General features: G+C 42.5%; 39 protein-coding genes (2 of these 39 cut by a window edge). 14 read left to right on the forward strand and 25 right to left on the reverse strand.

What is annotated here, in order from left to right; translation table 11 throughout:
* From dusB to I3249_RS02020, 4 genes are all read right to left on the reverse strand, one after another.
* On the reverse strand, positions 1-977 hold the 5' portion of the coding sequence (gene dusB / locus I3249_RS02005) for a tRNA dihydrouridine synthase DusB (protein WP_238068305.1). Its footprint begins 58 nt before the window's first position; only the first 977 of its 1,035 coding nucleotides appear in the window; the start codon lies at positions 975-977; its stop codon lies beyond the left edge, outside the window.
* 122 nt (positions 978-1,099) lie between these two features.
* On the reverse strand, positions 1,100-3,145 hold the full coding sequence (locus tag I3249_RS02010; RefSeq protein ID WP_191115093.1) for a BCCT family transporter: 2,046 nt from the start codon (positions 3,143-3,145) through the stop codon (positions 1,100-1,102).
* 313 nt (positions 3,146-3,458) lie between these two features.
* Complete coding sequence (locus tag I3249_RS02015; protein WP_238068306.1) at positions 3,459-3,899, reverse strand: HIT domain-containing protein; 441 nt, start codon at positions 3,897-3,899, stop codon at positions 3,459-3,461.
* 140 nt (positions 3,900-4,039) lie between these two features.
* Entirely contained in the window at positions 4,040-5,056 is a 1,017-nt protein-coding gene (locus I3249_RS02020; protein ID WP_238068308.1) for a hypothetical protein, read from the reverse strand.
* A 204-nt stretch (positions 5,057-5,260) separates the two neighbouring features.
* Between I3249_RS02020 and I3249_RS02025 the strand changes: the two genes are divergently transcribed.
* The 3 genes from I3249_RS02025 to I3249_RS02035 all read left to right on the forward strand — a co-directional run bounded on the left by I3249_RS02025 (position 5,261) and on the right by I3249_RS02035 (position 9,621).
* Positions 5,261-6,016 carry a hypothetical protein gene (locus I3249_RS02025; protein WP_238068310.1) on the forward strand — a complete coding sequence of 252 codons (756 nt, stop codon included), beginning with the start codon at positions 5,261-5,263 and terminating at the stop codon, positions 6,014-6,016.
* 220 nt (positions 6,017-6,236) lie between these two features.
* Complete coding sequence (ilvD, locus tag I3249_RS02030; RefSeq protein WP_238068312.1) at positions 6,237-8,123, forward strand: dihydroxy-acid dehydratase; 1,887 nt, start codon at positions 6,237-6,239, stop codon at positions 8,121-8,123.
* Positions 8,124-8,373: 250 nt separating this feature from the next.
* On the forward strand, positions 8,374-9,621 hold the full coding sequence (locus I3249_RS02035; protein WP_238068314.1) for a cation:proton antiporter: 1,248 nt from the start codon (positions 8,374-8,376) through the stop codon (positions 9,619-9,621).
* A gap of 55 nt (positions 9,622-9,676) precedes the next feature.
* Here the strand turns inward: I3249_RS02035 and I3249_RS02040 are convergent, their stop codons facing one another.
* The 4 genes from I3249_RS02040 to I3249_RS02055 all read right to left on the reverse strand — a co-directional run bounded on the left by I3249_RS02040 (position 9,677) and on the right by I3249_RS02055 (position 14,618).
* Complete coding sequence (locus I3249_RS02040; RefSeq protein ID WP_238068316.1) at positions 9,677-11,128, reverse strand: serine hydrolase domain-containing protein; 1,452 nt, start codon at positions 11,126-11,128, stop codon at positions 9,677-9,679.
* Positions 11,129-11,347: 219 nt separating this feature from the next.
* On the reverse strand, positions 11,348-11,920 hold the full coding sequence (locus I3249_RS02045) for a sulfur transferase domain-containing protein (RefSeq protein WP_238068317.1): 573 nt from the start codon (positions 11,918-11,920) through the stop codon (positions 11,348-11,350).
* 58 nt (positions 11,921-11,978) lie between these two features.
* Positions 11,979-12,893, reverse strand: coding sequence for a MaoC/PaaZ C-terminal domain-containing protein (locus I3249_RS02050; RefSeq protein ID WP_238068318.1), 915 nt, complete (start codon positions 12,891-12,893; stop codon positions 11,979-11,981).
* A 324-nt stretch (positions 12,894-13,217) separates the two neighbouring features.
* Entirely contained in the window at positions 13,218-14,618 is a 1,401-nt protein-coding gene (locus I3249_RS02055) for a 3-oxoacyl-ACP reductase (RefSeq protein ID WP_101205406.1), read from the reverse strand.
* A 560-nt stretch (positions 14,619-15,178) separates the two neighbouring features.
* Here I3249_RS02055 and I3249_RS02060 point away from each other — a divergent pair.
* Both I3249_RS02060 and ppk2 read left to right on the forward strand, forming a co-directional pair.
* Positions 15,179-16,708 carry an acetyl-CoA C-acetyltransferase gene (locus tag I3249_RS02060; protein ID WP_238068319.1) on the forward strand — a complete coding sequence of 510 codons (1,530 nt, stop codon included), beginning with the start codon at positions 15,179-15,181 and terminating at the stop codon, positions 16,706-16,708.
* Positions 16,709-16,893: 185 nt separating this feature from the next.
* Positions 16,894-17,973: a polyphosphate kinase 2 gene (gene ppk2, locus I3249_RS02065; protein ID WP_238068320.1), complete on the forward strand. Its 1,080-nt coding sequence runs from the start codon at positions 16,894-16,896 to the stop codon at positions 17,971-17,973.
* 164 nt (positions 17,974-18,137) lie between these two features.
* Here ppk2 and I3249_RS02070 read toward each other — a convergent pair whose 3' ends face one another.
* From I3249_RS02070 to rsmG, 10 genes are all read right to left on the reverse strand, one after another.
* Positions 18,138-18,485 (reverse strand): PilZ domain-containing protein, encoded by a 348-nt coding sequence (locus I3249_RS02070; protein WP_102090942.1) that lies wholly within the window; start codon positions 18,483-18,485, stop codon positions 18,138-18,140.
* A gap of 111 nt (positions 18,486-18,596) precedes the next feature.
* Complete coding sequence (locus I3249_RS02075) at positions 18,597-19,727, reverse strand: DNA polymerase III subunit delta' (protein ID WP_238068321.1); 1,131 nt, start codon at positions 19,725-19,727, stop codon at positions 18,597-18,599.
* A 104-nt stretch (positions 19,728-19,831) separates the two neighbouring features.
* Complete coding sequence (gene kdsB / locus I3249_RS02080; RefSeq protein WP_238068322.1) at positions 19,832-20,644, reverse strand: 3-deoxy-manno-octulosonate cytidylyltransferase; 813 nt, start codon at positions 20,642-20,644, stop codon at positions 19,832-19,834.
* Between the two features lie 49 nt (positions 20,645-20,693).
* Positions 20,694-21,824, reverse strand: a complete 1,131-nt coding sequence (gene lpxK, locus I3249_RS02085) for a tetraacyldisaccharide 4'-kinase (RefSeq protein WP_238068324.1) — start codon at positions 21,822-21,824, stop codon at positions 20,694-20,696.
* A gap of 75 nt (positions 21,825-21,899) precedes the next feature.
* Positions 21,900-23,684: a lipid A export permease/ATP-binding protein MsbA gene (gene msbA, locus I3249_RS02090; RefSeq protein ID WP_238068326.1), complete on the reverse strand. Its 1,785-nt coding sequence runs from the start codon at positions 23,682-23,684 to the stop codon at positions 21,900-21,902.
* Positions 23,685-23,774: 90 nt separating this feature from the next.
* A complete protein-coding gene (locus I3249_RS02095) occupies positions 23,775-24,206 on the reverse strand; it encodes a biopolymer transporter ExbD (protein WP_102094745.1) in 432 nt (143 codons plus the stop codon).
* Between the two features lie 65 nt (positions 24,207-24,271).
* Complete coding sequence (locus I3249_RS02100) at positions 24,272-24,997, reverse strand: MotA/TolQ/ExbB proton channel family protein (RefSeq protein WP_165597191.1); 726 nt, start codon at positions 24,995-24,997, stop codon at positions 24,272-24,274.
* A gap of 100 nt (positions 24,998-25,097) precedes the next feature.
* Positions 25,098-26,267, reverse strand: a complete 1,170-nt coding sequence (locus I3249_RS02105; RefSeq protein ID WP_238068328.1) for a ParB/RepB/Spo0J family partition protein — start codon at positions 26,265-26,267, stop codon at positions 25,098-25,100.
* Between the two features lie 158 nt (positions 26,268-26,425).
* Positions 26,426-27,205, reverse strand: coding sequence for a ParA family protein (locus I3249_RS02110; RefSeq protein WP_165597189.1), 780 nt, complete (start codon positions 27,203-27,205; stop codon positions 26,426-26,428).
* 238 nt (positions 27,206-27,443) lie between these two features.
* Positions 27,444-28,160, reverse strand: coding sequence for a 16S rRNA (guanine(527)-N(7))-methyltransferase RsmG (gene rsmG / locus I3249_RS02115; protein ID WP_238068330.1), 717 nt, complete (start codon positions 28,158-28,160; stop codon positions 27,444-27,446).
* Between the two features lie 357 nt (positions 28,161-28,517).
* Here rsmG and I3249_RS02120 point away from each other — a divergent pair, with 357 nt between their 5' ends.
* From I3249_RS02120 to I3249_RS02130, 3 genes are all read left to right on the forward strand, one after another.
* Positions 28,518-31,361 (forward strand): ATP-binding protein, encoded by a 2,844-nt coding sequence (locus I3249_RS02120; protein ID WP_238068332.1) that lies wholly within the window; start codon positions 28,518-28,520, stop codon positions 31,359-31,361.
* Positions 31,362-31,588: 227 nt separating this feature from the next.
* Positions 31,589-32,731, forward strand: a complete 1,143-nt coding sequence (locus I3249_RS02125) for a WYL domain-containing protein (RefSeq protein WP_238068334.1) — start codon at positions 31,589-31,591, stop codon at positions 32,729-32,731.
* A 97-nt stretch (positions 32,732-32,828) separates the two neighbouring features.
* Positions 32,829-33,476 (forward strand): TerD family protein, encoded by a 648-nt coding sequence (locus I3249_RS02130; RefSeq protein WP_101205419.1) that lies wholly within the window; start codon positions 32,829-32,831, stop codon positions 33,474-33,476.
* Positions 33,477-33,603: 127 nt separating this feature from the next.
* On the opposite strand, the gene I3249_RS02135 is transcribed toward I3249_RS02130, so the two are convergent.
* Positions 33,604-34,587, reverse strand: a complete 984-nt coding sequence (locus tag I3249_RS02135; protein WP_101205420.1) for an ion transporter — start codon at positions 34,585-34,587, stop codon at positions 33,604-33,606.
* Positions 34,588-35,277: 690 nt separating this feature from the next.
* On the opposite strand from I3249_RS02135, the gene I3249_RS02140 reads away from it, so the two are divergent.
* On the forward strand, positions 35,278-35,904 hold the full coding sequence (locus I3249_RS02140) for an OmpW family outer membrane protein (protein ID WP_238068335.1): 627 nt from the start codon (positions 35,278-35,280) through the stop codon (positions 35,902-35,904).
* Between the two features lie 197 nt (positions 35,905-36,101).
* Here I3249_RS02140 and I3249_RS02145 read toward each other — a convergent pair whose 3' ends face one another.
* The gene (locus I3249_RS02145) at positions 36,102-37,820 is read right to left on the reverse strand and encodes a 2-oxo acid dehydrogenase subunit E2 (RefSeq protein ID WP_238068336.1); all 1,719 of its coding nucleotides are present in this window, start codon (positions 37,818-37,820) and stop codon (positions 36,102-36,104) included.
* Positions 37,821-37,848: 28 nt separating this feature from the next.
* Positions 37,849-40,659 (reverse strand): pyruvate dehydrogenase (acetyl-transferring), homodimeric type, encoded by a 2,811-nt coding sequence (aceE, locus tag I3249_RS02150; RefSeq protein ID WP_102094735.1) that lies wholly within the window; start codon positions 40,657-40,659, stop codon positions 37,849-37,851.
* A 1,056-nt stretch (positions 40,660-41,715) separates the two neighbouring features.
* On the opposite strand from aceE, the gene I3249_RS02155 reads away from it, so the two are divergent.
* The 5 genes from I3249_RS02155 (at position 41,716) to I3249_RS02175 (ending at position 53,131) form a co-directional block, all read left to right on the forward strand.
* Positions 41,716-43,704, forward strand: a complete 1,989-nt coding sequence (locus I3249_RS02155) for a hypothetical protein (protein ID WP_238068337.1) — start codon at positions 41,716-41,718, stop codon at positions 43,702-43,704.
* Positions 43,705-44,053: 349 nt separating this feature from the next.
* Positions 44,054-44,518 carry a hypothetical protein gene (locus I3249_RS02160; protein WP_238068338.1) on the forward strand — a complete coding sequence of 155 codons (465 nt, stop codon included), beginning with the start codon at positions 44,054-44,056 and terminating at the stop codon, positions 44,516-44,518.
* Positions 44,519-44,631: 113 nt separating this feature from the next.
* Positions 44,632-46,716 carry a hypothetical protein gene (locus I3249_RS02165; protein WP_238068339.1) on the forward strand — a complete coding sequence of 695 codons (2,085 nt, stop codon included), beginning with the start codon at positions 44,632-44,634 and terminating at the stop codon, positions 46,714-46,716.
* A 152-nt stretch (positions 46,717-46,868) separates the two neighbouring features.
* On the forward strand, positions 46,869-52,199 hold the full coding sequence (locus tag I3249_RS02170; protein ID WP_238068340.1) for a hypothetical protein: 5,331 nt from the start codon (positions 46,869-46,871) through the stop codon (positions 52,197-52,199).
* A gap of 155 nt (positions 52,200-52,354) precedes the next feature.
* On the forward strand, positions 52,355-53,131 hold the full coding sequence (locus I3249_RS02175) for a hypothetical protein (protein WP_238068341.1): 777 nt from the start codon (positions 52,355-52,357) through the stop codon (positions 53,129-53,131).
* A 115-nt stretch (positions 53,132-53,246) separates the two neighbouring features.
* On the opposite strand, the gene I3249_RS02180 is transcribed toward I3249_RS02175, so the two are convergent.
* The 4 genes from I3249_RS02180 to glpK all read right to left on the reverse strand — a co-directional run.
* Complete coding sequence (locus I3249_RS02180) at positions 53,247-53,939, reverse strand: TetR/AcrR family transcriptional regulator (protein WP_057759404.1); 693 nt, start codon at positions 53,937-53,939, stop codon at positions 53,247-53,249.
* A 236-nt stretch (positions 53,940-54,175) separates the two neighbouring features.
* Entirely contained in the window at positions 54,176-55,198 is a 1,023-nt protein-coding gene (locus I3249_RS02185) for an endonuclease/exonuclease/phosphatase family protein (RefSeq protein WP_238068344.1), read from the reverse strand.
* A 266-nt stretch (positions 55,199-55,464) separates the two neighbouring features.
* Positions 55,465-55,977 (reverse strand): hypothetical protein, encoded by a 513-nt coding sequence (locus I3249_RS02190; RefSeq protein ID WP_165597173.1) that lies wholly within the window; start codon positions 55,975-55,977, stop codon positions 55,465-55,467.
* Between the two features lie 247 nt (positions 55,978-56,224).
* A protein-coding gene (gene glpK, locus I3249_RS02195) for a glycerol kinase GlpK (protein WP_238068346.1) crosses the window boundary here: on the reverse strand, positions 56,225-57,671 show its 3' portion. The gene runs 164 nt beyond the window's last position; only the last 1,447 of its 1,611 coding nucleotides appear in the window; the start codon falls outside the window, past its right edge; its stop codon occupies positions 56,225-56,227.

The raw sequence follows: 57,671 nt of genomic DNA on the forward strand, positions 1-57,671 counted from the left end.
TCTTCACCATACATCGCCTGTCTAAAGGCGTTAGAGTTTGGAATGCCTGTCGTATACCAAGCGATATGTTTGCGAGCGATGCGGCAGCCTGAGTACTCCCCGTAGAAATCATAAAGCTCTTGCAAATGGGCCAGTACGATCTCTTTTATCTCACTAACGCTCGGTGCCTCTAGGCGCTCGCCAGTACGCAAAAAATGCTCAATATCACGAAATATCCACGGCTGACCTTGTGCAGCACGCCCAATCATCACCGCATCACAGCCAGTCATCTCATACACGTGTTGAGCTTTTTGTGCGCTATCGATATCACCATTCGCAATGACAGGAATACTGATACTTTCTTTGACTTCGCGTATTAGCTCATAGCGCGCATTGCCTGTATACATGTCTTCACGCGTACGTCCATGAATAGCAATCGCTGCAATACCTGCCTGCTCAGCACGCTTGGCGACTCGTAAGATGTTTTCACGACCGTTTTCAAAACCTAGACGTGTCTTTAGTGTGACAGGTGCATTCACAGCATTGACCGTGGCATCTAGCAATCGCGCGACCAAATCTTCGTCTTGCAACAATGCAGAGCCTGCCAGCTTACGACAGACCTTTTTCGCCGGACAACCCATATTGATATCAATAATCTGTGCACCATTATCAATCTGATATCGTGCCGCTTCAGCCAGTTTGTCCGGCTCAGCACCTGCTATCTGCGCCGAAATAGGCGCAATCTCATTGTCAAAATTGGCACGATACAAGGATTTTTTGCGCGCATAAAGTGCCGTATCAGCGATGATCATCTCGCTGACCGCATGACCTGCGCCAAATGACTTACACAATCGGCGGAAAGGATTGTCCGTCACGCCTGCCATCGGTGCGACCATCAAACGGTTTTCAATCGTCAGGCCACCGATATTCAATGGCTGTAACAATGGATGGTCAGACAAAGTCGAGGAAGAAGGTAAAATGGGAGAATGAATAGACATAAAAAAAACGGCTTGATTTGTAAGGAAAACAAGCCGTTATTCTAAGGATTCCTGCGTTTATTGCAAGCGATTAACGTGAATAGCTTGCATAAGCATTGGTCGTTTTTAATACATCCCATGCATTATTTATCAAGCACACTGCCCTGCTCTAGTGTGATGTCATCATCATGCTCCTGCATGCGCCACGGCAGGCTATCAGGCGACACATTGAGGAAATGTAAATACTTCTCAAACTGATCGATAATGTCATTAATCACTGATTCAGATTTGTAGCCGTATAAGTCATAGGTCTGACCACCACGGCGTAGATACACCTCAGCGCGATGATGATGCTCTTGTGGCAAGGTATCCGCACTGTCTTCAGTATAATAATCAGGCGCATCATGCTCAGATAAGCGCACCTCATACCAAAATTCAACATCGTCACCGCGCTGTAGCTCTAATACGGCTCGGTTATTAACCGCGTCATAGTTGACCTCAGTCGTCCAACCAGTTTCTGCAAATTTAGACGACACCTCCATCATCGAAGGCATAACCACTTCTTTGATATAACTTAAGACCTTTTCACGCGTTGGCTTATCGGTCATATAGTCAATACGCTCGCGCCATGCAGACGGTTTGAGTAGATGCGGCGGCAGTCTGTTGTCATTACCAAGGCTCTGATTACGATGTCCTTCGATACGCAGCGCACGCCACATGCCAAACATTGAAATAAGAATAATAATCGCAAATGGTAACGCACTAACGATAGCCGCTGTTTGTAGGGCTTCTAAACCACCTGCAAGTAGCAATACTGCTGCGACAGCACCTTCAGTTACTACCCAAAAGCTACGCTGCCACCATGGTGTATCACTGCGACCACCTGCCGCTAGCGAGTCGATTACCAATGAGCCAGAATCCGAAGACGTCACAAAAAAGGTAATAATCAATAAAATGGTCAATGACGACACAAATTCAGTAAACGGTAGATTCTCTAACAGTTTAAACAAAGCAATCGCTTGGTTGTTTTGTACTTCACTGATTAATGAGGTATAACCATCGACCATAATCATGTGTAGCGCGGTATCGCCAAACACCGAAAACCAGAAGAACGTAAAGAAAGTCGGTACTAGCATCACACCCAAAACGAACTCACGAATAGTACGACCACGGCTAATCTTGGCGATAAACAGACCTACAAAAGGTGCCCATGCAATCGTCCATGCAAAAATAAATAAAGTCCAGCTGCCGATCCAATTGCTATTTTCGTATGCCTGCAAGCTAAAGGTACGTTCAACGATGTTACCTAAATAACTACCCGTATTTTCCATAAAGGCATTCAAGATAAAAATGGTCGGACCGACAACAAATACGAACAGCATCAACGCAGTTGCCAATAGCATATTTAAAATAGATAAACGTTTTACACCCTTATCCATCCCTGCCAACACCGATACCAATGCCGCGGCGGTCACCAAAGCAATGGCAATCACCTGTACGGTCGTATTCACTGGAATGATATCTGGCAATAGATAATTGAGTCCCGCATTGATTTGCGACACTGATAAGCCAAGACTGGTAGCAATACCAAACATCGTACCTAATATCGCAAACACATCGACTGTATGACCGATAGGGCCATGAATCCTGTCACCGATAATCGGGTATAGCGTCGAGCGTATTGATAGTGGTAAACCATGACGAAACGCAAAATAAGCTAGTGATAAACCAACGACACCATAAATTGCCCAAATATGAAAACCCCAATGAAAATACGCAATTTGCATCGCTTCTTTTGCCGCGGCGATAGTTTGCGGATCCGACATTGGCGGACTTGAAAAGTGCATCACTGGTTCCGCTACCCCATAAAACAGTAGCGCAATCCCGTAACCTGCCGAAAACAGCATGGCAAACCATTCAAGGAATCCGTACTCTGCCTCAGCATGATCAGGACCTAGCTTGATACTGCCATAAGACGAAAACGCCAGTACAATAATGAACATCAAAAACAGTGCCACTGCCAGCATATAAAACCAACCGAATGTCTCAGTCGTAAAACTAAGCACATCACTAAACAGAGCACCCGCTGCCTCAGGGTTAATAGCCGTACCAATGACCAATAGCAGCATAATAATTGCTGCAGGTACAAAGACTGGTAATAAAATAGTCGAACGAGGTAATTTACTCATGAAAGATAATATCCTCAAAAGTTGACGATGCCTTTTTATAGAAAAGTTTTAATTAAGGCAAAGATTAGAAAATGTGGGTGAATGGTTATAATAATTATCACACTCTTTTCCAAAACCCTAGACAAGCGCTCAACTCGTAACATGACTTTAACGAATGTTACATGACTATTACCAAGAAAATAAAAAAGGCAGCTTGCTAGCTGCCTTTTGATTGTATATGGATTCTACTTTGGTAATTTATAATCTATAAATGCTCGCTAATTCGTAAATACCAGTATTTGTTGTACCTAAATAGAAGCATTCTGTCTCCTAACTAGGCATCAATCACTGCCGCCAACTTCTGCGCAATATTTGCCAAATCATTACTATCGGCTTGGGTCACTGCATGACGACCCAATTCATGGATACTTGATGGAATGAGGTGCACATGATAATGAAAGACCGTTTGACCTGCTTGTGAGCCATTCAACTGCATTTGGATAACGCCTTCACGCTCAAACACTTGACGCTGGGCTTGCATAACTTTTTTAGATGTCATTAATATCGCAGCAGCATACTCTGGCTCAAGATCGGCCAAGTCCACAGCCTTTTGCTTGGGTATCACCAATACATGACCTTCGGCTTGCGGCATGATATCCATAAAGGCCAGCGTTTTATCATCTTCATATACTTTATGATACGGAATATCACCATCTAACATTTTGGCAAAGATATTATTGTCATCATAAGTAGTCTGTTGATTCAATTCAGTCATTATTTCTTCCTTTAAAGGTTTTATTATTAGTTGATTAATAGCTTAATAGCTATCCAAAATAGATAAAAGCATCTGTCATATAGTGGACGAAATATGACTTTAGTACAAGTCAGCAATGTGAGTTCAAAGCGAACGAACCTCTAATAACTGAACTTTTTTACACACTTAAAAAAAATATTTTTCCAAAAAACAAACCAGCCATAAAAAAATCGGATACCAAAAACGATAAATATATATAAACCGTTGATATATAGATTATCGAACCATGCTTCTTGATCTATCAGACCTAACGTGAACCAGTTTGCATTGGTTAAAAAACCTAACATACCAATGGTCATAAAAAATCCAAAGATAAGTGACCAAGCGCAGCTACGTAAAAAAGACATGACGCTATGAATATTTCTGGGGTCAATTTGCTGCATTCCCATAAACTTTAGCGGCTTCCACAATACGATAGACAATGCCGCTAAGATAGGAACAAACATCATCACTCGGATAAAGTGGTAAAACATTGCGGCATCACCAAATGGAGAAGCTAAAAATGCCCATTCATCTCCAAAATATTCTTTCAGTATCTTTTCTTGTCCATTGTAATCACCAAATGACAAACTAAAGAGCTTCCTATTTTCGTTAAGTGGTGGCAGCGTTAAATTATTATGTACCCAGCCAATACAAGCATTGACCCAGTCAGGCTGCCACACTAGGCTCAGATCCCTTATCCAGCAGCGGGTATACAATATATCGAAGAGTATGAATGCAAATAAAAATGCCAGTGATAGCGTTTCTAGTCGGTTAGGTGGCAACTTGCCATTGCTAGTAATCTGCTTATGTACCTGCTCTCTTTGTTCAATATCTTCTATGCTGTCTAGCGTTTCATACACTTTGGCAGTGGCTTGAAACAGTTGACCATGACGCCCTTTTATCAAAAAATACCAAAATTTGGAGATGCTTAATGCGACACATAGGATTAAAAACCATACCGTATTAAATGCTAAATTCTGCATATCGTTGAATACTGGTATACGTATACCAATAGAAAACAAACCAACGAAAAACCAAAATAGGCATATGAGTAAATAAAAGAACAGATACTCTTCATAGAGACGATTTGATGTTATCCATTCTTGGATAGATTCGTTATCGGAGAACTTTTTCATTAATTCCTTTGCTTACATTTCCATCTAAATTATCGACTATATTTTAGATTATTTTAATAGACAAAATACGATTAATTTATGATAAGTCATTCAACTAAAGATATTATCTTATACGTATAAACCACCATCTTATCCCATTAATTTGTTGGCGAGTCATGCCCTTAAAATGTTATATTAACCCTCTATTTTAATAACGCTATGCTTATGGATTTGCCTACTTTGCCAACTCAAACAAATATGGATAACACTACCGCAACCCTTGATAATCAGGAAGAACACTCTGATATTGAGAGTGAAAGTGGTACTCAAACCATTGATCCGAACGCTATCATATTAGCAGAAGCATTGACTGATAAAGCCATCAGCTGGCAGATACACAATTGTAAAATTATAAAGAAGACTGTCACGCAAGATTTGCCACTGCCTTTTTTGTATCACTATGACAGTTTGGATGATGCAATCAAACAAACGCACCCGCTTACTCCTGAGCTACTAATTCAATTCAACACACCCATGTCGGCTCATGAAGCTGCCAAATTAATCGGCATTGACGAGGAGCTGCTGACCAGCCCTTGGCATGTGAAAATTATCGGCTCATTGGTGGTATTTAGTGAGGCATTGCAATTGGCTGTACGCCTACATTGGACCAATACGGGTAAAGAGACGCAGCAGGTATATATTAAAGATGCTGCCGACGCTATTATTGCCGCTTTTAAAGACTGGCAGTTTTTTGGTCGTGTAGACGTCCTGTATAAAAACACTAAGCAAATATTAATTAGTATTGACGAGCAAAACCCTAATACGCAGGCACTACCTGCCGAGTCACTGCTGACGATTGAAGCTAGTAGTGATTATCAGCAGCTACTGGCTACTCATGCGCTTGCAGCCATTGTAAAACTAGAAGCAGACAAAGCCGATCTTCCTTGGTTTGACAAAGCCATATTAGAACGTATTGAATAGATATTTTGAATAACTGTTTTTTCGCTCATCGCTTGTGATTATTAATTCGTTATTATTAATTCACTGTTACTAGCATATTGTTTTTAGTTATTCATATCTAATGGTATGGTAACGAATTAGTATTATTCACTAGTACTCACTCTCTATAAAAAGCACACTATCCCTATTAAAACTGAGGGTGCACATTTTAACAACCCCGCCTATTTGTAAGGAATATCACATGGATTATCGCTCAAAAACCTCTACCGGCGGTCGTAATATGGCAGGCGCGCGCGCATTATGGCGTGCAACCGGCATGACTGACGGCGACTTTGGCAAGCCAATCATTGCGATTGCTAACTCTTTCACCCAGTTTGTACCCGGCCATGTGCATCTAAAAGACCTTGGACAGCTGGTCGCCCGTGAGATTGAGCAAGCAGGCGGCGTTGCAAAAGAGTTCAATACCATTGCGGTTGACGATGGTATTGCGATGGGCCATAGCGGTATGTTGTACTCGCTACCAAGTCGTGATTTGATCGCTGATTCTGTCGAGTATATGGTCAATGCTCACTGTGCAGATGCACTAGTTTGTATTTCTAACTGTGACAAAATCACCCCGGGTATGTTGATGGCCGCCATGCGCCTTAACATTCCAGTGGTGTTTATCTCAGGTGGCCCAATGGAGGCGGGCAAAATATTAGCCAGTACCGTTGGTAAGAGCCATAATACTGATAGTAGTGACAGCAGTGCTGTTCGCAAACTTGACCTTGTCGATGCGATGATGGACGCTGCTGATGATAGCATCAGTGATGAAGACGTCGCTGCTATTGAAGCCTCAGCCTGCCCTACTTGTGGCTCATGCTCTGGTATGTTTACAGCCAACTCGATGAACTGCTTGACCGAAGCTTTAGGCCTAGCCTTACCAGGTAACGGCTCACTGCTAGCTACTCATTCATTACGCCGCGAGCTATTCTTAGAAGCGGGTCGTACCATCGTGTCGCTTGCTAAACGTCGTTATGAGCAAGATGATGACTCTGTACTACCACGCTCTATCGCTACCAAAGCCGCTTTTGAAAATGCCATGAGCTTAGATATCGCTATGGGCGGCTCAACCAATACCATCTTGCATCTACTTGCTGCGGCTAATGAAGCAGAAATCGACTTTAAGATGGCTGATATTGACCGTTTGAGTCGCGGTGTGCCTTGTCTGGCAAAAGTAGCCCCTGCCTCACAGAAATACCATATGGAAGACGTGCATCGTGCTGGCGGTGTCTTTGCATTACTTGCTGAGCTTGATCGCGCCGAGTTACTAAAAACTGATGTACCAACTATCCATAGCGCAACGATGAAAGAAGCGATTGATAAGTGGGATATCATGAACCCTGACAATCATGAAGCTCGCGCTCGCTTCCTTGCTGCTCCTGGTGGCGTACGTACCACAGAAGCGTTTTCACAATCAAAAGAGTGGTCAAACCTCGACGTCAACCGTGAGTCAGGCTGTATCCGTAGTGCCAAACACGCCTACTCTACAGATGGCGGCTTAGCCGTACTATATGGCAATATCGCTGAGCGCGGCTGCGTGGTCAAAACTGCAGGCGTTGACGAAAGCATCTTGACCTTTACTGGTCGTGCGCGACTATTTGAATCACAAGATGATGCGGTTGCTGCGGTATTGGCTGATCAAATCGTTGCAGGCGATGTGGTCATCATTCGCTACGAAGGCCCTAAAGGCGGCCCTGGTATGCAAGAAATGCTTTATCCAACGACTTATCTGAAGTCAAAAGGATTGGGTAAAGAATGCGCCCTACTGACTGATGGTCGTTTCTCTGGTGGTACATCAGGTCTATCAATTGGTCATGCTAGCCCAGAAGCTGCTGAAGGTGGGGCGATTGGTTTGGTTGAAGAAGGCGATAGTATTCATATCGATATCCCAAATCGTACCATCAACATGCAAGTAAGCGATGCAGACTTAGCTGCTCGCCGAGAAGCTATGGAAGTGCGTGGTCGTGATGCATGGAAGCCTGTCAACCGTGACCGTCATGTCTCGCCAGCATTACGTGCTTATGCTGCTATGACTACCAGTGCTGATACTGGTGCCGTCCGTGACGTGAGCCAAGTCGAACGCTAGTCTGTAAACTATTGATGATACAGACATACTGATAAAAATGTATTAAGCCTGCGCAACGCAGGCTTTTTTTTCACCAAAAAACAACGTAGCTGTCGTTTTGATAACTATTTTTTGCGGTAATTATTTTATTTTGACGTCATGATAAAGAATATCCGTGACTGACTATCAACCATTGCTGTGAATTGTCATCAATACCTAAAATTACCCTCTTAAAATCGACCCTTAAAACATAACGACGTGCGTAAACCCTATGATTGAAAAATACAACTTATTCTTATTAATCTGCGGGATTGCCTTTTTACTAGGGGCATTGTTTCCTGTTATTTTTAAGCGCACCTCTATCTCATTACCGATGCTTCAAGTCAGCTTCGGTCTGATGATGGGCTACTGGTGGACGTCTTTATCCTTTTTAGACCCACTTGATAACGGTTTACTCATCGAAAAGCTGACTGAGATTGTTGTACTGGTCTCATTGGTTGGTGCCGGTATTAAAATCGACACTGAGTTGTCTTGGCGACTGTGGCGACCAACAGTAAGACTGCTACTCATCACCATGCCTATTGGTATTTTTGCGATGGCAGTCTTGGGGTATTACGCGTTTGGTTTAAGCCTTGGTGCAGCTATTTTATTAGGTGCAGTGTTAGCACCTACTGATCCCGTGTTAGCTTCGAGCATTCAGGTGGGACCTCCCAATACAGGAGGAGAAGACACACCGCGCTTTACCTTAACATCAGAGGCCGGGTTGAACGACGGTTTGGCTTTTCCGTTTGTGTACCTAGCGATTAAGATCGCAGAAGCGTTCAGTGAAGGCAAAGCCTTTACTTACGAGATGCTATGGTCGTGGTTTACTCATGATGTCTTATGGAAGATTGGCGCAGGCGTAGTGGTGGGTGTATTGGTTGGTAAAATATTGGCCAAAGTCGTGTTTTCTAAACATACCCGTGAGACTACCATCTCGCAAGGCTATGTGGTTATTGCATTGACGCTACTAGCCTATGGACTTGCCGAGTATGTACACAGTTATGGCTTTATCGCTGTATTCGTGGCCGCATTTGCGTTTCGTCGCTCGGAGTGTGAGCATACCTATCACCAAAAACTGCATGATTTCGCTGAGCAATCAGAAGGCTTACTGATGTCATTAGTGCTGGTTATCTTCGGTATGTTCCTTGGTCAAGGATTGCAGGCAGGTGTCGAGTTGACATGGCGTGTCTATATCGTCAGCTTTACTTTCCTACTACTCATACGTCCGATTGGTGGATTTATTGCCTTATCAGGATTGAACTTACCTCATACCGAGAAATACGCAATATCGGCTTTGGGTATTCGTGGTATCGGTACCCTATATTATCTTTCCTATGCGCTTAATCAAGGTTTCTTCGCGGATGAAGATGCGCTTAAATTGTGGATTGTTTGTTCAATTGTCATTTTGACTTCTATTTTTATCCATGGTCTCAGCGCATCAAGATTGCTTAAAATGACACCAAACGAGCAGCATTAACATTAATGCTGCTTATATTTAAAACAGAATCAATTCGCGATCAAAACTAGCATTGTTAAAGTATCTCTTCTACCCAGCTTAAGACGGCTTCTGTCAGCGCAAACTGACGAACGTCATTGAGCATAGTGGTATCAAAATTATGAATAAAAGCAAATGACAATTGGCGTTCAGGGTCGCACCAAGCAACCGATCCGTTATATCCCATATGCCCAAATCCTGATAATGCAGGACTCATTCTCTTATCCGTATCATCGTTGTTAGCATACAAGCTGAATAATCTATGGTAGCCCAATCGCCATTTCATAGCCGCTGGCATAACCGCATCTAAACCCTCAACCTGCGGCGTAGATAACTGCTCAAAAGTAGCACTATCAATCAGCGTCTTTCCTTGCCATACGCCACCATTAGCGAGCATTGCATAAATCGTTGCCAGTGCTTTAGCGGAAGCGACACCATTTGCCGCTGGAATGACCGCCTGTAGTGTCTGACGATTATAATAGTCAAGGGCATGCTTGCCAGCAGGTATCAGCGCTGCCTTATAGTTTTTTAGATTAAGCTGACTGGTATTGAAATATAAGCTATTGATACGCGCCGTATTCAATACAGGTTTTACGTTATCAATATCAGGGCTATCTAGATTTTCATCAAGGCTGTCATCAAAGCTACTTTGCGTCTCAGCTGCACGCTTATCATTTATCATTTTCTGTTGCCAGCAATGATAACTAGGTAAGCTTGCATAAGTACGTAAAGTCTCTTGAGAGTCTACTTTTAAGGTTGGTTTTTGGCGTCTCGATTTTAATTGGGAGCTCGTATCCTCTGTTTCTTCAAAATCTTTGGCCAATTTTGCCACCTGATCTACTTTACTATCTGGCACACCAAAATAGCAGCTGTCGGCAATACCCAAAGGCTCCGTTAGATACTGGCGCAGTGCTGCAGCGAACGGTAGATTCGTAACCGCCTCTACTAAGCCGCCCAATATCCAACCGTAGACCAATGCACTATAAGCACTGTCATACTTGGGCGCATCTTCGGGAGAGGTAATGGGCATCGCTGCAATATGGCTCAACATCGTATCCCAATCGAGTACCATCTCGCTATCGACATCAATACTTTGAATCGAAAACAAATCGGCCTGATGTGACATGACTTGTCGCAACGTAATTTGGTCTTTACCATTTGCAGCAAACTCTGGCCAGTAATGGGCAATAGGTTTGTCATATTCAAGCAGCTGCTGCGAAACCAGCACATGAACCAACGTTGCCAATACCCCTTTACCGGTAGAAAAATTAATCGCTAACGTATCAGGCTGCCACGGCATATCAGGACGCGCCATACCTGTACTGGCTTGCGCAATACACTGACCTGCTTGATACACGGCCACAGCCCCGCCAGCAGGTGCATCATCAAGCTGTAAATCTGTCAGTAATTGCTGTAATTTTTTTTGAAATTCAGCATTTATAGATGTATTAGAATTAGATGTATTAGAATTTTCTGTATTATGATCCATTATTATTACCTTGCTCCAGTGATATAAATTATTCTACTTTTAAGATGATAGTAATACACAAGCTATATAAAATATTCGAACCAGTATAAATGAATTATGAGCCAATAAAAAAGGCCACCTATTGGTCGCCTTTTTTATTATTTGTTTCAATGATATTTTTAAAGTTTACTAACGTCTAAACGTCTAAGACAGCACTAATATTCAATGCCACAAATCTAGTTAACGCGGTACTAGCAAACGATTATGAACTTCTTGTTCAAGCTTGGTCAAACCATGACTGCGACCACGTTCCATCGCTGTATCCATCTTACGTCCACGCAACCATCCTGCCCGCAGCGCTATTGCAGCTCCTACTCTATTACCCGACCCACAGTGCATAGCGACTTTTTTGCCATGATATTGACGTAGCACATTATCAAACGCCAATATCTTAAGCTGCTTTAGCTCTTTGGCACCGCTGATAGGCAGCTGTTCGTAGTGCATACCTGCTTGCTCAACTGCTGATGCCTCATCAAAGCTTAACTCATCATCAGGCTGCAAGTTGATGACGAGCTCGACGCCCGCTTTCGCTAAAGCCGCAACTTTTTCGTCGTCTAATGCACCGCACACGATAGTGTTTGCATCGGGACGAAAATAAGGCTCAAAGATATCGGCCAAATCAACGCCATTATCGGCACTAATATGAATGTTAGCGCCGCTATCATTAGCGGCAACCGTATTAGTCGCTATCGAGCTATCTGTTTGATCTACGTCTATCACGTTTTCTTCTGAAGGCATGTTTTGTGAAGTCATAATAATAAATATGTACGTTAAATATGGCTGTTAAAATAGAAGCTTTATGATGTTTATATTACTTGCTGTCGCTCTGTAAGGTCATAACACCCGCCAAATGCGGTTTATTGTTTTTAGAGCTATACAGTCCAAACTCACAAGTGTCGTCTACGTTTACAAGCTGGGCTACTGGCTCAGCAATCAGCTCTACTTCAGCTGGTAAAAAGATAGGCAGCTTAAATGAGACGTCAATTGTGTAAGCATCAGGCAAATCACCCATTAGAGCAAGACACTTAGCTTTTGACCACATACCGTGCGCAATCGCTTTAGGGAAACCAAACGCACGTGCTGATAGCGGATGTAAATGAATCAAGTTAAAGTCCCCTGAGACAAAGGCATAACGACGACCGATATCTTCTGGCACTTCAAAAATGCTATGAACACCTGCTTCGTTTACTTCAGGCTTGACCATGACCGGACGCGGCACGCTCTTCTTATCTTTACTGCTAGGTTTTTTGCTACGTGATAAATAAGTCGACGTACCTTCCCAGATGACTTCCTCTTCTGACTTTACGATAGTGACAAAGTCAAACTGCTGACCTTGGGCATGATCGCGCAGGTTATCAAAAGTGACCGACATTGCTACCGTTTCACGTTCCCCAATCGGGCGATACTGGGTGACGCTATTATCGACATGGACAAGACCTAACATGGCAAATGGGAATGGCTCTTTGACCATCATGTTCATTTGCAGCGTCTGTGACAATACTGAAAAGTAAGTTGCTGGCACTTTACCATCATCAGCAAAACCGCAAATTTTGCGATAGTCATCTAGGTTTTCTTGATCGATATGCAAGTCATCTACATAGTAAGTAGATTGTGGCAACTGGTCTCTACTGACCTTGCCACCATTACCGATAGGCAATAAGCTTTTGACAATATTGGCGTAAGTAGTGTGCGCTTTTGGCAACGCATCATAATGTTTGTCTGACATAAGTACATCCTAAGTGTGGCTTGAACAAGTTCTTTAACGTATATAAAGACAATCTGCAGTCATTGACTAAAGCCTACTATTAAATCATCTAATAAGCATTAAATTTAATCAACCTCATGAGTATCTTTAACAGCAAAAAATAGTTTGGCTATTGGTTCTTGTGTTTTTATCATAAAAAAGCCACCCTTGGGCAGCTTTATTACACTTTATCAGAGATTATTTCGTAAGCATATGTGATACAAACAAGAAATAATAGGTCATATGATACAACTACTGTCTCTATCTGTACCTTATTTCTCACATATACTTATCAATTAATCAACATTACGCACCAAGTAAGCTTTGACCACAGACGCGAACCGTGTTGCCATTTAGACCGCCAGACGCAGGTGACGCGAACCATGCAATAGTCTCAGCCACATCTACTGGCAAACCGCCTTGGCTCATTGAGTTCATGCGGCGACCAGCTTCACGAATAGCAAATGGAATGGCTTCTGTCATTTGGGTTTCGATGAAGCCAGGAGCGACTGCATTGATTGTCATGCCTTTAGCATTGTCTTCTAATTGCTTGGCAGTTGCGTTAACCAAACCAATCACCCCAGCTTTAGAAGTGGCATAGTTGGTCTGACCCATGTTGCCAGCAATACCTGAAATTGACGACACACATACGATACGTGCGTTTTCTTTTAGTACATCATTATCCAACAAGTAGCGATTCAATCTAGCGATACTGCCTAAGTTGATATCGATGACCATATTCCATTTTTTTTCATCCATCTTAGCCAACGTCTTATCACGAGTCACGCCAGCATTATGGATAATTGAATCTAGACCACCACGTTTTTGGGCAGCGTCAGCGATTTCTGCACCAGCGTCTTCACTAGTGATATCTACCGTCAAAGCAGAACCACTGATTTCGCTAGCAACTTTTTGTAGGTCAGCTTGCTGCTGCGGTACATCTAGACAGATAACATGAGCCCCTTCACGAGCCAATACACGAGCGATAGCTTCGCCAATACCGCGACTTGCGCCAGTCACTAGCATCGTTTTGCCGCCCAAAGGCTGGTTCCAGTCAACATCGACTGAGCTGCCTTTACTGACACGTACTACTTGTCCTGATACATAAGCTGAACGAGCTGAGGTAAAAAAGCGTAAGGTCGAATCTAGGTTTTGCTCTGCGCCTTCTTCAACATAAATCAGCTGCGCTGTGATACCGCGCTTAAACTCTTTACCCACTGACTTCACAAAACCTTCAAGCGAGCGTTGAGCCATTGCTGTTTCAATATCAGTGATGTTCTCTGGCGTACGACCAACCACAACCACACGGCCTGATTTTTCTACGCGGCGTGCAACTGTATGGAAAAACTCATAAAGCTCTTTTAGCTGTTCAGCATTGCTAATATTGCTGGCATCAAAAAGCAGTACTTTGAATTGATCATCGCCGCCCGTGTTAGCTTTTGCCTCAACGCCTGCATCAGCAAGTGCGTCTTTGATATCATCACTGCTGTTTACATATACTTCGGCATGGACGTCTGACAGGATACGGGCAACAGACTCACTGACACTCTTGTCATCACCAGTAGCACGGCCAACCAATACGCTACCACGCACCAAACGCTCGCCGCTTTCGAAACGATCAAGCGTCGTTGGCATTGGCAAACCTAAGTTTTTTGCTACTTTTTTGCCAATAGAAGATTGAACAAAATCACCGTAACGGTCTGACATAATATAATCCTTATAATTAATGATTCGTATAATAATAAAAAATGCAATGAATCTATTATATAGAGACATTGACATCGTCATTATTTAAATTTAGTAAATCGCCTCAAAACTAGCCTAACTATACACTTCCCTTATAAACAAGTCCAAAAACAGATAATGTCTACAACAATCTGTAAACAAGTCAGTATACAAGCCAGTATACAAGCCAGTCGTTTTTAGCAGCGTTAAGCGCCACTATAACATGTTAAAATCTGACCTATAGGTTATGGCATACTTAATTATTGATAACAATATATTATCAAACGTACTGTTATGCAATGCTAATATTTCTTACTAGCCAGTCTATTAGAGCGATGCGTCATGGTCATGAATCTACTACCGACCTCATACAAGCGTCACATAGTTTGCTAAAGAGATACATTAAATGAATAAAAACGCCTTATGATAAACAGCTGTATTGCGTAATAAATGATAATATTTGCTTGTATAAAATAACTTAACTATTTTTTATTGTTACCTATCACTTTTTACTTCTACCCATACTTTTTAAGGATAATATTATGAGTAATAAAAACAATCATCCAGATAGCCCTGTTGTTGAAAGTACAGTTGTTAAAGCAACGGATACAAAATCGGATACAGCAAAAAAAGAAACCGCTGCAAAAAACACCACGACTAAAGACACCACGACTAAAGACACCAGCGCTAAAGAAACTACTAGCAAAAAAGCAGTCGATGAAAAAGTAGAAACCACTGTTGCCAAAAAACCTGCTCCAGCTAGAAAAGCCAGCGCAACCAAACCAGCTTCAAACCTAAACCGTGTTGCGATCTTAGGTGGTAACCGTATTCCATTTGCGCGCTCAAATGGATCATACGCTGATGTTAGCAACACAGATATGCTAACAGCTGCATTGGACGGTTTAGTTGAGCGTTATAACCTGCAAGGCGAAACCGTAGGTGAAGTGGTATCTGGCGCAGTCATGAAACTTAGCCGTGATATCAACCTTACTCGTGAAGCCACATTGAATACCGCGCTAAACCCACATACGCCAACTTATGATATCTCACAAGCTTGCGGTACTGGCTTACAAGCAACCTTTGCTTCTGCTAACAAGATTGCACTTGGTCTGATTGATTCGGCGATTGCTGGCGGTGTAGATACTACTTCTGACGCTCCTATTGCTGTCGGCGATGGCTTGCGTAAAGTACTGATCAAACTTGGTGCAGCAAAAGACAACAAGCAACGTCTAAAAGCATTAATGGGCTTAAATCCAAAAGACTTAATCGATTCACCGCAAAACGGTGAGCCGCGCACTGGTCTATCAATGGGCGATCATCAAGCGATTACCACGCTTGAATGGAATATCAGCCGTGAAGCGCAGGATGAGCTTGCATTTAACAGCCATCAAAACCTAGCACGCGCTTATGACGAAGGTTTCTTTGACGACTTAATCACGCCATACAAAGGCCTGACTCGTGATAACAACTTGCGTCCAGATACTACATTAGAAAAACTGGGTAAATTAAAGCCAGTATTTGGTAGAAAAAATGCCAACCCAACGATGACTGCTGCCAACTCTACGCCGCTTACTGACGGCGCTTCTTGTGTACTACTAGGTACTGATGAGTGGGCAAAAGAGCACGGGCTAAAACCACTTGCTTATATCGTCCATCAAGAAACCGCAGCAGTAGACTTCATCGGTAAATCTGGTACCACAGAAGGCTTACTAATGGCACCAGCTTATGCGGTACCACGTATGCTTGAGCGCGCTGGTCTGACTCTACAAGACTTTGACTTTTATGAGATTCATGAAGCCTTCGCTTCACAAGTACTATCAACCTTAGCTGCTTGGGAAGATGAGAAATTCTGTGAAGAGCGCTTAGGCTTAGATGCACCACTAGGTTCTATCGATCGCAGCAAATTAAACGTAAACGGTTCATCACTAGCGGCAGGTCATCCATTTGCAGCAACTGGTGGTCGTATTTTAGCTACTGCTGCTAAATTATTGGATCAAAAAGGTTCGGGTCGTGCACTTATCTCTATCTGCGCAGCAGGTGGTCAAGGCGTGACTTGTATCCTAGAAAAATAAGCTTGGTTACTTTTAAGTGAAAAAGATACGCTGACTTATTATTTTAATCAGTACATATCTATTAATAAAAAATGCCCTTTAATTTATTTAAAGGGCATTTTTTATTGTCTGTACTTTGCTATGATAGAAACGACCTAGATAGTAGCCTCTTAAAAAAGCCGATACGCAAAACAAAGGTAATATTTATGGGTAAGACAAAAATTTTATTAAGAAAAATGAGGCAAGTCATTTTTGGCTCTGAAAAACTGGTGATGACAGAACCGCTTGCAACCGCTGATTTTCAATCTCTAACGACTGAGGAGGATATAGATCGGTACCATCAGGAACAAGCCATTCTTACTGAACGCATCGAAAAAGACATTCTTGATGATGATTTACGTCGAAAAATGCACCAAGACTTAATCGATACATATGATGAAGAACTAGAAAATGAAATAGATGACTATGCACGTGACTTTCGTTTTAACGGACGTGAGATGAGCGAGCAAGAAAAACTGGATCGACGCACCTACTTTCAAGAGTTGGTACGACTACAGCGAGAACTGATAAAACTACAAGATTGGGTAGTTGATCGCGGTGAGCGTATCGTCGTTATTTTTGAAGGGCGGGATTCTGCTGGTAAAGGTGGCGCCATTAAACGCATTACCCAACGGTTGAACCCACGCGTGTGCAGGGTAGCTGCCCTGCCGGCTCCCACTGAGCGCGAGCAAACGCAGTGGTACTTCCAACGTTACGTAGCCCACTTGCCTGCAGCAGGCGAAATCGTATTGTTTGACCGTAGTTGGTACAACCGCGGAGGCGTTGAGCGTGTCATGGGGTTTTGTACTGACGCTCAATATGAAGAATTTTTTCAATCAGTACCAGAGTTTGAGCGTATGCTCGTACGCTCAGGCATTCGCTTAGTAAAATACTGGTTTTCTATCACTGATGATGAGCAACATGCACGATTTATGAGCCGAATATATGATCCGCTTAAGCAGTGGAAACTCTCACCAATGGACCTACAGTCGCGCCGACGCTGGGAAGATTACACCAAAGCAAAAGAAACCATGTTTGAGCGTACTCATATTCCTGAAGCACCCTGGTGGGTTGTCGAAGGCAATAATAAAAAACGTGCTAGGCTGAACTGTATTGCCCATTTTCTCGACCAAATCCCTTACAAAGAAGTGCCTCGTGACGAAATTGAGTTACCCAATCGCAAACGCGATGATGAGTACTACCGCGAACCTATTCCCGATGATATGTATGTGCCGCCTCGTTATTAAGCGACTAGCGCCTACTACTATAAAAATCTAAAGAAACTTGATCTAAAAAAGCAGCCTTACTAATTAATAAAGCTGCTTTTTTATATTAATCAGTTAAAAATCACAGCCAAACTCATCAAAGATACAGGTGTGATTTCTAGATACTACCTAGTTATTAATAGATACTACATAGTATAAGTCGATTGCAAGCTATCGATTTTTCCCGCTAGCAAGCGCTCAACTTCATTCTTGATTCTTTGGCCAGAGACATCATTACCAATTTGCACAGCAAACCCTGCAGGTCGACTGCCCTGACTCTTAGAGTTAATCCAAACCACCTTACCATTCATTGGTAGGCGCTCACTAGAGTTGGGTAGCGTAATGGCAATAAACACTTCATCACCCAATTGCTGAGATTTGTCAGATGGTACAAACAAAGCGCCATTACTGACAAAAGATAAATAGCTGGCATATAACATTTCGATACTTTCATAATGACAGGTTAAAATCCCGCCACGTCCTGGCATTGCCATAGTCAGCTTCCTTCATCAACTGGGTTTAATATGTGTATATAAATAATTGATAGTATAGAGTTAAGAACAATTGTAAATTTTCGAGCACTAATTAAATGCTCAAGCATGGCTCTATAAGCTTGCCAACTCTTGCATTAGCTTATCATAGGCAAATTTTTCTTGCACATTTTGTTGCAGTGCGATTTTGGTCTGCTGCACGCTGTTGGCAAATGCCTCTAACCCGCTATCAGTAGGATGATAAGTCGCCAATATCGTTGATAGATTGACATCCGTTTGTAGTTCACTCAGCCCCAAACAGACACGGCGTATATCAAGGAGCATCAGCTCAGACAGCTGTATAAATTCTTTAATATTAAGCTGACCTTGCCAATAATCACTTGCCGCCACACCACTGCGTTTACCGCTACGTAGCGCCTGCCATGTGGTCAACCATAAGCTGCGCTTGCTATACCATGGTGCTTGTGCCAAAGCTATAGCAGCTAACGGCGCACCATTGGCCAGTTGTATCAACTGCTCAATCGCAGCGGTACCGACGGCTTCGCGGTTAATCGTATGACCTAGCGCCTGCGTCACATAATCGACAGCAACAGTCGGCTCAATTGTCTGTAATGCTAACTGTTGCACACGACTCTTAATCGTTGGCAATAGCTGAGCAGGCGTATCACTAATCAAAAACAGATGCACCTGCGCTTGCGGTTCTTCCAATGTCTTAAGCAGCGCATTAGCAGCGGCCACCGTCATTTTTTCAGCGTGATCTAATACACAGATGCGCATCCCTTGCCCGCCTTGATAAATAAAAGGCTGCAAAGCACGAATATCATCTACTTTGATCTTAAGTGCGCTATTGCTAGTAGCTTTAGCGCCTTTTTTATCTTTTGTACTGCTTGATTTTTCTTGAAGCGCATCGCTCTCGGCACTGATAGGCATACTAACGAGTGGTAATACTTGTAGGCTCGGATGAGTTCCCGACTTGAGCCATTGACAGCTCTCACATACTTCACAAGCACCTAGTGGGTGTGTACCACGCTCATGGCATAATAGCCAAGCGACCAACCGCCATACAAAGGCGCGTTTGCCCATACCTTGCATACCAGCAGCGAGCAATGCATGCGGCAAAGACTGCTGCTTAAGTACGCGCTCGGTCAACTGTAACCACAGTACTTTTTGCCATGGCAATAGTGGCGCAAAATACATACGGTCTGTGTTATCTAGTGCGTCCATATTTCCTGTCAAATTATTCATGGTTATGGCTCTGTCACATTGATTAGGTACTTTAGGTATAGCCACGACAACAATACTTTAGCGTCGTAGGAAGCTTAGAATCGCACGCAACTTTGCTCAGGCTGTTACTTAGTAGTGTTGTGAAAGTTATCTAAGCTCATCGCGTTTAGACGGTCTAGATCTTCTTGTGTATCGACACCCGCTGGTAACTGACAGGCAGCTTCTGCGATGGCGATATGCTGACCATTTTCTAAAACACGTAATTGCTCTAAGCTTTCAAGTATCTCAAGTGGCGTTTGTGGCCAGTTTACGAACTGCTGTAATAGACTGACACGATAAGCGTATAAACCCAAATGACGATAGGCGTTCTTTGGTGGTTGCATCTGATTATTATCAGCTAATACAACATCACGGTCACAAGGAATCGGTGCGCGGCTAAAATAGAGCGCACGCTGTACGTTATTAGCAGATTGGCTGACCACTTTTACTACCGATGATTTTTGGAACGTATCATAGTCATCGATAGGCTCACAGAGTGTGGCCATCACGCTATCCTCATCCGCTACCAAAAGCGCCTGTACTTGCTCCAAAAGCAATGGCGGTACAAGGGGCTCATCGCCTTGCATATTCACCACAATATCGTGGTCAGCCCAACCTTTGATAGCTGCTACCTCTGCCAAACGATCCGTCCCTGAAGCATGCTCGCTACTGGTCATAACAACATCAAATCCTGCATCGGTGCAAACTTTTGCAATTTGCTCATCATCAGTCGCTATACACATGTCATCAGCAAAACTTGCTGTCTGCGCTTTTTCTGCTACCCAAAGTATCATCGGCTTACCATGAATAGCTAGCAATGGCTTACCAGATAAGCGCGTACTTTTAAAACGTGCAGGAATCACGATATGGGTTTTGGCAGGTGTGGTGGCGAACGACATGGCGTATTCCTATAAAAATGGTACGGAAATTTAAAACATTAGCTGATATTTACAATGAGGTTGACGTGTTCATATCATGGTCGATACGAATCCCTAGCGCCTTTAGTTGCTCATCTAGATTATGATAACTATTCTCTGATAATACAGCCGTCACTGGCAACACCCATAATCTACTGACAAGATCTATATACTCATCATAGAGTGCTTGTGTCGCTGTATAGTCTGCCAATAATGCGCTGATTTTTACCGCATCTTTACTGGTTACGATAATAGGATAATCACCATATTGTAAAAGCTCAGTCAAACTAAAATCATAATGGTCAGGGTAAGGATGCCCTATGACCTCAAAGCCAATAGATTCTAAGGTATCAAAAAACCGCTGTGGATAGCCGATACCACTAACAGCATGAACTCGGCTATTATTAGTAGGCTTAACACTATTTAGTTGAGCTTCACTCGATGTAGAATTCCATAAGTGTTGCAACTCATCAGCTTGCAAATGCATGATCAAACGGTCAGCAGACTGTATCTTATTACCACTTCTAGAATTCTGAGTTAAATCTGTACTTGGTTTTTCATGATAGATAACATTTGCACCCTCTAATCGTGACATCGGCTCACGCAAAAAACCCGTTGGTAGTAGCTGCTCATTGCCAAACCCACGGGCGGCATCTACCACAATCCATTCGATATCACGCTGTAGTGCATAGTGCTGCAAACCATCATCTGCAATAATCAATTGTAAATCAGGCTTTGCCTTTAACAGAGTAGCAATCGCTTGCTGACGATTGGGGCATACTGCCATCGCAGCCCCTGTCATATGGACAATTAAGCAAGGCTCATCCCCTACTACACTTGGCAAACTAGTCGCGGTAACCAATGCTGGCATTTGACTCGAATCCCCACCATAGCCGCGACTGATAATCCCGACTTTGACGCCTTTGTCTTGTAAATAATTAACCAAAGCAATAATCAATGGTGTCTTACCGCTACCACCGACACTGATATTTCCGATTACCATGATGGGAATGGGCGCACGATAACTTGATAGCAAACCAATTTTATAAGCTTGACGGCGGAGCATGGTAATGAGTCCGTACAACCAGCTAATGGGTAGCAATAGCCACAACCAAAGAGCCTGCCGTTGCCATGCACGTGTCACTGTCGTTTCAATGCTCATGTTTATTGACCACTTATTCTATAAATTCAGTGCCGCTTTATCATAAGATGTATATTAAAATAGAATCACATGACTCTATTCGAAATCACGATCATACATCTGTGCATAATGGCCTTGTAACTGCATCAATTCTGTATGCGTGCCTAACTCGACAATCTGTCCGGCATCCAACACAGCGATACGATCAGCAGACTCGATAGTGGTCAATCGATGTGCAATCACTAGCGTCGTGCGATTTTTCATCACATTGTCTAGCGCTTGCTGAATATAATGCTCTGACTCGTTGTCCAGCGCACTGGTCGCTTCATCTAAAATGAGAATTGGCGCATCTTTTAATAGTGCACGCGCGATAGACAAGCGCTGACGCTGCCCACCTGATAGTTGCAAACCTTCGGCACCGATTTCGCTTTGGTAGCCATTTGGCATCTTCATTATGAAGTCATGAGCAAAGGCATCTTTTGCGGCACGCTCAACGTCGGACTGACTTTTATTCGCTAAGCTACCATAAGCAATGTTGTTAAACACTGTCGTATTGAACAGCACCACTTGCTGATTGACCATCGCAATTTGAGCACGTAGGCTCTCTAGTTTGATATCTTCGATTGGTATACCATCTAAAGTAATTTGTCCTGCAGAAGTTGATAAGGTGCGTGTCAATAGATTTACTAAAGATGATTTACCAGCACCACTACGCCCTACCAGTGCAACGGTTTCTCCTGCACGTATATCTAACGTAAAGTCGCGCAGTGCCACTGTCGAATCCGGATAGATTAGACTGACATTATCGAGTTTCATCTCACCCGTTAGGGCTGAGCTGATCACACCAGTGTCTTTTTCTTCTGGCTCATCTAGTAGGGCAAAAATCGATTCACCAGCCGCAATACCTTTTTGCAGCTTTTGATTAATATCCGTTAATGAACGAACGGGTTTACTGAGCAATCCTGCGGCTGCGATATAAGCGATAAATTCGCCAGCTGATATATTGTCTATCACTGCTGGACGCAGGGCAAGCCATACCACAACTGACATTGCCATCGCCATCAGTAGCTGTACTGCTGGTGTATTGATACTATTAGTCACGACCACTTTCATGCCTTGGCGCAGGTTCTTTTTAGATATTTTGTCAAAACGTTCAGCTTCGTATGCTTGTCCACCATAGTTTTTCACCACCTGATAGCCACCAATAACTTCGTTGGTCACGTGACTGACATCACCCATTGTTTCCTGAATCCCCTTAGATAATCTGAGATAACGCTTAGATGCTATGCGAATGAGCCACAGTATCGGTGGCAGTACGAGGAATAGAATCAATGTCAAACGCCAATTGCTATAAAGCAAGAAACCAATCAACCCAATAACAGTCAAGCCATCACGTAACAAGGTTTTCATTGAGTCTGTACTGGCCGCTGTGACCTGTTCAACGTCGAATATCAGCTTTGATGAGATAGTACCTGCTGGATTGGCAAGATAAAATGAGCTTGGCAAGCGCAGCAGCTTATTAAAAACTTCTACTCGTAGCTCATAAACCAGATTTCGTGAAATCAAAGCAGAATAGTAATTACCCAAAAAGCTACCCACACCGCGAACTAAAAAAAGCATAATAATTAGAACGGGAAACCAATCCCTTTTACTCTGATCACTTTGCTTGATCGCATCAGTAATATATTGCAATAACTTCGCTGTCCCAATCTCGGTCGATGCATTAATAGCAAAGCCTATAATAGTCAACAGCAATGCCCACCAGTAAGGTTTTAAATACCTTAATAGACGTAGTAAAGTCTTATGCTTGGGCGTATTCGATGGTTCCGCTGATGATTTCTTAGCAGACGTTTTTGGGTCAGATTGATATGTTTGGCTCATAAAAGCCTCAATTTGGGTATCATGATATGAATAAACTGCATTCAAAGCACAGTTTTATAGGAGTATTTATGACACTAATATAGCCATATATTATTGCGGTAATGGTTGACCAAGTGGCACAACTGTACTGATATTAAGGTTCAAAAACCCTAGTTTTCCTGCGACATCCATTACTCGCACAACAGACTGATGAGTAGCGTTAGCATCGGCAGCAATCACAAATAGCATATCACGATTACCACCTGCTTCTTGCTGTAGCATACTGATCAATTCAGCCTCATTGCTACTAGCAAGTGTAATGCCGTTGACCAAATAGCTACCATCTTCTTGCACAGCTACTTCAATGCTGTTGTTTTTTTCTGTCAACGCGACACCTTCAGCTTCAGGAAGGATAATATTTAAACGACTAAAGTGATTGAATGAGGTAGCAAGTAATAAAAAAACAATTAAAAACAGTAAACAATCAATCATCGGTGTCAGATTAATTTCAAGCGGTTCAACCGTTGGTTTTCTAAAACGCATATCAATCTCTTTAATTCAGCTACCATTTATAGGCTCAAGAAATCTATTCTTTAAAACCGCATTGACTACACTGCCGCTATGCTAGTCTTATCCGAATCCAACGCACCGAATGAACGTTCTTGCACAATACTATCTTCTATTGACGTACGGCTAGAAGATGTAGATGGCTGCGTACTAGCAAGCAAGTGATAGTCATACAACTCTTGAATCATAAGCCCTGCTTGAGTCTCAAACTGAGCATTAATATCAATGATACGGCGCTGAAAATAACGATAAGCAACCAGCGCAGGGATAGCAACAATCATACCTGCAGCGGTAGTGATTAGTGCCTGTGATACACCAGCGGCTAGCATCGTCGGATCTTGCATTGCGCCATCGGTAATCGCTAAGAATGAAGAGATGATTCCTAGTACCGTACCTAATAGACCAAGTAACGGAGCTATCGCACCGATAGTTCCTAACATATTGATGTTTTTTTCCAACTGATGAACTTGGACGCTGGCACGATTTTGCATGTGCATTGTCATCGATTCTAGCCCATACTGACGATATAGCAACCCCGTTGCCAAGATATCGCCAAGCGCAGTCTTTTCTTTTACATTCATCAATTGTGTACGGCCAATATCGCCATTTTCACGTAAACGAGTTATTAGCTGTTCGCGCAACCTACTAGGAGCGACTTTGTTAAACTGTAGCGTATGGCTACGTTCAATGATGATAACCAAAGCCAATATAGAACAGACCACGATAGGTGTCATTAGCCAGCCACCTGCTTTTACCAACTCCCACATATCTACTCTCTTCCGTATTTTTGCAAAAACGATCACTACAAAATAATTATTACAGAGGCGACTTAGCATTTGAATAGATATGGCTAACTCGCAAATGTTATTAAGCTTGAGCTTCTATATGCTTAATCAATGCAGCCAATTGATCTTGATTGTGGAAAAATATCTCAACACTACCTTGACCATCTTTTTTATGCTTTAGTTTGACTTCAGCACCAAGCATGTCTGTCAATCTCTGGGTTAAACGCTCTACATCACGAGATTGCGCTTGTTCAGCACGATTGATTTTGGGCGCTGGCTGCAAGATGGATTTGACCAATTTTTCAGCCTCTCGCACGGTCATACCGCCATCGATAATCTTTTGCGCGATGATAGGTTGTTGTTCAGAGGACAATGCTAAAAGTGTACGAGCATGACCCATATCTAGCGCACTGTTGGCTAAATGGTCTTTTACTGTATCATGCAGCTGATTTAAACGAAGTAGATTCGATACTGTCGTACGCGCCTTGCCAACGACTTCAGCAATCATGGCATGACTCATGCCAAATTCCGTATGAAAGCGCTGCAATGCTGCTGCCTGCTCAATCACTGATAAGTCTTCGCGCTGAATATTTTCAATCAGTGCTAGGGCAATCGCCAACTCGTCAGATAAAGCGCGCTCAATCGCAGGGATAACTGCTTTTCCTGCCATTTTTGCTGCACGCCAGCGGCGTTCACCAGCGATAATTTCGTGAGTGACAAATGCTTCACTCTTATCTTCATTTGCCAATAGCGGGCGGATAACGATAGGCTGCATCACGCCATGCTGTTCGATAGAAGATGCCAATTCTGCAAGTGCTGTCTCACTCATATCACGACGAGGCTGATACTTACCTGCTTGCAAGCGTGTGACATCAATCTGCACAAGGCTAATCTGGTCTTCGGTTGCGCTCGTATCTCCACTATTGCCACGCGATTTGTTGAGCGACGTCTTGCTAGTAGCACGAGGTGAACGTGACGCGCGAGTGCTACCCTCACTAGCAGCATCGTTATCAGTAGTCTTCACAGATGATTTTTTACTGGCTTTTGTCGGAGTGATATCAGGCGCTATATCTGTGGATACAGTATTTACAGGCGCATTAGTATCTACAGGCACATTAATATCTGGCGCAGCATTTTCACGCGCCACCATGTCGTCTTGCAAGGCAGAGGCGGTAATTTGCTTTTCTTTTTTGATTGACCCTAATAAGGCATCTAAGCCCCGATTAGCAGCCAACCCTCTTTTCTTCGCCATGATTACCTATCCTCTAACGCTAAAATAAAAGCCAATTGATTAATGATGCGGCTTACTAAATACAATGTTAAGTGCTCTATGCTTATGCTATTCATTTACTGTCTTGATCAGTGACACTTTTTATCTAAAAATCCTTTGTGAGAGACTTTAGATAAAAACTAGCTGCTTTGCTTCATCACTTCAGCGGCAAGCTTTTGATATGCGCGTGCGCCTTTTGACCATCTCTCATACGCAATAACTGGTAAGCCGTGCGCAGGAGCTTCTGCCAAGCGAATATTCCTTGGAATATGGGTCTTGTACATGATATCGCCAAAATGCGCTTCTAGCTCAGTAGAGACATCACGGGCAAGCGTATTACGCGCATCAAATAGCGTTCTGACCACACCGCGAATATAAAGCTTAGGGTTCAACTCTGTAAGACGTTCAATCGTTTGTGATAAGTCAGCCAACCCTTCTAGTGCATAGTACTCACACTGCATAGGGATAATCACACTATCTGTAGCCACCAATGCATTAATCGTCAGTAGATTCAAACTAGGCGCGCAATCGATAATCACATAATCGTATGGCTGTTTTTGTGTAGATATCTGATCGTTAACCAATTCGGCCATCGCAGTTTTGAACAGCTCATGACTGTCCGTCTTACTCATCAGCGTAATGTCCATGCCAGCCAAATCGCGATTGGCACCGATGACATCGAACCCTGCAGGACTAGTAACAATTGCTTCAGACAACGCGACACCATCTAGCAAAACGTCCGCTATGGTAAGATCCAACTCGTTTTTGTCAACACCTGTACCACTGGTCGCATTACCTTGTGGGTCTAAGTCAATCAGCAGTACATGCTTGCGTTTAGCAGCCAAGCTGGCGGTCAAATTTACTGCCGTTGTGGTTTTACCCACACCGCCTTTTTGATTCGCAATTGCTATGATTTCCATACACTCACTCAATTTTATTAGGGTCTATTACTTTTGACTCGGTTGGTACGATTATTTTTGTTCAGTCTTGTACAGCGACACTCGCTCAGTATTTAAAAATAAGCAATTTATGGTCTAAAATGCTCAGTTTGCGGTCGAGCATTTTAAATGCTTTTAAATACTATGTCATTTAGATACAGACGTAAACTGTGTTTCACAAAAAACCGTACCTGTTTCATGACTGCGAAGTCTTTATGGCTCAACTGTCTTTAGCAGACATTTCAATTAAATGGCGACTGTCGTGCAAACGTGGCACCGTCAGCTTAATGGTTTTGATATGCCAATCACTATCGAGTGCTTGTAGCTCTTCTTCATTCGGCACTTTACCTTTCATAGCACATAAGAAGCCGCCATCTGCCAATCTTGGCTGTGCTACTTCTACAAAATCTATCAAACTGGCGAACGCTCGCGATGTCACCACCGCATAGCTTGCTTCATGCGCTTCAATACGCGATGCAATCGGCTGCATATTACTCAAACCGAGCTCGCTGCTGATTTGCTTAATAAAGCGAATTTTCTTCTGATTGCTATCAAGCGCAGTACACTGGCGCTCAGGCTGACAAATGGCAATAATCACTGCTGGCAACCCTGCTCCCGTGCCGATATCTAGCAACGATCCGGCGGGTAAATGCGTTATAATAGACAGACAATCTATCACATGCTTGATCAGCGCTTCTTCTGGATCAGTGATCGCGGTCAGATTATACGCTTTATTCCATAGTAAAAGCTGGTCTAAGTACAATAATAACGTGCGCTGCTGCGTTTCACTTAACGGCAGACCCAGCTCATTTATCGCTTGCGCCAAGATATTAGCCAGCTTTGGCAGTTGCGCACCAAGCTTTACGAAACCAGTCGGATCAATATTGATATTACCCACACTAGCAGACGATGAAGAGTTTTTAGCGGAAGCTGACATACAACGAGTTATCCAGTTTTGACTTGTGAACCGTTTATTTTATCATGCAGTCTGCCCATTGAATAGTTGCAGATTGCGCCAATGTGGGACATCTTATACTATCTACGCTGATCATGAGGCGTTATTCTGCTTTGATTGCCTCCAATTCGCTGATTAATTCATTCGTTTTTTACCAGTTTTACTCAGGCATTTGTCTAAATATGATACAAAACTGCGCTTAATGACTTCGCTAATAGGTGACTATATCTTGTAAGATGTCATGATTGATTATAAAAAACTCAGAATACGCCTGAACAGATAAAACCAATCACTTCTCATATTCCTTTAATACTTTTTAAGATGATTTTTCAAACGCCTATGACAGAACAACCCTACACCCCTATATCGCAAGTATCAAAAGACGCTAACAATATGGTAGTACCTACTACCGATACAAAAAATACTAAGCAAACAGCACCTGATACCCCAAACCCTATCTTCATAGAAGTTCAGCAAAATTGTCGCATTTCCGCTGAGCAATTAAAACGCTATAGCGACCCTGATGAATTGCCTACAGATACTCGCACTGCGCCTGACTTAGATGTAGGCTTCGGTCAACAACGCGCGCTTAAAGCATTGCATACAGCGCTGGATATTAAAGCCAGTGGTTACCATGTGTTTGCCGCTGGTGAGAACGGTTTGGGTAAGCGTACTGTGATTAGTCGTCTGTTAACGCGTATCGCTGCTGACGCGCCGACGCCTGATGATTGGGTATACGTGCATAATTTCACTGATCCACGCACACCATTGGCGCTGCGTCTACCAGCTGGTCAAGCCTCGCTATTACAGCAGCAAGTTAATAACTTATGGCAGCAAGCAAAAAAGCGTTTAAGCCAACGCTTTCGTAGCGATCAATACCAGAGCAAAATCGAAGCCATCAAAAACAGTACTCATCAAAAAGAAAGGCATGCCTATGACGCGCTTAATGCTGAAGGCAAGCAATATGACCTAGCATTGACGTTTCGCTCGTTTGATAATAAAGCCGTATTTGTTCATCCTAGTCAACTGCCTACAGAAAGCAACAGCGGTGATAACAAACAAGTAGAAACACCTAACAATCGTAAAAATTTAGAAAAGCTCGATGATAGCGAAAAAGTTAACACCTTGAGCGATGAAGATAATGAGCGTAAGGAAAATAAAGATTCTACATATGGCAATAATGAGTATGAAGCTGAGCTGAATAACTTTGTGCAAAAGAACCATATGCAAAAGCGTCTGAGTCAATTGACTATCGCTTTAGAGCAACTAGAAGACGAAGCCAATGACGAGATAGAGTCGCTACATCGTAGTATTGCCCAACGTGCTTTACAGCCATTATTTACTCCTATTTATGAGCAGTTTGCGACTCATCCACTTGTCGTGGCATATCTCAAGGCTGTATTTGATGACATGGTCACTCACGTAGAGCGTATCGTCAATGGCGATGATGAGGAGTTTGTGACAGCAGTGTTGGCTACGACGCCCAGTCGTTATGCGGTCAATGTTATTGTCAGTCACACACCTGACAGTGGCGCGCCCGTGGTTTTTGAGGATTTGCCAACCCATCTCAATTTGTTAGGGCATGTCGAGCAAATCACCCAATTAGGCACAGTAACCACTGACGTAAGTATGATTCGTGCAGGTGCTCTACATCGCGCTAATGGCGGCTATTTACTGTTAGAAGCCAGCCACGTACTTGAACATCCTTATGCATGGCAAGGCTTAAAGCGCGCATTACAATCACGAAAAATCAAACTGTCTAGTCTAGAGCAAATGCTGACGCTAACCGGTAGCTTATCTCTCTCACCCGCGCCTATTGATTTAGATATCAAGGTTATTTTGTTAGGTGAAGCAGATTTATATTACGAGCTACTAGAGCTTGAGCCTGAATTTGATGCCGTATTCAAAGTCCGCGCTGACTTTCATGACGATGTGCCTCGTACCACTGAGCATGAATTGGCACTGGTCGCAAAAATGGCCGATATCATCGACTATGCCGACCTTTATCCGTTTGATAGCAGTGCACAGGCCACGCTACTTGAGCATCTAAGCTTGCAAGCTGAAGAACAAGATCGTTTAAGCCTACACAGTGACTTATTGATCAAACTATTGCATGAATCAAACCGTCACGCTCGCTTAAATAATGAGACTATGGTGACAGCAGATCACGTCACTCAAGCAATCGATGACATGGATGAGCGTTCAGGATATTTACGCGATCTGTACTGGGACGAGCTTAAAAACGGCCAGCAGCTGATCCAAACGCAAGGCGATGCTATAGGGCAAGTTAATGCATTGACTGTAGTCAGTTATGCAGATAGTGAGTTTGGCATGCCAGCACGGCTTACTGCGGTCATTCAGCCCAATATTGGCACAGGTGAAATTCTTGATATTGAGCGTGATGTAGACTTGGGCGGTAGTTTACACGCCAAAGGCATGCTGATTATGACCAGCTATTTGCGCGCGTTATTTAGTCAACATCATGCGCTGAATTTTAGTGCCTCGCTGGCGTTTGAGCAGAGCTACGCGCAAATCGATGGCGATAGTGCCACCGTTAGCGAAGGCTGTGCATTGCTATCCGCATTAGCAAACGTCCCCATCAATCAGTCTCTCGCGATTACTGGATCTATGAACCAGCTAGGCGAAGTACAAGCAGTTGGTGGCATCAATGCCAAAATCGCAGGTTTCTTCGACGCTTGCCGCGAGCAAGAGCTAACAGGCGATCAAGGCGTCGTCATTCCGATGGCCAATGTCAAACAGCTGATGTTACGTGACGATATTATCGATGCAGTAAATAGAGGCAAATTTCATATCTATGGCGTCTATACTCTAAGTGAGGCCCTGACGCTGATGACTGGCTTGCCCATCGACACCATGAATAAAAAAGGCCGTTATCGTAAAGATACTTTATTTGGCAAAGTATTAAGCCGTCTGATGCTGTGGGATGAAAACCAAGACAGCACGGACGACATCGATGATGAAAAGGCCAAAAAGAAAGCGAAGAAGAAGCGTAAAGAAAAACGTCAAAAGAAAGAAGATAGAAGAATAAAAGAAAAGCGAAAAGGTGAGAGAAGTGATAAGAAAGGTAGCGAGGAAAGCAGCAAGCAAAGCGATGCTGAGCCTATTGATGACGCCCTAAACAACGACAGTGAGACAAAGGCCATCGACGGGAATAATAATTAAAATTTAAACGGCACTACCGATACGCACGCACATTGCTGTTCGACTAGATTCATTGTTATGTCTATGGCTAGATCGAGCAGCAACCATCGAATAGCAACTATTAAATAAACATACGCATGCATGAACGTCGCTAGACGCTACGCTGCTTTTCTGCGATGATTAACGGTTCCTAATCGAGTAATATCGTGCCAGAAACCGACTTGTAACTTCATAAAGGGTATCTCTTAATGACTGTACATCCTACTGATGCTGATAACATCCAAGCTCAGTCCAATCCTAGTGAGCAGACAGGTGCGCTTGCAGCTGTAGACATTGGCACCTCAAAAGACGCCAATGCCGCCAATATTAGTGACAATCGACATGGTGCGGCAACGACTGCTCGGCAATGGCAGGTACTATCACAGCTGCAGCGCAATCGCTGGGTAGGCACCACGCATATTTATGAGCAGCTGATGATGGCAGGCTTTGATATCAGCCTACGTACTGTCCAACGCGATTTGAATGCCCTTGCCAAACGCTTCCCTATCGAAAAAAACAATGCCAATCCTCAAGGTTGGCGCTGGAAAGAAGACGCCCCATTACAAAGTTTGCCGCATATGAACTTATCACAAGCGGTTGCCTTTAATATGGTCGAGGCCAATCTGACCCAGTTACTGCCACCTGTTATCTTAGATGAATTATTTCCTTGGTTTGACTTAGCACGGCGACAGCTCAAAAACAGCAAAGTGACCCACTCTTGGATAGACAGAGTGCGTATTGAGCCTGCCACCCAGCCGCTTATCGCACCAGATATAGATTTAGATAGTAAAGATAATATTTACCACGCGCTATTTTATCAACTGCAGATTCATGCTTGTTATACTCGTAGCAACAAATCACAAGCCAGCGAATATATCCTAAATCCAATCGCGATTATCCAGCGTGGTGTGATTATCTATCTGCTGGCAACTCGTACTGACGATCCAGAAGCCACCATTCGCACCTTTGCTTTACATCGTTTTGATAGTGTTGAGATTCTCGAAACCGCTGCAAAAACACCAGAGAATTTTCAACTCGATACGTATTTGGATGAAGGCAGCATGGGCTTTAGTCACCCACTGTTTGGCGAATTGGACGAGCGTGGCAAGAATACTGCTGTTGAGCTTAGATTCACTAGGCAAGCTGGTAAGAGTCTGACCGAAAGTAAGCTTAATGACGATCAAACCGTGACGCTAAATGAGGATAACACCCTTACTGTAAAGGCCACTGTTAATTTAACCTCACAGCTGGTCTGGTGGCTACGCGGATTTGGTAGTGGGTTGTTAGATGCTAAGCCTGAGCTGCTCTATCAAGCGGTATTAGATAAGTCTTCGACAGCAACCAGTGAATGATATCACTGATCTGAGATAGGCTAATATCCGCACGCCTTAAGTAAGCAGTCACTAAATCTAGATAACGGTTAAAAACTAAGAATAAAAAAGGAAAGTTATGTCGACCACTGCCCCATCACCACTGTTGTCAGATAGTTTACGAGGACTGGGACTAGACGCAGGGACTTTGTTCTTTGCACTCAATTATGAATTTACCAAAATTGAGCCAAAAGGCATGTTTAAGCGCTTTAAGAAAAATCAAAGCGCGATGGATATTGATTTGGCTTGTGTGTTATATGATGATAACTGTGTCATCAGTGACATTGTTTGGTTTAAACAATTACGAGATAAAGCTGAGTCGGTCAAGCATCAAGGTGACAGCTTAAATGGTAAGGATCGCGGCGAGCAAGCCATGTATCTGGCCCCGCTTGATCAAGAGCAAATCAGATTGGAACTCGAAAAAATTCCCGCTCATATCACTCATATTGGTTTAATTGCCAACTCATACCATGGTCATTCGTTTTCTAGGGTGAAAAAAGGCGAAATTCACCTGAGTGACGATGAAGGAAACCGTTGTTTTGAAGTCAACCTTAAGCAGCTCCCACGCGACTGCACCACGCTATGGGTAGCGCATTTGCGTCGATCTGTTGACGACTGGCATTTAACATTGCAAAACTTACCACTTACTGCAGAAGATCTAGCAGGTGCAGCACAAGAAGTAGCTCATGAGTTAGCACGTGCATTGCCCATTCCTCAGGGAATATAAGAGCAACTAGTAATCGCATATAAAAGAGGTCTTGTGCTATCCAAACACAAGACCTCTTTTTATGGGCAAATCATTAGCTGTAATTAATTGCTAAAAACATATCTGTTATAAATCATCTCATACTTCGCTATAAAACTTCACCGCAATGCGGACAGAAGTTCTTTTGGCGCGTTTCAACTTCCTTCTCACGCCGTTCAAGCTCTTGCTCTCGAAGTACCTGTAAAACAATATTTTGTGCCTGCTCTTTATCTAAACCTAGCTCTCGACGAATTTTATCAATCATCATCTGATTCTGTACCAAATCAAAGTCACTATCAATGAGCTGCTCACGAAAATGCTGTTCAAGCTCCTCGCGGCGCTGAGCCAACTCATTTGCTAGTCCTGTCGCTAGAATACCCGCCGGCAGTGCTGCGAGACCTACGCCCAATATCGTAATGACCGCACCCAATATTTTTCCCGCATTAGTAATTGGCGTGACATCTCCATAGCCTACGGTTGTCAGTGTCACCACAGCCCACCACATCGCTTTAGGTATGGACTCAAACTCGTCTGGCTGTGCGTGATTCTCCACCAGATAAATACCGCTAGAGGCAGTCACAATCATAATAATAAGAATGAAGATAACAGCCTGAAATGAGCCTCTCTCTTTACTAATCACGACTAGCAAAATACGCATGGAAGCAAAATAACGAGTCAATTTTAGGATTCGAAACAAGCGTAAAATGCGTAAGAAACGCAAGTCAATATTGACAAAGAAATTCAAAAATGCTGGCACGATGGCTACTAAATCAATCAATGCGGATGGGCTTCTAATCCAATCCCAACGCTGTTTCCACGTCGTATTGTCAGGCTTGGCTTCAGCGACACTCCACAAACGCAATAAGTACTCAACAGAAAAAACAACGATAGAAAAGTTTTCAAATAAGGTGAAGTAATCTTGATAAGGGTAATACCATTGATCGACAGACTCCGCTATCACAGCGGCTACGTTAGTCATGATCAAAAATATGAGAAAGTAATCGACGTAACGGCTAAATAACGTGTCGTGCTCTTCATTTTGTAAAATATCATAAACAAAATGACGCAAGCGCCGTATAGATTGGAATAACATGCCAGCCCTATATAGTGGTATACCGATTTAGTATTAATAAAATTAAGCAACTATCATAAACTACTTGCAAGGCTTATTCACAATAATCCGCATTCTCACTTAATAGATTTTCTGATAAAAACTGGTGTGTTGGGTATTGATATTATCAGCTGACTAAACAAAATATAAATAATAAATATAGATTGATACCAATAGTATAAACACAATCAATAGCATAGAGAACCTTAAGAATTGCTCGTAACTACGAAGCTGCTGACTTATGTCTTGAGCTGGTATTAAATGTAAGTGACATTTCGGACAACAAGAATCCACTTGGTTCAATAACTTTGTATTGCGCGCATTTTGACAGCGTAGAGGCGAATTACTGCAATAGCCAAGCATAATATATTGCACCTCTTGTTGAATCATAAATAAGAGATACCGACTCACGTCAATGACACTTACTTAAAAAGCAGCTTTTGCTGTGTTTAATTATAGACTGTAGACAATTGAATTACACTTAAATGTAATTTATTGCAGAAACATTGCTAATTTACATTCAAAACCTTACCAGTAATAATGATTTTCGTATTATAATAGACATTAAATGTTACAGATTAAACTTTAATCATAACATTATGTATCAGTAGCTAATGCCATCCCTCATTAGCAAACTGCTGATAATTTTTTATTACGTTAAGGAATGAAATGATGAAACTACAATCCCTAGTTTTAGCAACTGCTACTGCACTTACAATGACAACTGCTTTTGCAGTCCCTGCTGGTACTTGGTCTGTTGCTGCTGGCGCACATTATGTTGATCCTAAAAGCGACAACGGTACTCTAGATAACGGTTTATCTGTTGATGTTGATGGCGATGTACGTCCAACTATCAGTGGTGAGTATTTCATCGCTAACAACGTTGGTATCGAACTGCTAGCTGCACTTCCGTTTCGTCATGATTTTGACTTGAATGCTGCCGATGGCACACCAGCTTTGAAAGGTAAAACACAGCATTTACCACCTACTCTTTCCGTACAGTATCACTTTGACTATGAAAACATGCCAATGAACATCAAGCCTTTCATTGGTGTTGGTGTGAACTATACAACATTTTTCAAAGAAAGAATTTCTAATGGTGGTGACTTGGACCTTGACGATAGCGTTGGCGTGGCTGGTCATGTTGGTCTTGATATTCCTTTTGCTCCTACAGAAGCTTTCCGTATCGATGCCCGTTATATGGACATCAAAACAGACGCTACTCTAGATGACGTAAATCTTGGCGAGATCGACATTAGCCCTTGGGTATATGGTGTAGCATTCGTTAAACAGTTCTAAATTAGTAAAGATACTATGCGTAATAAGAGCCAGCTTGATAGCTGGCTTTTTTGTGCTTATTAATTACGGCTACTACTGTCTGTCTTCTCTAACTACTAAGCAATTATTTATAAAAACAGCTAATAACCTATAAGAACAAATAATCTTCATAAAAAAAAGACCACCCTTGGGCAGTCTTCTTTAATTGCTAGCTAGCTTTAGATCAAGATACGACGTGGGTCTGCCAGTAGCGTTGCGATATAACGAGTAAATACAGCAGCGTCTGCGCCATTAATCACACGATGGTCATAAGACAAAGACAGTGGCAGCATCAAACGTGGCTCAAAGCTTTGTGTCTTCGCATCCCAACGTGGCTGCATACTTGCTTCAGAGACACCTAAAATACCAACTTGTGGCCAGTTAACTAACGGCGTAAAGGCGGTACCACCCAAGTTACCTTGGCTCGATATGGTAAAGCTCGCCCCTTGCAAATCTTTAGTGCTGAGCTTCTTGTCACGAGCTTTTACTGCAAGCTCGCCGATCTCAATTGCGATTTGCTTCAGGCCTTTATCTTGTACGTTTTTGATAACCGGTACGATAAGACCATCATCAGTTGCCACTGCGATACCCATATTGACGCTTTTGCGCAATATGACCTGAGTATTGTCATCGCTCAAATGACTGTTGAATCGTGGATGCTGGGTCAACGCGTAAGCAGTTGCTTTAACCACAAATGCCAAGATAGTAAAGCCAACACCTTCAGCTTTCATGCCACCTTTTAGCTCACCGCGTAGTTTTTCGGTCTCAGTGATATCAGACAGATCGAACTGCGTTACTTGCGGTAGCAAAGTATTGTAGTTGAGCTGTGGTATCGAGACTTTCTGCAAGCGGCTGAGGTCTTGTGTTTCCGTCTTACCCCAGATTTCAGCATTACTCATGTCAGGCAATTTCGGTAGACCTGAGCTAACAGGATTACTGCTCACAGGTGCCGCTTTTTGCTTGGTTAGACTGTTCTTAACATGTGCAAACAAGTCTTCTTTTAGAATACGATCATTTAGAGCTGAACCATTCACTTTTGTGATATCAACACCTAACTGACGCGCTAGTTTGCGAACGGCAGGACCTGCATACACATCAACCAATTTTTCATTGACTTGTGCTTCAGTTAATTTACCCTCTGTTTTGCTAGCAGCTGTATCAGTATTGGTCGGTTTGGCAGCTTGTTTTGGCTCACCAGTAGTTTTAGCAGCTGGTTTATCTTCTGTTTTGGCTGGTGCTGACTCTTGTGGCTTAGGAGTTTCAGATTCACTATCACTAGCATCATCTGTACCACTTGCTATGATGACGATAAAGTCCTGACCATTAGCAACCATATCACCTGCTTCGACCAAGATTTTTTCAATCTTACCGGCAACTGGTGCTGGTACTTCAACCGATGCTTTATCTGATTCGATTAGCAAAATCGACTGCTCAGCGCTAACAGTATCACCAACGCTCACCATGATTTCAGAAACTTGTGCCTCATCAACACCTAAGTCAGGTAATGCATGAGTAGTTGCTTTACCTGACTTAGCGGCTGGCTTGGCAGCAGACTCTGATTGCTTTGATTCAGTTGCAGCAGGTTCAGGTTTTGATTCTGGTTTAACATCGTCTGTGCTGTTCGCTTCTTGCTTTTCAGCAGCATTGTCATCGTTGCTTTCTACGCTATCCTCTGCACTTTCAAGCTCAATTAGCACCATACCTTCGCTAACTTGCTCACCGATAGCAACACTAATCTTAGTCACTTTACCAGCAGCAGAGCTTGGTACTTCAACCGATGCTTTGTCAGATTCTAATAATACGATGTTGTCGTCTTTTGCGATGACATCACCAACTTCTACCATAATCTCGCTGACTTCGGCGCTGTCCACACCTAAATCGGGGGCTTTAATGTCCATGATTTATTTCCTCGTCTTATGGTTATTATTATTTGACATCTTTATCATCAAGTACGTTTGCATCTGCTTGATCTTCAGCACGGCCTTCATTACTGATTTCATCATCGTCTTCAGCGATAAATTCAGGTACAGGATTTGGATTTACGTTACCTGGCGCTGGTGCATCTGGAGACTGATCATAGTAAGACTGCTGTTGCCATGCAGGTGGATGATCCACATCAATGCCTAAGCTTGAAATCGCGTCTTTAACCAAACGCATCTCAACCTCACCTTCGTCCGCTAGACGTTTAAGCGTTGCAACAACGATATGCGCAGCATCAACGTTGAAGAAACTACGTAGGTTTTCGCGCGTATCAGAACGGCCATAACCATCGGTACCCAGAGTCGTGTAAGGACGGTTATCTGGCAACCAAGCACGAATCTGCTCTGAGTAGTTACGCATATAATCTGTCGCTGCAACCACGATACCTTCGTGCGGTGCTAATTGCTCAGTAACCCAAGGCACTTTCTCTTCATCCATTGGATGTAGACGGTTGTAATCGTCACAAACCATACCATCGCGAGTCAACTCATTAAAGCTGGTTACACTCCAAACGTTAGACGTAATATTGAACTCGTCTTTTAGTATCTGTGATGCCTTCTGTACTTCACGTAAGATAACGCCAGAACCTAGTAGTTGCACTTGTGTTGAACCATTGTCCTCTAACAAGTACATACCACGTTTGATACCTTCCTCGGCACCTTCTGGCATAGCAGGTTGCTCGTAGTTTTCGTTCATCAACGTCAAGTAATAGTAAACGCGCTCGCCTTCACCATACATACGGCGTAGACCGTCATGCATGACAACGGCTAGCTCATAACCAAAGCAAGGATCATAGCTGACACAGTTTGGCACGACATTGAACAGAATTTGTGAATGACCATCTTGATGCTGTAAGCCTTCGCCATTAAGTGTCGTACGACCAGCAGTTGCGCCTAATAAGAAGCCTTGTGCTTGACAATCACCTGCCGCCCAAGCCAAATCACCCACACGTTGGAAACCAAACATTGAGTAATAGATATACATCGGAATCATCGGTAATGCGTTCACAGAATAACTGGTTGCCAATGCAATCCAAGTACTCATTGCGCCTGCTTCGTTGATACCTTCTTCTAACATGTGACCATCGATGGCTTCTTTATAGCCCATCAACGCTTCACTGTCTTCTGGTGTATATTTTTGGCCAACAGCCGAGTAAATACCCAACTGACGGAACATACCTTCTAGACCAAACGTACGCGCTTCGTCAGGTACGATTGGTACGACGCGATCTTGGATGTCTTTGTTTTTGAGCATTGCAGATAGCAATCGCACGAATACCATCGTCGTAGATTGCTCTTTACCATTACTGCCTTTTAATACCCGATCAAACATTGATAGTTCAGGGATATTCAGTGGGATGTGACCACTACGACGGTTTGGCAGATGACCACCTAACGACTCACGACGACCTTTAAGATACTTCATTTCCGCCGAACCTTCTTCAGGTCGGTAGAACGGTAGAGTCTCTAACTGCTCATCAGTAAATGGCAAATCAAAACGATCACGGAAATACATCAACGCTTCTTGATCAAGCTTTTTGACCTGATGCGATTTGTTGACGGCTTGCGTTTGGGTAGACAAACCATAACCTTTAACGGTTTTGACTAAAATAACCGTTGGTTGGCCTTTGGTTTTCATCGCTTCGCTAAAGGCAGCGTAAACTTTAACTGGATCATGGCCACCACGGTTCAGACGTGAAATCTCTTCGTCAGTCAACGCATCTGCCATCTCTTCTAACTCTGGATATTTACCAAAGAACTCTTTGCGAGTAAATTCAGGCGTACGCGCTTCATATAGCTGATACTCGCCATCCACCACTTCTTCCATACGTTGTTTAAGCACGCCTGTATGATCTTTACCAAGTAATGAATCCCAGTTGCCACCCCAAATAACTTTGATGACTCGCCAGCCTGCGCCGCGGAATACTGACTCTAGCTCTTGAATGATTTTACCGTTACCACGGACTGGACCATCAAGACGCTGCAAGTTACAGTTAACTACCCATATTAGGTTGTCCAGCTTCTCACGACCAGCAAGAGAAATGGCACCTAGGCTTTCTGGCTCATCTGTTTCACCATCGCCCAAGAACGTCCAAATCTTACGACCTTCTTTTTCTAACAAGCCGCGGTTTTCCATATAACGATGCACGTGAGCATGATAGATCGACATGATCGGACCTAAACCCATCGATACGGTAGGGAACTGCCAATAATCCGGCATTAGGTACGGATGCGGATAGCTTGATAAGCCTTTACCGCCGACTTCGCGGCGGAAATTGTCAAGCTGATCTTCGGTCAAACGACCTTCTAAATAAGAGCGTGCATAGATACCTGGCGCTGAGTGACCTTGATAATAAATCATGTCACCACCGAAATGATCGCTAGCGGCGCGGAAGAAATGGTTAAAACCTGTTTCATAAAGTGTTGCACTAGAGGCGAATGTCGCTAAGTGACCACCCAAATCATCGTCGTTTTTATTGGCACGCATGACCATGGCAAGTGCGTTATAACGAATTAGCGCACGTATCTTACGCTCCATACCAAGATCGCCTGGGTACATTGGCTCATCTTCAACAGCGATACTATTGACATAAGCGGTGTCTAGTCTGTTAAACGGCAGTCCTTCTTGAACTGCCATATTGTATAAGGCTTTTAGGAGAAACTGAGCACGGTCCTTGTCTGCGTGTTTAACCACAGACTCAAAGGCCGCCAGCCATTCCTGAGTTTCGGTGCTATCAGCATCCTTATAATAATTCATCTTTGTTTGTCCTTTTTATGAGTAGTTCCTGTTTACTACAGGGTTCATTGTTTTGCTTAAATACTAGGGTAAGACTTACTGGTTATACAAAATAAGGTGAAAGCCTGCAATTAAAACTTCTATATTACTTTATGTATAACCGTTATTCATTAATATAATGAAGAAACAGACAATTTTGCAACTTCCTTATGCTGCTAAAGGGTTCTGTCTACAGATTTGAGTTTAAATGCGAGGCTGGCATGAGAGGACTTTGTCGATTGGTTTGAGAGCAATCACAATCTTAAAGTCAGTTTACATATAATCACTGAGCTCTATTATAGGCGCTTGGGAGCTAAATGTTTATGGCTATTAGTAAATACCCATACGTTAGGCATTTTTTAGAAAAATAGCGCCTTAAAAGCGATCCTATCCTTACAATATTTCTGCTATTCACCCTTTGTATTTATCAATTTAATTACAATAAAAAAACATAAGTTCATCAATTCATAATGATCTAATAGCCTATTTGTCTAATTCTTAAACTTTATAACGATATTGGATAACGAATAAGACCAAATTCATCATTAATATCTTCGTTTGTGATAAATTTTGGTAAACGCATACCTTATCTTGTATAACCAAAAGTTATTGTCTTATCTCGTCATACCTTATTTATCTTAAGCTTTATCCCGCCCTATAAATTGGAGCTAATCCTTTACATATAGAGGGCCTATAGCTTGTTTTTCATAATTATATTAAGATTTAGAGATTGCTTTGGCATACTTATTGCCGTATTTATAGTCAGTAATAGTTGTAAGCGCGCTATATCGGTTTGTTTAACCGTTTATCAAAAAGGTATGGAAAATGCCTCTTTTATCGAATAGATGTAATAAGCTATTTAATAAACATAAGTTTATTAAAACAACCTTCTATCCTATGATAACTACCGTTCATCGAAAAGTTTAACAAGCTGCATAAATATAGCTAAAATTATGGAATTCATTAGCAATAAATCAGTAAGAAATGTATTGCCTACGCCAAAGATATCGAATAAATAATTATATTAAAGGTGACAAAATGCGTCAGTCTCATAAATTTTTAGAAGCTATCGATATGTCTTTATATCGTAGGTACTTACAACAGCTGTTGGTTATATTTACTACATTAGTATTTAGTAGCTATACTATAGCAGCGGTGACTTGCGATGCAGGATTTGTATCGGATAATTTTTCTAACGCAGATTACGGTAAGTTAGCGTCTAACTCTCCTCCTCCTACCACTGGAGCTGATAAACTTTTAGACGGTATTATCAGCGAAAATTATGTTCTTGCTGCTAATAGTTTCAGCATAAGTGGATCATTAGACTCGGGAGGTAAAAATACTTATAAATCAATAGTGACGGATAGAATTCAAAATTTTGAGTTTTTTCAGGATTTCGCCACTCCTGAAACGACACGAACCGTATCTTATACCTTTAAAAACGAGTTTACTGGACAAGAGCAAGAACTTAATAAAGTAAGCTTGTCAGTATATGACATAGATTCTAATGTTTCATTAAGATTTAGACCGCCCTATTTTGAGTTTTTTGACGAAGTCACTATCAAAGGATTTACTAGCCTAGGGGCACCTGTTAGCCATACTGTAAACTCTAAAGGTAGTACTATAACTAACGCAGCAACTAACGCAGCAACTTATAGACAACAAAATACTAGCGATGATTTTGCGTGTAGTGGCCTGAGTAATGATTGCAAAGTTTCAGTAACTTTTGATAACCCAGTAGCAAGAGTAGATATCGTTTATGGTAATAATACTGACTTAAGATATTACTATAACAACAAATTTAATAATCCTGGAGATCAGCTTATTAATATTGTGTTTGATGGTTATTGTTATAAACCACAGCCACGCTTAACATACTCGAAAGCGCTTTCGACTTCTCGTAAAAAAAATACGGATCAATTCACTGTCCAAATTAAAGACAATGCAGATAATTCGGTAGTTACGAGCGGCATTACTTCTGTTACTACAACAGGTTCAAATAATACTGTCACGACTGGTACAGGTACTACAGGAACTTTCAAAGTTAACCCTACCAAAACCTATACATTGACAGAGTCAGGCTCAGGATCGACAAATTTAGCAGATTATAATGCCTTATATGCTTGTAGAAAATCAGATGGTACATCCGTTAGCACTTTAGACCCAAAAAACCTTAAGCTAACTTACGGAGACAACTGGACGTGCACAATCACAAACGGCAGCCCTAACTATGTCTTCTCAGGTACTGTCTTTAACGATAATGGTGGCTTGACCCTTATGGCTGACGTATTAGGCAATGTCAACAACCAATACTTTAATGGTATTTTTGAACCTGCAGCTGGTGAAGTAGCTATTTCTCACCCAAATCTGAGAGTTAGCCTAACAGATTGTGGCGACAATGATAGCCTGATACCTACTACATCACCGCTGAATGTATTAGATACAGGACAATATACCTTTAATGTCCCATCTAGTGCATTACAAGGTATAAATAAGGTTTGTTTGGTTCAATCAGAGCCTGACTCATGGATTTATAGCGTCGACACCACCCCAAATAAGAGAGAGGTTATGTTAGCTCCTGGTACTTATACTTACGACGCACTTAATTTTGGTGAAGTCAAAATTAACAACGCCCCATTAGTACTAAGCAAAGCACAGTATGTTCACGACTGTGATATGAATTTAGATTATTTCAATACTGCTATCAACCAAAGTACCGATGATGCAACTGTTGGTTTTAGTGCAGGTTCAATAGGAGACGTCTCTCCAAATCAATGCATTGCCTACCGCATTACTGCTTATAACCGTGGTCATATTGAGCTAAAAGATGTGATTATTAAAGATCCTCTTCAATCAGCTAAATCTAGTTTCTCCAACCCCTTACCCGTTGGAAACCCGAATGATTTATATATTAGTAATAACCTACCTACTTCCAATATCATTATTTCTCAACCATTTAATTTATCAGCATCAGGCAGCAATCCAACTCAGGCAACTTTATACTTTAATACCAAATATGGTAATTAAGTGGCATGATTCTTGCTCAGTTATTAGTGGCACAACACGAAAATCAGATATAAAAGGATAGATAATATCAATGACGGTAATAACGACTGTAAGGCAACTGGCGAGGTTTACATTAACAGTTGTATTTTGATAATACCCTTACCATAAGGCGGTTAAATATTACCGCTCATCGTTTTTATAATGAATGTTTGTAAAGGCTTTGTAATAATACCTTTGAGAACATTTTCTCGTTCCTATCAGCGTAGCTACTCATTATAGTGATTTATAGCGTATTTACTTAATCACGTCATACTATGAGCTGTAAAGTAAAGGTTGCATTGATAGTCGTGATTCTAGAAAGGAATACCCAATGAAAGGTTTCAATTATTTACGTAGTATCTTAATCGCTGGTGTGGTATCGACTGCCGCACTGAGCGCAGCCTATGCAGAAGACGCGCTATCTATGGAGCTGACTGCTAATAAAGTAGCAAAAGATGCCGAAGGCAAAACAGTTTACTTGCCTGTCAGAAATGCCGCTGCAGGTACTGTCGTTCAGTATAAAGCCACTTATACCAACACGATTAACAAAGACATCAGCGACTTGGCAGTGACGCTACCTGTCCCAGCCAATATGACCTTCACTGGTGAGGCTCATCCAACCAGTGCACAGGCCAGTATCGATGGCAAAAACTATGCTGACATGCCATTGATGCGCAAAGTCAATGGCAAGCTAATCAAAATCCCACTGTCTGAATATCGTGCATTACGCTGGAACATTAAGCTATTACCTGCAAAAAAATCTGCTGATGTCTCGCTCAATACTATCGTCAATTAATTATTACCAATTAAATCTCCTTTTAAATGAATAAACAATCATTTTGTTTATTCGCTATTTAGAGCTTTCACTTTAACCTGCAATACTTTGCTTTAACCTTTTAGGACTTCTTTATGAAACCGAATCTATTTAATCACACTCTACTCGCTGTCGGCGTTGCTGCTGCGCTGGGCTTATCTACTGTCGCTGGTGCCAACACTACTAGTGGCGAAACCACAACTGAAGTATTAGTTAAAAACGTAGCCACAGCAAATTATTTTGTTGCAGGTCAAAAACAACCAGAAGCTGAATCTAACGAAGTTTCTATCAAGATCTCAGAAGCAGTTTCATTCTCTCTAACTGCTAATGAAGATGATGGTAAGAAAGATGATGATAAAAACGAGCTATTAGAAGTTGCGCCAAATGGGGTCGTTACCTTCGAGCATACCTTAGAAAACACAGGTAACCGTGACGATATCTATACCGTAAAGCTGACTGATGTAGATGCCAAATATACTCCGACTACTACTTATAAGATATTTAATGATGGCGATGACATTGCTACAGTCACCCCTGTAAGTTCAGGCACTATCGCTGCTACTGGTACAGCTATTAGCGTAGGAAAAGATCAGTTTGTTCAAATCATTGTTAGTGCCCAAACGGCTGGTAACAAAGGTAATGACAAGCCAACACTAAAACTATCTGCTACTAGCTCTGCATTAACTGATAATACTGGAAGTGCTACTCCAACACTTACCAACACGGATAGCTCATTCACTAAACTACCAACCTTTAGCATCGTAAAAACGATGACTAACGGATTAGATTTGAATGATACTAATGATACTGCGACCTATCAAGTTGTGGTAAAAAACGATGCTTCATTGTTCTCTACTAAAGCCACTGATATCACTATAGAAGATTTTCTGCCAGCAGGCCTTGTTATGGCTGAAGCATTAGGCTCTGCTAATATCGTATATTCTGGCGATCATAAAGCAGGTGCAATTGATACAGCTAATAACGGTGCAGCAGGTAGTGACGGCTTCAATATTAAAGGTGTTGACCTTGATGTTGGCTCATACGTAACCATTACGTTTACCGTAAAAAAAGGTGGTACTGGTACACTCGATCCTGCAAACGCGCTTAACCACGTTACCGTTACTGATGACTTAGATAATAATCCTGCTACAGATAACACACTTATTGATAGTACAGATAGTACACAGGATAATGTCAGTACCTTTAACCCTAACCCAGAACAAAACTTTACTACTGGTACGACCGCAACTGAGCCAGGCGATGATTCAACTCAACCGCTATTGACGATTAAGCGTGTCTTAGCATTGACAGGCCCAACCACTAAACAAGTTCCTCCTACTACAAATCCTGATGGCAGCGGCGAAGCTACGCATACAGCTACCATTACTAACAGTGGTCAAGAAAAAGAAGGGAATGCTCTAGGTGAGTTAACATTCACCCTTACTGATACTGATACTACCGCAGTAGGTACAGTTAACGTTGTGGCAGATAAAGTAAAAGTTATCTATGAAGGCGTAGAATATTTACTTCCTACAGTTACTGCTGATAGTAACGGTGTATACACTTACGACATCAATGATGCAGTATCAACAGATGGGAATTCAACGCCTTTCCCTGGTATAGCACCAGGTAAGACTGCAGACATTCAATACAACGTAGCATCAAACAATGCAACAATAGGCACTACTGACACAGAAAGCGCCGAAGAAATTGTTGTTACTCTACTTCCTAAAGGTGAAGGCTTCCCTACCGTTCCTGAGATAACAGACACCACTCAGGTTCGTGGTCTACTATTATTCAAAACTCAGTCGCTAGATGCTAACTGTGACGGTACATCTGATGACGGTAAATTTGTTGATACTGAGATAGAAGCAGTTCCTGGTCAATGTGTTGTCTATAAAATCATGGCTGAGAATAATTCTGATACAACCAAAGGTTTTGATATTAATTCATTAGTTATATCGGATCTACTAAGTAATTTTGAAGCTCAAGCTTCAGTAAAGGAAATTACCAATAAGAGTCCTTGGACAACTTTAGGTAGCTCCGCATCTGGATTAACAGAACCAGCAAATGTAACTGCTACTGAAGTTCGAACCAAAATAGCTGAGTTAAAACCTACTGGGACTGCAACCTTAGATTTCACAATTGAAATCAAGACGAATCGTCTTACAACACCTTAAACTGTAAGTTAATGAATTGATTGATAATAGCTTCCTAGTTACAACGTCTATAAGTATCCATCGGTACTTATAGACGCCTTCCAGCTTTATGTATAACCGCTTGATGGACACTCTCTTATTAGCATTTTTGTTTTATTGGATAAGTAACATATATGACCACTCGTATACAGACAACGCTTACACACACATCATCGCGTACCGCCAAGGTATCCGCGTTGACATTAGCGATGTTGCTTATGCAATCGAATACCGCACTAGCAGCACCTGGTTCATTGGTACAGCTGATCGACAACGTTGCCAATGCCAGCTACACCGTCAATAACCAATCAGACGTTACAATCAAGTCTGACTCTAATAAAGTCCAAGTCAAAGCATCTACTCTACCCGAATATGGTATCGAACTGACTCAGCCTGCCACTCAAACGGTAGAGCCTAGTACCACCGTAAACTGGATCAACGTCCTAAAAAACACCAGTTATAGCGATCAGACTGTCGATTTGACTTTGACCGTGCCTGACACATTGTCCAATATCAAAATCTATCAAGACCTAAATAATAACGGCATCGTCGATGGTGATGACCAGCAGCTGTTACTTGATAACTTAAGCACCCAAATCAAGCTAGGACAGAGTGAGAGCATTCAGCTCATTGTCCAAGCACTGTCTGACGCCAACGCTCAGGACGGTGATACTGCCGAGATTCAGCTTGGTGCTGTGGTCACCGAGGATCCATCACTAAAAAAAGTCACAGCCACTGACAGCTTGGTCATTGTCAAACCAGATATCGGTTTCAAAAACGAAGCTTTCGATAGTGAGCCAACCTCTTCACAAGTTGGCAAAAACGTCTATCTCGAAACCAGCTTTGCACAATGTAACCTGCAAAGCGATGAGAAAGACCAAGTATGGGTCACCATCAAGTCAGCCAATCCACCGGTTGGAACTGGTGACACTTATTCACTAAAAGCTATCGAAACCGGTGTGAACACGGGTAAATATCGCTTAGACGCCCCTACGCAAAATAATGCAAATGCAATTAATGATGCCATTATTCAGACACTAGAAGGCGACACGCTGACGGCTACCCTAAACGCCTGTATTGCCCCCTCTGTCGGATTGGATGAGCAACCTAGCGCGTCTGATCTCAATAAAATTGACCGAGATCTCAGCACGACCATCGTCATAAACGATACCTCCCCTACGCTACAGGTCACCAAAGAAGGTGATGTGAAGACTGCTGAGCTAGGTGACTATGTCAACTATACGATTAATATCAAGAATGATGGTAAATCTACTGCCTATGATGTTGAGTTAAAAGACGCGATGCCACGTGGCTTTGACTATGTGGCTGGTAGCTTGCGTGTTGATAACGCTAAAACAGATGACTTCACAGCAGAAGGCAAGTATCAAATCTTAGGTTTGGGTGATCTGGCAGTTAATGAAAGCAAAACAGTCACTTATCGTGTCTTGATTGGCTCTTCTGCCTTAGGTGGCGACGGTATTAACCGCGCCATCGCACAGGGTCGCGACTCTGAAACTGGTGGATCAGTACTGACTTCGATAGAGGCACAGTGGCCTATCGAAGTGAACCGTGGTGTCATGAATACCGATGGTATCATCATCGGTAAGGTCTACCACGATATCAACCGTGACGGTATCCAACAAAAAGAAGACGGTGAGCTGGGTGTCGCTGGTGTGCGCATCTATATGGAAGATGGTAATTTCATCGTTACCGACCCTGAAGGTAAGTATAACTTTTATGGCATCAGTGCTAAGACCCATGTACTAAAAGTGGATCGTACAACCATACCTAGAGAGACTGAGCTGGTTATTCAAAGTAACCGCAATGCTGGTGATGCTGGCAGCCGTTTCGTCGATCTAAAATATGGCGAACTGCATCGCGCTGACTTTGCTATCGTCGGTGGTATGGGCGATAGCACAGATCGTCTAAATGCAGAGCTGGTAGAGCGTAGCAAGACTATTAGTGCAAAGAATAATGCGCTAGAAGCTACGGTAAAAAACAAACTGGCATTAGAGCCTGACTATGATCGTGATGTGACCGATAATGTTGATGCCAGTGGTTGTAAGTCTAATGATGACTTAGATCAGAGCATAAAATGTGACTCCGCTATCGTCAATGACATGGCGACACCTAGTGCTGACCGTATAGAAATGGCTGTCAATACCATCAAGCAGCCAAAAGCTGAACTGTTAGAAGAGTTCCTAAAAGAAGTGGCAAGCAATGAGGTTGCTTTTATTAACTTGAGCAGCGGTCAACAGCTCGCCTCACATAAGCAATTGGTTCAAGTACAAGCGCCACTAGGCTCAAACTTCACGCTATATGCCAATGGCAAGCCCGTATCCGAACAGCAAATCGGTAAGACCGCTGAGCAAGAAAAACAAAAAGTCATCGCTTTTGACTATTATGCAGTTGATTTAAAGCGTGGACGCAATACCCTACGTGGTGTGGCTACTGATGTAAATGGCAAGGTTATCTCAGAGCAAACTATTGAAGTGCTTGCTCCTGATAGCTTGCAAGCGATTGACTATCGCACCCAAGACAGCCTTGTACCTGCAGATGGTGTCAGCGAATATCAAGTCGTCATCAGTCTAAAAGACCGTGATGGCCGTCCTTACGTTTCATCCACTCCTATCAACATCGATACCAATATCGGCCGTATCAACCTAAAAGACGGTAGTAAAGAAGCGGCAGGCACCCAGATTACTGTTTCTGGTGGTGAGCTGTTAATACCCGTAACTGCACCTAGCGTACCAGGTAAGGGCGAGCTAGTAATTGACACTGGTAGCAGCAAACAAATCATTCCGTTACAGTTTACTGCTCAACTACGTCCACTACTCGCTGTTGGTATTGTAGAAGGTGCTATTTCACTAAAAGACTTTGATGGTAGCAGCATTACCGATGCTCAAGGTGCATTTGAGCAAGAGCTAAATGACTTTGCTGGTAATGATGATTACACAGCTTCTGGTCGTGCCGCAATGTTCCTAAAAGGAAAAGTACGCGGTGATTATCTATTAACGCTTGCATATGATAGTGATAAAAAAGGCGAGCGTTTGTTCCGTGATATCGAGCCGGGCGAATACTATCCTGTCTATGGCGACTCATCAGCCAAAGGCTTCGATGCGCAGTCTACTAGCAAGCTTTACGTGCGCCTTGATAAAGGTCGCTCGTTCGCTATGTATGGTGATTTAAAAACGCAAATTGATAACGATGAAGGTATCAAGCTTGGTCAATACAACCGTACATTAACTGGCCTAAAGGCTCAATTTGAAGATAGCAATACTCGTGTTACTGCCTTTTTAGCAGAGACCAGTACTAGCCAACGTGTAAATGAGACTCGTGGTTTGGGCATTTCAGGCCCATATCCATTGGCTGAGAACTTCGATGCGGTATTAGAAAACTCTGAAACGGTTGAAGTTATTACTCGTGACGCTAACAACCCTGGGCTTATTATCAATCGTGAGACCCTTACTCGCTTTGCTGATTATGAGATAGACCCGATTAGCCGCAGCTTATTTTTGAAATCACCGATTGCGAGTCAAGATCTCGAAGGCAATCCTATCTACATTCGTGTCACAGTAGAAGTGGATGAAGGTGGTGAGGACTATTTGGTTGGTGGTATCGCTGCCAAACAGCAACTGACTAATAAAGTCGCTATCGGTGGTAGCTATATCAATAGCGACGACCCATTGAACAAAGAAGAGCTGGCTAGTGTCAATAGCGTTATCAAGTTCAACGACAAGCTAAAGCTGGTCGCTGAATACGCAATGAACAAAGCTGAGAACCCTAATTTTCAGCCAAGCAATCAGATTAACACCACAGAATTAGACAATAATAATGTTGAGGGCAATGCCTTACGTGTCGAGCTTGACTTTGATAATAAGAAAGATACGCGTGCCAAGGCTTATTACAATGATGCAGATGCAGGATTTGTCACTGGGGCTTCTCCACTGACTGCTGGGCGTACGGAGTCTGGCGTAGAAGTCATCCATACATTTAACGACAAGAAAACAGCGTTGAAATTAGAAGGTGTACGTACCAAGGACCATACTACTGACGCGAGTCGTGAAGGTGTACAAGCCAGTATCGAGCAACGTTTGAGTGAAAACGTCGTTGGTGAAATCGGTGTGCGTTACTACAAACAAGATGCCACTGCTGCCTCACGCAATACTCAAGCCGCGACAGACGTTGTAGATATTACAGACGACACTCTGTTTAATGATGATGACTTCAATGCGGACATCATCAATCAGTCAGCGTTAAGCAGTGTTAGTAACGCTGAAGAAGATATTGAAGGCACGACTGTTCGTGCTCGTATTACCTCTCGTCTACCTAAGTTGAATAATAGCTTGGTATTTGCAGAATATGAGCAAGATATCGAAAATAGCTCACGTAATGCAACTTCTATCGGCGGTGAGACAGCACTTGGGGACTTGGGTCGTCTATACGCTCGTCATGATTTGATCAACAGCCTATCTGGTACTTATGGTCTTGATGATACAGATGAGCGTCAACGTACCACTGTTGGTTTTGACGCGACTTACATGAAAGATGGTAAGGTTTATAGCGAATACCGCATGCGCGATGCCATTAGTGCACGTGAGGCAGAAGCAGCTATTGGTCTAAAAAACAAGTGGTATGTTCAAGAAGGTTTAACCTTAAACACTTTATTTGAGCGTGTTGAATCTCTGGAAGGTGAAGAAAGTAACACTGCAACAGCGGCAGGTATCGGTGTTGAATATCTTGCAAAAGAGAATTATAAAGCATCAGGACGTTTTGAAAAACGTTGGGGTGAAACAAGTGATACGCTACTTGGTAGTGCTGGTATCGCCTATCGCTATACCGATGAGGTTACCTTCTTAGCCAAAGACATCTACTCACGCACTGACTATAGTGATGGCGATCGCACTATCAATCGTTTTCAGCTAGGTGCTGCATATCGTGACTACGATAGCAATCAGTTAGATATGCTTGCAAAATTCGAATATCGTTTGGATGATAATAATACTGGCGATGACGCTTACCAAAAAGACACCATGATTTGGTCATGGAATGGTAATTACCATCCTACGCGTCCGTTGACGTTGTCTGGACGGTATGCTGGTAAGTATACAGAATACGAAGCAGACAGCTTAACCAGCGATAACACGGCTCACGCTGTTTATGGCCGCGGTCTTTATGACATCAGTGAGCGCTGGGATATTGGTTTACAAGCAGGTACTTACTGGAATGATCAAGCAAATGACTTGGCTTATATGCTTGGTGCAGAAGTGGGTTATAGCCCAATGACCAATCTTTGGTTATCACTTGGTTATAACTTCATGGGCTTTGAAGATGAAGATATTGCTTATGACGACAGTACTCAGCAAGGTGCTTACTTTAGATTGCGCTTTAAGTTCGATGAAGATTTATTCAAACGTGAAGACCCACGTAAGAACCAACGTCTAAGCAGCAATTCTGCATTTTAATTGTTTGATACTAATGATACTGTCGTAAGTACATCTTTAAGACAGTATCATGATTGTCTTATGGCAAATTATTTTGTCATTCAATAAACAACTAAGTCAGCCCTAGTAATGGTAAATAATACCAACGTTTATTACCTTAACATAAGGTTTACACCATGTTTGATTCATCCATCAATGCAGCACCTTTCAAGCGCTCAATATGCGTTACACTATCAGCTTTATTTTCGTTAACCTTTATGCAGCCAGCTTTAGCTAAGAGTGAGACTGTCCAAGTAGCTAACTCAACTAGCATGGCTAAATACTGCCGTGATGATAGTCAGACTCAAGCACGCTCTTATAGATATCAAAGCGAACAACAGCGCCTGTTAAATTGTATTGTCACGCAGTTAAAACCCTATCAACAAAAAGACAAGACAGCCGCTCAACAGTATTTCGCATATAAAGCGCAAGCGTGGTTGAACTATGCTATTCATCAAGACAGTATGAATAGCCGCTCATCTGCTGGTCAAGTTGCGTTAGAAATGGCAGAGCCTATATTGCAAGCGCTAGATAATGACACGGTACAAGACTTGGGCCTGCATCAAGATATTCCGTCTACCTCTGCTCTAATGCGTCCTGATCTATGGGCAACTTTAAGCGCACTTAAAGATGGTGATGGCATAGCGTCAGCACCACGTGAGATGGCTTTTAGTGAAGTGGCTTTGATTTGGGCTGCGACCAATCAATGCGCGCGAGGCTGGCGCGAATCTGGCATGCATTTTCGCATGGCTGATCGCTGGCTTGAGCAGGCCCGCGAAGCTTACGTCAATGCCAATGACTCACAGACCAATGTAGCACTAGAGAAGTCAATAGTCAGTTACCATAAGCAGTACTCGCCTTTAGACGCGAGCGATGGTACTTGCCGTGGACAAGATTTGATATCTAATCGTTAAAAAACAGCTGTTTTATTAGAGATATTAATCTCTATTATTTCTAATCTTATGCTAAAAACTAGACGTAAAAAAGCCGACATATTTGTCGGCTTTTTTATTTTTAAAGTGAGCTCAATTAGCGGTTTTTACGTGGTAACTTTTCTGGTAGATAACAACGTAAATAAGCAATAAATGCTGTATTTGCTTCTTGGATATACTCTTCAGTAATACTCTGATGGCGGCGATATGACAAGGTGAATATGGCATTTACGATGCTATAAGCAATCAGCAATGTATCTTGGATATCATGGAAGTTTGGCATTTCATAACGCTCTGACAAACGCTTATAGACCAGATCAACGATTTGATGATCCATATCTTCACCAAAGCTGTCACCTTCAAAATCAGGTGTATTAGTGTCATAGATAAGCTTGGCTTTTGTCTCATCGTTATGGAATATCGTAATACAACGATCGATAAGCGCCGTTAAATACCCTTGCCATCTGTCATAGTTGCCAATATCGACCGTCTCTACCATCTCTAATATTTCAATCGCATTCAAAAAACGCAATGCTAAAAATATTGCTTCAATATTAGGGAAAAAATGGTAAGCAGACGCTCTTGGTATGCCCGCTTCTTCACACACAGCCGCTAACGTAATATCGTTAATAGCATGTGTTTCGCTCAATTTTTTGGCACCAGCCAATAGTTTTTGACGACGTGCACGGCCTTGCTGGCTAGTAAACTTAAACTTATTAGGTACAAGCTTTTTTGCCAATTCCGAATCTACCAACACATCTTCAATCTTTTCGTCTTTATTATCACTCATTGTGAATCTCTTAATGTTGCGCCCTATTTTATAAATATAATCTTCATTGAATAGTATTTATCCTCAAATCAAGGATAGTTGCCTGTTGGCTAAAATATAAAGCCTATATGGTCACTACTATATTCAATGCAGAGGCATCATAAACGCTTGTATAGCATCAAGCAAGGGACATGAATAGGTTAAAAACAATAATACGCTCAGCAATTTAATAGAGCTAACCGTCTAATTTTATAAAGTTAATCTTTGAGTTTTATTTTCGCCCTTATAATACCATGATCGGTCACTCTATCGTCATAGTCCCATTTCAAATGATCATTAAAATAATCGACTCGTTCAACATGACCAAGTAAAAACTTACTATCAGGCAAAAACTCTTCTGAGACAAATAACTGGTCGATAACTTCTGGCATACCTTGATATATATGGGTATAGGCAACATCTTTCATCCAGCCATATCGTGCCTGGATCCGAGCAGCATCAAAAAGTGCAACATCACGCATACTTTTATCGTAATTAACCTCCCCAGTTTCTGTCATCAACTGAGTAGTCACGCTACCTGTGACATCATTCATATCGCCCAATAGAATCAATGGTTCACGGGTATGTTGCAATCGCTCTATGATAGACATACGGATAGAGGCCGCTTCTGCCGCGCGCATACACAAACTACGAAGCTTGGCGCGAACTCGAATATTTGGATCGTCCATGTCTTCTAATAAATCACCGTTTTCGTCACGTAAGAAGAAAGCACGCTTGCTTTTTAGATGCGCTGTAATAATAGTAATGGGCTGTCCATACGCGTCAACACGTAATACTAATGGAGGACGGTTGAAGCGTTGATAAGGACCGATATCAGGTACATCAATAATGGCTTTTGGTGCTATATTTTCTAGCAAACTGGTTTCTAACTGCTCAAATCGGCTGATAATACCGACAGCAGGTGTATTCTGTGCACCCATGCCTTTGGTGTATATACTGGCGCTATCATTACTAGCAAGTGGAATGACCGCATGCTCGGGCTTGAAACCTAGTGAAACAGCCAGCGCTTCTAATGCATCACTATCCCACACCTCTTGTACTGCGATAATGTCAGCATGCGCTTTAGCCAATAAATCTGTAAGACCTCGCAGCTTATGATCATAAGCTTCATCGTCATAAGCGGGCGCATTTTCATAATAAGTTCGATTAGGGTTCGCAAAGTTCAGCAAGTTGGCCGTTGCGATATAAAACTGTTTACTACCTTCAGTGTTATTACTCATATATTCCCCATCGCTCTCATTATTATATTACATAATATTCACGTATGTGTATACGCTGCAAATTTTATGCCTAAAAAAACTCCCAAAGTTAAACTTTGGAAGTTTCAAAATAGCACAAATATTGATAAGTAGATTTACTAATAGAACTGGACATACAATTAATCTATTTTAAGTAATGGTATAGCAATCCTTGATACTAGCCAATTACTAATCCGCACGTTTACTAGGATATCTAACATACAGCTCCATGTACTACCTATCGTTTATTATGATACACGGTGCCATGCATCACGCGATGCTTTACGTGCTTCATTCCATTCCAAACGAGACTCACCCTTCACTTCGTGCCATGAGCGCTCTAAATCTGCTTCATGATCTTCAAAACGAGCATCTACTGGATAACGAGCACGGTTCGCATAACCGACTGCATATGCTGGATGTAAGTCACGGTCGAAATCGTATTCTTCTCTATGATAATCTGCATTTGCATACTCTGCACGCCAGTACGCTTCTTCGTGAGTTGGATCAATAGCTTCTGCTGCTGCATGACCTGCGCCGCCACCCACGATAGCACCAATAGCACCACCAATTAGCGTACCTAGCGGACCTGCCATTGTACCGATAGCTGCACCTGCTGCTGCACCGCCTACACCGCCAATACCTGTACCTACTGGATGCGAGCCTGGCTCACCGGTAATGATGTCTGCGTTTAAATCTTCTTTTGTCTCTTTTGACATATGTTTTACTTCACTGCGATCGATAGCATCATGGTTACTCATAGTATTGTCCTTAAATTATTTATTATTTATTGAATTATTTATCTGCTAAAAACTAGCGGTCTTACTAAATCCAATTGAAGTATAAAAATTTATAGGTAAAGACAGATAGGCCGATTTTGTAAACTGTGTCCGTATTGCGATTATCTTGCGTTACAGCCTGTATCTTTATCACACTTGTGTACGGCAGCCTCATACTTTGAGTAATTATAAATGTACGATCACAATAAATTTACTAAGTAAATCAATCTTATAACGGCATCAGGGACCTTTTGATAGCCTGTTGCCATTTAACAAGATGTCGCTCACGAGTATCAGTCGACATACTTGGTTCAAACACGCGATCTACCTGCCATGAAGCTTTCATGGTCGATTCGTCATATAGCCCAGTTTTCAGTCCTGCGAGGAGTGCTGCGCCCTTTGCCGTAATCTCTGTATCTCTAGGACGTAATACTGGAACACCTAACAAATCTGCTTGGAACTGCATGAGTAAATCATTATTTGCAGCGCCGCCATCTACTCTCAGCTCAGTCAAAGGATGAGGGCTGTCCTTTTGCATAGCGATAAGCACATCATAGGTTTGATAGGCAACGGCCTCCAATGCAGCGCGAGCAATATGTGCCTTAGTAGTACCGCGGCTCATACCAGTGATGCTAGCACTAATATCCGAACGCCAGTAAGGCGCGCCTAGTCCAGTAAATGCCGGTAATAGAACGACATCTTCGCTACTGTCTACTTGACGGGCTAGGTCCTCGACATCACTACTCTGCTGAATCATACCCAAATTATCACGCAGCCATTGAACGATAGCCCCCGCCATAAAGACACTGCCCTCTAGGGCATAAGTGACTTCCTTTTTAGGCGGTTGTAGCATGCGTTTGCCTGACTGTACGATTTGGTCAAATGACAAATTGTCTGGACGAATTGGTGACGTTTTACGTTGCCATGCGATGGTGGTTAGCAGCTTATGCTCACTCAATTTTGGCTGCTGGCCAATATTCATTAGCATAAAACAGCCTGTGCCATAAGTGTTTTTGGCCATGCCTGCATCAAGGCAACCTTGTCCAAAGAGCGCTGCTTGCTGATCACCCAATACTGCTTGAATGGGTATTTGCTTTGCAAACAGGCCTTTTTTGGTTTTGCCAAAATCACCGTCGGACGATAGTACTTTAGGTAATATATGCATAGGTATAGCAAAACGGTCACAGAGTGCCTCTGACCATGCTAGTTTATGGATATCAAATAACAATGTACGAGAAGCATTGGTCACATCGATGACATGCTCCCCGCCTGTGAGCTTATAAATCAGCCAACTATCAATCGTGCCGACCGCTATCTCACCTTTGCTGGCTCGTACACTAAGCTTCGGATTGTTTTCGAGTAACCAAGCAATCTTACTGGCACTAAAATATGGGTCTAAACGCAGGCCTGTAATACGCTGAACTTCATGTGCCATGTTGACGCTATCAACACCCGGATGCACAGGGTCATTCATACTATTGCTAGCACTTTCAGCAGCGAGCGTCTTACAGTAATTTGCGGTACGCCTGTCCTGCCAAATGATGGCAGGAGCCAGTGGCTTGCCAGTTTGCTTATCCCACATCACAATCGACTCTCGCTGATTGGTAATTGCGATACTGGTAACGTCAGTGGCAAGCAGCCCTGCCCGATTAATAACATCATGTGCACAGCTAATC

Source organism: Psychrobacter sp. Ps1 (assembly GCF_022129425.1).
Classification (GTDB): Bacteria; Pseudomonadota; Gammaproteobacteria; order Pseudomonadales; family Moraxellaceae; genus Psychrobacter.

Excerpts from the sequence above, each read along its gene's own strand:
- I3249_RS02125 (WP_238068334.1), top strand. The coding sequence starts at position 31,589 with ATGACTGTACATCCTACTGATGCTGATAACATCCAAGCTCAGTCCAAT.
- I3249_RS02025 (WP_238068310.1), top strand. The coding sequence starts at position 5,261 with ATGGATTTGCCTACTTTGCCAACTCAAACAAATATGGATAACACTACC.
- I3249_RS02185 (WP_238068344.1), bottom strand. The coding sequence starts at position 55,198 with ATGAGTAATAACACTGAAGGTAGTAAACAGTTTTATATCGCAACGGCC.
- lpxK (WP_238068324.1), bottom strand. The coding sequence starts at position 21,824 with ATGAGCATTGAAACGACAGTGACACGTGCATGGCAACGGCAGGCTCTT.
- I3249_RS02050 (WP_238068318.1), bottom strand. The coding sequence starts at position 12,893 with ATGTCAGACAAACATTATGATGCGTTGCCAAAAGCGCACACTACTTAC.
- I3249_RS02100 (WP_165597191.1), bottom strand. The coding sequence starts at position 24,997 with ATGTGGGAGTTGGTAAAAGCAGGTGGCTGGCTAATGACACCTATCGTG.
- I3249_RS02015 (WP_238068306.1), bottom strand. The coding sequence starts at position 3,899 with ATGACTGAATTGAATCAACAGACTACTTATGATGACAATAATATCTTT.
- I3249_RS02055 (WP_101205406.1), bottom strand. The coding sequence starts at position 14,618 with ATGTCAGACCGTTACGGTGATTTTGTTCAATCTTCTATTGGCAAAAAA.
- I3249_RS02010 (WP_191115093.1), bottom strand. The coding sequence starts at position 3,145 with ATGAGTAAATTACCTCGTTCGACTATTTTATTACCAGTCTTTGTACCT.
- ilvD (WP_238068312.1), top strand. The coding sequence starts at position 6,237 with ATGGATTATCGCTCAAAAACCTCTACCGGCGGTCGTAATATGGCAGGC.
- I3249_RS02105 (WP_238068328.1), bottom strand. The coding sequence starts at position 26,267 with ATGGCGAAGAAAAGAGGGTTGGCTGCTAATCGGGGCTTAGATGCCTTA.
- I3249_RS02190 (WP_165597173.1), bottom strand. The coding sequence starts at position 55,977 with ATGAGTAACCATGATGCTATCGATCGCAGTGAAGTAAAACATATGTCA.
- kdsB (WP_238068322.1), bottom strand. The coding sequence starts at position 20,644 with ATGTCGTTCGCCACCACACCTGCCAAAACCCATATCGTGATTCCTGCA.
- rsmG (WP_238068330.1), bottom strand. The coding sequence starts at position 28,160 with ATGTCAGCTTCCGCTAAAAACTCTTCATCGTCTGCTAGTGTGGGTAAT.
- I3249_RS02110 (WP_165597189.1), bottom strand. The coding sequence starts at position 27,205 with ATGGAAATCATAGCAATTGCGAATCAAAAAGGCGGTGTGGGTAAAACC.
- I3249_RS02140 (WP_238068335.1), top strand. The coding sequence starts at position 35,278 with ATGAAACTACAATCCCTAGTTTTAGCAACTGCTACTGCACTTACAATG.
- I3249_RS02095 (WP_102094745.1), bottom strand. The coding sequence starts at position 24,206 with ATGCGTTTTAGAAAACCAACGGTTGAACCGCTTGAAATTAATCTGACA.
- I3249_RS02155 (WP_238068337.1), top strand. The coding sequence starts at position 41,716 with ATGCGTCAGTCTCATAAATTTTTAGAAGCTATCGATATGTCTTTATAT.
- I3249_RS02035 (WP_238068314.1), top strand. The coding sequence starts at position 8,374 with ATGATTGAAAAATACAACTTATTCTTATTAATCTGCGGGATTGCCTTT.
- aceE (WP_102094735.1), bottom strand. The coding sequence starts at position 40,659 with ATGAATTATTATAAGGATGCTGATAGCACCGAAACTCAGGAATGGCTG.
- I3249_RS02045 (WP_238068317.1), bottom strand. The coding sequence starts at position 11,920 with ATGACTTCACAAAACATGCCTTCAGAAGAAAACGTGATAGACGTAGAT.
- I3249_RS02135 (WP_101205420.1), bottom strand. The coding sequence starts at position 34,587 with ATGTTATTCCAATCTATACGGCGCTTGCGTCATTTTGTTTATGATATT.
- I3249_RS02180 (WP_057759404.1), bottom strand. The coding sequence starts at position 53,939 with ATGAGTGATAATAAAGACGAAAAGATTGAAGATGTGTTGGTAGATTCG.
- I3249_RS02060 (WP_238068319.1), top strand. The coding sequence starts at position 15,179 with ATGAGTAATAAAAACAATCATCCAGATAGCCCTGTTGTTGAAAGTACA.
- msbA (WP_238068326.1), bottom strand. The coding sequence starts at position 23,684 with ATGAGCCAAACATATCAATCTGACCCAAAAACGTCTGCTAAGAAATCA.
- ppk2 (WP_238068320.1), top strand. The coding sequence starts at position 16,894 with ATGGGTAAGACAAAAATTTTATTAAGAAAAATGAGGCAAGTCATTTTT.
- I3249_RS02075 (WP_238068321.1), bottom strand. The coding sequence starts at position 19,727 with ATGAATAATTTGACAGGAAATATGGACGCACTAGATAACACAGACCGT.
- I3249_RS02040 (WP_238068316.1), bottom strand. The coding sequence starts at position 11,128 with ATGGATCATAATACAGAAAATTCTAATACATCTAATTCTAATACATCT.
- I3249_RS02145 (WP_238068336.1), bottom strand. The coding sequence starts at position 37,820 with ATGGACATTAAAGCCCCCGATTTAGGTGTGGACAGCGCCGAAGTCAGC.
- I3249_RS02120 (WP_238068332.1), top strand. The coding sequence starts at position 28,518 with ATGACAGAACAACCCTACACCCCTATATCGCAAGTATCAAAAGACGCT.
- I3249_RS02175 (WP_238068341.1), top strand. The coding sequence starts at position 52,355 with ATGTTTGATTCATCCATCAATGCAGCACCTTTCAAGCGCTCAATATGC.
- I3249_RS02160 (WP_238068338.1), top strand. The coding sequence starts at position 44,054 with ATGAAAGGTTTCAATTATTTACGTAGTATCTTAATCGCTGGTGTGGTA.
- I3249_RS02165 (WP_238068339.1), top strand. The coding sequence starts at position 44,632 with ATGAAACCGAATCTATTTAATCACACTCTACTCGCTGTCGGCGTTGCT.
- I3249_RS02170 (WP_238068340.1), top strand. The coding sequence starts at position 46,869 with ATGACCACTCGTATACAGACAACGCTTACACACACATCATCGCGTACC.
- I3249_RS02070 (WP_102090942.1), bottom strand. The coding sequence starts at position 18,485 with ATGGCAATGCCAGGACGTGGCGGGATTTTAACCTGTCATTATGAAAGT.
- I3249_RS02130 (WP_101205419.1), top strand. The coding sequence starts at position 32,829 with ATGTCGACCACTGCCCCATCACCACTGTTGTCAGATAGTTTACGAGGA.
- I3249_RS02020 (WP_238068308.1), bottom strand. The coding sequence starts at position 5,056 with ATGAAAAAGTTCTCCGATAACGAATCTATCCAAGAATGGATAACATCA.